This window comes from Pseudomonas sp. EB271-G4-1 (assembly GCF_058791355.1).
In genome coordinates this window covers 18768-74881 of the sequence record NZ_JBYTEO010000019.1, presented here as the reverse complement: position 1 = coordinate 74881, position 56114 = coordinate 18768, and the positions used below count along the sequence as shown (strand labels likewise).

At 60.9% G+C, this 56114-nt stretch carries 52 protein-coding genes and 5 tRNA genes (2 of these 57 cut by a window edge); 25 read left to right on the top strand and 32 right to left on the bottom strand.

All coding sequences use genetic code 11. The features are described 5' to 3' along the window. From paaZ to paaF, 14 genes are all read right to left on the bottom strand, one after another. On the bottom strand, positions 1-1776 hold the 5' portion of the coding sequence (gene paaZ / locus AC3WWR_RS11905) for a phenylacetic acid degradation bifunctional protein PaaZ (RefSeq protein WP_168758660.1). Its footprint begins 279 nt before the window's first position; 1776 of the gene's 2055 nt are visible here — the first part of the coding sequence; its start codon is at positions 1774-1776; its stop codon lies beyond the left edge, outside the window. A gap of 35 nt (positions 1777-1811) precedes the next feature. Beyond that, the gene (locus AC3WWR_RS11900) at positions 1812-3458 is read right to left on the bottom strand and encodes a cation acetate symporter (protein ID WP_432668433.1); all 1647 of its coding nucleotides are present in this window, start codon (positions 3456-3458) and stop codon (positions 1812-1814) included. Continuing rightward, a complete protein-coding gene (locus AC3WWR_RS11895) occupies positions 3455-3763 on the bottom strand; it encodes a DUF485 domain-containing protein (protein ID WP_020795555.1) in 309 nt (102 codons plus the stop codon). Before AC3WWR_RS11895 ends, AC3WWR_RS11900 begins: the two co-directional genes overlap by 4 nt. Before the next feature lie 193 nt (positions 3764-3956). Continuing rightward, positions 3957-5033 (bottom strand): 1,2-phenylacetyl-CoA epoxidase subunit PaaE, encoded by a 1077-nt coding sequence (paaE, locus tag AC3WWR_RS11890; protein WP_432668432.1) that lies wholly within the window; start codon positions 5031-5033, stop codon positions 3957-3959. A gap of 31 nt (positions 5034-5064) precedes the next feature. Further along, a complete protein-coding gene (paaD, locus tag AC3WWR_RS11885; RefSeq protein ID WP_168758658.1) occupies positions 5065-5598 on the bottom strand; it encodes a 1,2-phenylacetyl-CoA epoxidase subunit PaaD in 534 nt (177 codons plus the stop codon). After that, positions 5585-6346: a 1,2-phenylacetyl-CoA epoxidase subunit PaaC gene (paaC, locus tag AC3WWR_RS11880; protein ID WP_033043863.1), complete on the bottom strand. Its 762-nt coding sequence runs from the start codon at positions 6344-6346 to the stop codon at positions 5585-5587. The genes paaD and paaC overlap by 14 nt, the downstream gene beginning before the upstream one ends. A gap of 8 nt (positions 6347-6354) precedes the next feature. Continuing rightward, a complete protein-coding gene (gene paaB / locus AC3WWR_RS11875) occupies positions 6355-6636 on the bottom strand; it encodes a 1,2-phenylacetyl-CoA epoxidase subunit PaaB (protein ID WP_020795551.1) in 282 nt (93 codons plus the stop codon). Between the two features lie 152 nt (positions 6637-6788). Beyond that, entirely contained in the window at positions 6789-7778 is a 990-nt protein-coding gene (gene paaA / locus AC3WWR_RS11870; protein ID WP_020795550.1) for a 1,2-phenylacetyl-CoA epoxidase subunit PaaA, read from the bottom strand. Positions 7779-8096: 318 nt separating this feature from the next. Continuing rightward, the gene (paaK, locus tag AC3WWR_RS11865; protein WP_454866188.1) at positions 8097-9422 is read right to left on the bottom strand and encodes a phenylacetate--CoA ligase PaaK; all 1326 of its coding nucleotides are present in this window, start codon (positions 9420-9422) and stop codon (positions 8097-8099) included. Between the two features lie 99 nt (positions 9423-9521). Continuing rightward, on the bottom strand, positions 9522-10733 hold the full coding sequence (gene pcaF / locus AC3WWR_RS11860) for a 3-oxoadipyl-CoA thiolase (protein ID WP_492598715.1): 1212 nt from the start codon (positions 10731-10733) through the stop codon (positions 9522-9524). Beyond that, a complete protein-coding gene (paaI, locus tag AC3WWR_RS11855; protein WP_454866186.1) occupies positions 10726-11175 on the bottom strand; it encodes a hydroxyphenylacetyl-CoA thioesterase PaaI in 450 nt (149 codons plus the stop codon). The genes pcaF and paaI overlap by 8 nt, the downstream gene beginning before the upstream one ends. Next, a complete protein-coding gene (gene paaH, locus AC3WWR_RS11850) occupies positions 11168-12685 on the bottom strand; it encodes a 3-hydroxyacyl-CoA dehydrogenase PaaH (protein ID WP_454866185.1) in 1518 nt (505 codons plus the stop codon). Before paaH ends, paaI begins: the two co-directional genes overlap by 8 nt. Before the next feature lie 3 nt (positions 12686-12688). Then, a complete protein-coding gene (gene paaG / locus AC3WWR_RS11845; RefSeq protein WP_020795545.1) occupies positions 12689-13480 on the bottom strand; it encodes a 2-(1,2-epoxy-1,2-dihydrophenyl)acetyl-CoA isomerase PaaG in 792 nt (263 codons plus the stop codon). Positions 13481-13519: 39 nt separating this feature from the next. Further along, on the bottom strand, positions 13520-14293 hold the full coding sequence (paaF, locus tag AC3WWR_RS11840; protein WP_454866184.1) for a 2,3-dehydroadipyl-CoA hydratase PaaF: 774 nt from the start codon (positions 14291-14293) through the stop codon (positions 13520-13522). A gap of 92 nt (positions 14294-14385) precedes the next feature. On the opposite strand from paaF, the gene AC3WWR_RS11835 reads away from it, so the two are divergent. The 4 genes from AC3WWR_RS11835 (at position 14386) to feaR (ending at position 17331) form a co-directional block, all read left to right on the top strand. Further along, on the top strand, positions 14386-14526 hold the full coding sequence (locus AC3WWR_RS11835) for a hypothetical protein (RefSeq protein ID WP_454866183.1): 141 nt from the start codon (positions 14386-14388) through the stop codon (positions 14524-14526). A gap of 116 nt (positions 14527-14642) precedes the next feature. Continuing rightward, a complete protein-coding gene (gene paaY / locus AC3WWR_RS11830) occupies positions 14643-15239 on the top strand; it encodes a phenylacetic acid degradation protein PaaY (protein WP_020795542.1) in 597 nt (198 codons plus the stop codon). Positions 15240-15407: 168 nt separating this feature from the next. Then, the gene (gene paaX / locus AC3WWR_RS11825; protein WP_020795541.1) at positions 15408-16331 is read left to right on the top strand and encodes a phenylacetic acid degradation operon negative regulatory protein PaaX; all 924 of its coding nucleotides are present in this window, start codon (positions 15408-15410) and stop codon (positions 16329-16331) included. An 85-nt stretch (positions 16332-16416) separates the two neighbouring features. Then, positions 16417-17331: a transcriptional regulator FeaR gene (gene feaR / locus AC3WWR_RS11820; RefSeq protein ID WP_033044167.1), complete on the top strand. Its 915-nt coding sequence runs from the start codon at positions 16417-16419 to the stop codon at positions 17329-17331. Between the two features lie 61 nt (positions 17332-17392). Here the strand turns inward: feaR and tynA are convergent, their stop codons facing one another. From tynA to AC3WWR_RS11805, 3 genes are all read right to left on the bottom strand, one after another. Next, positions 17393-19681, bottom strand: coding sequence for a primary-amine oxidase (gene tynA / locus AC3WWR_RS11815; protein WP_454866182.1), 2289 nt, complete (start codon positions 19679-19681; stop codon positions 17393-17395). A 147-nt stretch (positions 19682-19828) separates the two neighbouring features. Then, positions 19829-20500, bottom strand: coding sequence for a DUF3313 domain-containing protein (locus AC3WWR_RS11810; RefSeq protein ID WP_033044166.1), 672 nt, complete (start codon positions 20498-20500; stop codon positions 19829-19831). After that, positions 20500-20820: a hypothetical protein gene (locus AC3WWR_RS11805; RefSeq protein ID WP_033044164.1), complete on the bottom strand. Its 321-nt coding sequence runs from the start codon at positions 20818-20820 to the stop codon at positions 20500-20502. Before AC3WWR_RS11805 ends, AC3WWR_RS11810 begins: the two co-directional genes overlap by 1 nt. A gap of 120 nt (positions 20821-20940) precedes the next feature. On the opposite strand from AC3WWR_RS11805, the gene AC3WWR_RS11800 reads away from it, so the two are divergent. From AC3WWR_RS11800 to AC3WWR_RS11780, 5 genes are all read left to right on the top strand, one after another. Next, complete coding sequence (locus tag AC3WWR_RS11800; RefSeq protein WP_050511638.1) at positions 20941-21690, top strand: response regulator; 750 nt, start codon at positions 20941-20943, stop codon at positions 21688-21690. Beyond that, positions 21687-23078 (top strand): ATP-binding protein, encoded by a 1392-nt coding sequence (locus AC3WWR_RS11795; RefSeq protein ID WP_454866181.1) that lies wholly within the window; start codon positions 21687-21689, stop codon positions 23076-23078. Before AC3WWR_RS11800 ends, AC3WWR_RS11795 begins: the two co-directional genes overlap by 4 nt. A gap of 85 nt (positions 23079-23163) precedes the next feature. Continuing rightward, the gene (locus tag AC3WWR_RS11790) at positions 23164-23664 is read left to right on the top strand and encodes a sigma-70 family RNA polymerase sigma factor (RefSeq protein WP_020795534.1); all 501 of its coding nucleotides are present in this window, start codon (positions 23164-23166) and stop codon (positions 23662-23664) included. A 40-nt stretch (positions 23665-23704) separates the two neighbouring features. Further along, positions 23705-24688 carry a FecR family protein gene (locus AC3WWR_RS11785; RefSeq protein WP_454866180.1) on the top strand — a complete coding sequence of 328 codons (984 nt, stop codon included), beginning with the start codon at positions 23705-23707 and terminating at the stop codon, positions 24686-24688. 98 nt (positions 24689-24786) lie between these two features. After that, the gene (locus tag AC3WWR_RS11780) at positions 24787-27204 is read left to right on the top strand and encodes a TonB-dependent siderophore receptor (RefSeq protein ID WP_454866179.1); all 2418 of its coding nucleotides are present in this window, start codon (positions 24787-24789) and stop codon (positions 27202-27204) included. Between the two features lie 45 nt (positions 27205-27249). On the opposite strand, the gene AC3WWR_RS11775 is transcribed toward AC3WWR_RS11780, so the two are convergent. Then, positions 27250-28401 carry an MFS transporter gene (locus AC3WWR_RS11775; protein WP_020795531.1) on the bottom strand — a complete coding sequence of 384 codons (1152 nt, stop codon included), beginning with the start codon at positions 28399-28401 and terminating at the stop codon, positions 27250-27252. A 166-nt stretch (positions 28402-28567) separates the two neighbouring features. Here AC3WWR_RS11775 and AC3WWR_RS11770 point away from each other — a divergent pair, with 166 nt between their 5' ends. Then, positions 28568-29560 (top strand): diaminopimelate epimerase, encoded by a 993-nt coding sequence (locus AC3WWR_RS11770; RefSeq protein WP_033044161.1) that lies wholly within the window; start codon positions 28568-28570, stop codon positions 29558-29560. A gap of 110 nt (positions 29561-29670) precedes the next feature. On the opposite strand, the gene codA is transcribed toward AC3WWR_RS11770, so the two are convergent. The 5 genes from codA to AC3WWR_RS11745 all read right to left on the bottom strand — a co-directional run bounded on the left by codA (position 29671) and on the right by AC3WWR_RS11745 (position 34252). Next, complete coding sequence (codA, locus tag AC3WWR_RS11765; RefSeq protein ID WP_020795529.1) at positions 29671-30918, bottom strand: cytosine deaminase; 1248 nt, start codon at positions 30916-30918, stop codon at positions 29671-29673. Positions 30919-31020: 102 nt separating this feature from the next. Next, positions 31021-31851, bottom strand: coding sequence for an alpha/beta fold hydrolase (locus tag AC3WWR_RS11760; RefSeq protein ID WP_033044160.1), 831 nt, complete (start codon positions 31849-31851; stop codon positions 31021-31023). 83 nt (positions 31852-31934) lie between these two features. Next, entirely contained in the window at positions 31935-32291 is a 357-nt protein-coding gene (queD, locus tag AC3WWR_RS11755) for a 6-carboxytetrahydropterin synthase QueD (RefSeq protein WP_008056290.1), read from the bottom strand. 75 nt (positions 32292-32366) lie between these two features. Continuing rightward, on the bottom strand, positions 32367-33446 hold the full coding sequence (locus AC3WWR_RS11750) for a hypothetical protein (protein ID WP_020795527.1): 1080 nt from the start codon (positions 33444-33446) through the stop codon (positions 32367-32369). A 104-nt stretch (positions 33447-33550) separates the two neighbouring features. After that, the gene (locus AC3WWR_RS11745; protein ID WP_020795526.1) at positions 33551-34252 is read right to left on the bottom strand and encodes a murein L,D-transpeptidase catalytic domain family protein; all 702 of its coding nucleotides are present in this window, start codon (positions 34250-34252) and stop codon (positions 33551-33553) included. An 82-nt stretch (positions 34253-34334) separates the two neighbouring features. Here AC3WWR_RS11745 and AC3WWR_RS11740 point away from each other — a divergent pair, with 82 nt between their 5' ends. From AC3WWR_RS11740 to AC3WWR_RS11730, 3 genes are all read left to right on the top strand, one after another. Then, positions 34335-36089 (top strand): L,D-transpeptidase family protein, encoded by a 1755-nt coding sequence (locus AC3WWR_RS11740; RefSeq protein ID WP_083349509.1) that lies wholly within the window; start codon positions 34335-34337, stop codon positions 36087-36089. Between the two features lie 109 nt (positions 36090-36198). Continuing rightward, positions 36199-36987 carry a WaaZ-like lipopolysaccharide core biosynthesis protein gene (locus tag AC3WWR_RS11735; protein WP_151142894.1) on the top strand — a complete coding sequence of 263 codons (789 nt, stop codon included), beginning with the start codon at positions 36199-36201 and terminating at the stop codon, positions 36985-36987. Positions 36988-37132: 145 nt separating this feature from the next. Beyond that, a complete protein-coding gene (locus tag AC3WWR_RS11730; RefSeq protein WP_151142892.1) occupies positions 37133-37792 on the top strand; it encodes a ribonuclease T2 family protein in 660 nt (219 codons plus the stop codon). Between the two features lie 7 nt (positions 37793-37799). Here the strand turns inward: AC3WWR_RS11730 and AC3WWR_RS11725 are convergent, their stop codons facing one another. Further along, entirely contained in the window at positions 37800-38270 is a 471-nt protein-coding gene (locus AC3WWR_RS11725) for a hypothetical protein (RefSeq protein WP_033044156.1), read from the bottom strand. Between the two features lie 208 nt (positions 38271-38478). On the opposite strand from AC3WWR_RS11725, the gene AC3WWR_RS11720 reads away from it, so the two are divergent. Then, positions 38479-40050, top strand: a complete 1572-nt coding sequence (locus tag AC3WWR_RS11720) for a sensor domain-containing diguanylate cyclase (RefSeq protein WP_033044155.1) — start codon at positions 38479-38481, stop codon at positions 40048-40050. 123 nt (positions 40051-40173) lie between these two features. Further along, the gene (locus AC3WWR_RS11715; protein ID WP_151142890.1) at positions 40174-41580 is read left to right on the top strand and encodes a DUF1254 domain-containing protein; all 1407 of its coding nucleotides are present in this window, start codon (positions 40174-40176) and stop codon (positions 41578-41580) included. Positions 41581-41633: 53 nt separating this feature from the next. Here the strand turns inward: AC3WWR_RS11715 and AC3WWR_RS11710 are convergent, their stop codons facing one another. Further along, a complete protein-coding gene (locus AC3WWR_RS11710; RefSeq protein ID WP_151142888.1) occupies positions 41634-41933 on the bottom strand; it encodes a hypothetical protein in 300 nt (99 codons plus the stop codon). A 155-nt stretch (positions 41934-42088) separates the two neighbouring features. Between AC3WWR_RS11710 and AC3WWR_RS11705 the strand changes: the two genes are divergently transcribed. Further along, positions 42089-42883 (top strand): exodeoxyribonuclease III, encoded by a 795-nt coding sequence (locus AC3WWR_RS11705; RefSeq protein WP_020795518.1) that lies wholly within the window; start codon positions 42089-42091, stop codon positions 42881-42883. 96 nt (positions 42884-42979) lie between these two features. Further along, positions 42980-43807 carry an arylamine N-acetyltransferase family protein gene (locus AC3WWR_RS11700; RefSeq protein ID WP_151142886.1) on the top strand — a complete coding sequence of 276 codons (828 nt, stop codon included), beginning with the start codon at positions 42980-42982 and terminating at the stop codon, positions 43805-43807. Positions 43808-43870: 63 nt separating this feature from the next. Here AC3WWR_RS11700 and AC3WWR_RS11695 read toward each other — a convergent pair whose 3' ends face one another. Together AC3WWR_RS11695 and AC3WWR_RS11690 are read right to left on the bottom strand one after the other, a co-directional pair. Beyond that, positions 43871-44194, bottom strand: coding sequence for a BrnA antitoxin family protein (locus AC3WWR_RS11695; RefSeq protein WP_020795516.1), 324 nt, complete (start codon positions 44192-44194; stop codon positions 43871-43873). A gap of 3 nt (positions 44195-44197) precedes the next feature. After that, positions 44198-44479 carry a BrnT family toxin gene (locus tag AC3WWR_RS11690; protein ID WP_020795515.1) on the bottom strand — a complete coding sequence of 94 codons (282 nt, stop codon included), beginning with the start codon at positions 44477-44479 and terminating at the stop codon, positions 44198-44200. 255 nt (positions 44480-44734) lie between these two features. Between AC3WWR_RS11690 and AC3WWR_RS11685 the strand changes: the two genes are divergently transcribed. Then, the gene (locus tag AC3WWR_RS11685; protein ID WP_020795514.1) at positions 44735-46252 is read left to right on the top strand and encodes a nucleobase:cation symporter-2 family protein; all 1518 of its coding nucleotides are present in this window, start codon (positions 44735-44737) and stop codon (positions 46250-46252) included. Between the two features lie 129 nt (positions 46253-46381). Here AC3WWR_RS11685 and AC3WWR_RS11680 read toward each other — a convergent pair. Then, positions 46382-46457, bottom strand: a tRNA-Asn gene (locus tag AC3WWR_RS11680). Between the two features lie 230 nt (positions 46458-46687). Between AC3WWR_RS11680 and AC3WWR_RS11675 the strand changes: the two genes are divergently transcribed. Further along, positions 46688-46918, top strand: coding sequence for a hypothetical protein (locus tag AC3WWR_RS11675; protein WP_020795513.1), 231 nt, complete (start codon positions 46688-46690; stop codon positions 46916-46918). Here the strand turns inward: AC3WWR_RS11675 and AC3WWR_RS11670 are convergent. Both AC3WWR_RS11670 and AC3WWR_RS11665 read right to left on the bottom strand, forming a co-directional pair. Continuing rightward, on the bottom strand, positions 46915-47118 hold the full coding sequence (locus tag AC3WWR_RS11670; protein ID WP_020795512.1) for a hypothetical protein: 204 nt from the start codon (positions 47116-47118) through the stop codon (positions 46915-46917). The genes AC3WWR_RS11675 and AC3WWR_RS11670 overlap by 4 nt on opposite strands. Before the next feature lie 249 nt (positions 47119-47367). Beyond that, complete coding sequence (locus AC3WWR_RS11665; protein WP_033042130.1) at positions 47368-48564, bottom strand: amino acid aminotransferase; 1197 nt, start codon at positions 48562-48564, stop codon at positions 47368-47370. A 336-nt stretch (positions 48565-48900) separates the two neighbouring features. On the opposite strand from AC3WWR_RS11665, the gene uvrB reads away from it, so the two are divergent. Further along, the gene (gene uvrB / locus AC3WWR_RS11660) at positions 48901-50916 is read left to right on the top strand and encodes an excinuclease ABC subunit UvrB (protein ID WP_033042129.1); all 2016 of its coding nucleotides are present in this window, start codon (positions 48901-48903) and stop codon (positions 50914-50916) included. Positions 50917-51021: 105 nt separating this feature from the next. Here the strand turns inward: uvrB and AC3WWR_RS11655 are convergent, their stop codons facing one another. Both AC3WWR_RS11655 and AC3WWR_RS11650 read right to left on the bottom strand, forming a co-directional pair. Next, entirely contained in the window at positions 51022-52572 is a 1551-nt protein-coding gene (locus tag AC3WWR_RS11655) for an MDR family MFS transporter (RefSeq protein ID WP_492598714.1), read from the bottom strand. Further along, on the bottom strand, positions 52562-53650 hold the full coding sequence (locus AC3WWR_RS11650) for an HlyD family secretion protein (protein WP_151142882.1): 1089 nt from the start codon (positions 53648-53650) through the stop codon (positions 52562-52564). Before AC3WWR_RS11650 ends, AC3WWR_RS11655 begins: the two co-directional genes overlap by 11 nt. Before the next feature lie 220 nt (positions 53651-53870). On the opposite strand from AC3WWR_RS11650, the gene gltX reads away from it, so the two are divergent. The 5 genes from gltX to AC3WWR_RS11625 all read left to right on the top strand — a co-directional run. Continuing rightward, positions 53871-55352 (top strand): glutamate--tRNA ligase, encoded by a 1482-nt coding sequence (gene gltX / locus AC3WWR_RS11645; RefSeq protein WP_020795507.1) that lies wholly within the window; start codon positions 53871-53873, stop codon positions 55350-55352. A gap of 262 nt (positions 55353-55614) precedes the next feature. Beyond that, positions 55615-55690, top strand: a tRNA-Ala gene (locus AC3WWR_RS11640). 79 nt (positions 55691-55769) lie between these two features. Next, positions 55770-55845, top strand: a tRNA-Glu gene (locus tag AC3WWR_RS11635). Positions 55846-55898: 53 nt separating this feature from the next. Next, positions 55899-55974: transfer RNA gene (locus tag AC3WWR_RS11630), tRNA-Ala, on the top strand. Positions 55975-56053: 79 nt separating this feature from the next. Beyond that, positions 56054-56114, top strand: a tRNA-Glu gene (locus AC3WWR_RS11625); it runs 115 nt beyond the window's last position.

Genomic DNA, 56114 nt, shown 5'->3' with positions numbered 1-56114 from the left:
GTAGCCGTGGGCGATGCGCTTGCCGAATTGCGATTCCTTGGCCGCGATGTCGTCGAAGTGCATGTAGAAGTGGTCGCCCGACAGGCAACCGAAGTTCACCAGGTCCGCCTCGGTGACGGTGCGACGGTGAGTCAGCAGCGACTCGCCGATCTGCAGGTCCTGGAAATAGCGACGGAATGGGTGCACTTCGGTTTCGATGACCTTGGCGCCGCGTACGTATTCACCGGTGACCGCTGCCAGCATGGTCGGCGAGCCTTGTACCGCCGCGCGTTGCAGGTAGTGTTTCACCGCACGCAGGCCGCCGAGTTCTTCACCGCCGCCGGCACGACCCGGGCCGCCGTGCTTGAGTTGTGGCAGTGGCGAACCGTGACCGGTGGATTCACCGGCGCAGTTGCGGTCAAGTACCAGCAGACGGCCGTGCAGGGCCGCGGCCACTGGAATCGCTTTGGCGGCGATGTGCGGATCCTTGGTCACCAGGCTTGCCACCAGGCTGCCTTTGCCGCGTGCGGCCAGGGCCAGTGCTTCGTCCAGATCGTCGTAAGCCATCAGGGTGCTGACTGGACCGAACGCTTCGATGTCGTGAGCGCCACCTTCGGCGTGCGGGTCGCGGGCCTGCAACAGGGTCGGGGCGAAGAACGCGCCCTTATCGACGTTCTCGCCGCGAGGTTCGAAACCGTCGCGGGCGCCGAACAGCAGGTCGCTGCTCTGCAACAGCATTTCCAGGCGTTCGGCCACGTCTTTCTGCTGATCGTGGGACGCCAACGCACCCATGCGCACGCCTTCTACCGACGGGTCGCCGACCACCACTTTGGCCAGGCGATCACGCAAGCGAGTGGCCACTGCATCGATGTGCTTGGCCGGGACGATGGCGCGACGGATGGCGGTGCATTTCTGCCCGGCCTTGGTGGTCATCTCCCTGGCGACTTCCTTGATGAACAGCTCGAACTCTTCGTCATCCGGGGTGACGTCCGGAGCGAGGATCGCGCAGTTCAGCGAGTCGGCTTCGGCAGTGAACGGCACCGAATTGCGAATCAGGTTCGGGTTGACCCGAAGCTTGGCCGCGGTGTCGGCGGAACCGGTGAAGGTCACCACGTCCTGGCCTTGCAGGCGATCGAGCAGGTCACCGGTGCCGCCGATAATCAGCTGCAGGCTGCCCGCCGGGAGCAGGCCGGAGTCGTCCATCAGGCGCACCACGGCTTCGGTCAGGTAGCTGGTGGCGCTGGCTGGCTTGACGATGCACGGCATGCCGGCGAGGAAGCTCGGCGCGAATTTTTCCAGCATGCCCCAGATTGGGAAGTTGAAGGCGTTGATGTGCACCGCGACACCGCCGCGTGGCACCAGGATGTGGGTGCCGGCGAAGGTGCCCATCTTGCTCAATTGCAGCGCCGGGCCTTCGTGGACGACGTTGCCCGATGGCAGTTCACGCGAGCCAAGGCTGGCATAGGTGAACAGCGTGCTGTTGCCGCCTTCGATGTCGATCCAGCTGTCGGCACGGGTCGCGCCGCTGTGGTGGGATATCGCGTAGAGCTGTTCCTTGCGTTCGGCCAGGTACAGGGCCAGGGCCTTGAGACGCTGGGCGCGTTGCTGGAAGTCCAGCGCCATCAGGCCGCTGACGCCTTGGCGGCGGCCGTGTTCGATGGCTTCGGCGAAGTCCGGACGCTCTTCATGGGTGCGTGCGATTTCATGGCCGTCGATGGCACTGCGCAGGATTTGTGCGCCTTGTTGGCCGATCCAGCGGCCGGCGATGAAACTTTGCAGGGTAGGGGCGTGGGACATTGCAAATGCTCCGGGTTTGGTCATCAAGTTAAGAATTAGTGTTGGCTGGCGCCCGAAGCGCCGATGCCGGTCATGGAACGAATGAACTGCGCCAGGTAACGGCCGCGCTCAAGGGCGGCACGTGGCGAACGGTCGGTGACGGAAAACAGCCAGGCGCTGAAAAAGGCCAGGCTCATGGAAAACAGTGCCGGGTTGGAATAGGGGAACAGTGCCTGGTCGTGATGCAGCACGTTGACCCACACCGCCGGGCTCAGCACCAGCAAGACGATTGCCGACACCAGCCCCATCAGGCTGCCGCTGACCGCGCCACGGGTGGTCAGGCCTTTCCAGTACATCGAGAGGAACAGCACCGGGAAATTCACCGAGGCCGCGATGGCCAGCACCAGCCCGGACAGGAAGGCAATGTTCTGCGATTCGAACAAAAGGCCAAGGATGATCGCCAGCACACCAATGCACAGGGTGGCGATTCGCGATACACGCATTTCCTGCTGCTCGCTGGCCTGGCCCTTGCGCATCACGCAGGCATACAGGTCGTGGGACACCGCCGAGGCGCCGGACAACGCCAGCCCGGCCACCACCGCCAGGATGGTGGCGAAGGCCACCGCCGAGATGAACCCGAGGAACAGGTTGCCGCCGACCGCCTGGGCCAAATGCACGGCGACCATGTTGCCGCCGCCGATGATCGCGCCGCTGGCATCGCGGTACGCCGGATCGGTGCCGACCATGACGATCGCACCGAAGCCGACGATGATCAGCAGCAAGTAGAAGTAGCCGATGAAACCAGTAGCGTAGAACACGCTTTTACGTGCTTCCCTGGCATCGCTGACGGTGAAGAAACGCATCAGGATATGCGGCAGGCCGGCGGTGCCGAAGATCATGCCCAGGCCCAGGGAAATGGCATCGACCGGATTGGACAGCAAGGCGCCGGGGGCCATGATCGCGCGGCCTTTGGCGTGCACGGCGGTAGCACCGGCGAACATCGCTTCGGTGCTGAAACCGAAATGCTTGAGCACCATGAACGCCATGAAACTGGTACCGAATAGCAGCATCACCGCCTTGATGATCTGCACCCAGGTGGTGGCGAGCATGCCGCCGAAGGTGACATAGAACACCATCAGCACGCCGACCAGCATCACCGCGTAGAGGTAATCGATACCGAACAGCAATTCGATCAGCTTGCCAGCGCCGACCATCTGCGCCACCAGGTACATCAGTGCCACGGTCAGGGTGCCGAAGGCCGACGTCAGGCGCACGGGCGTCTGTTCCAGGCGATAGGAGACCACGTCGGCGAAGGTGTATTTACCGAGGTTGCGCAGGCGTTCGGCGATCAGGAACAGGATGATCGGCCAGCCGGCCAGGACGCCCAATGCATAGAGCAAACCGTCGTAGCCGTTAAGGAACATCATCGCGGAAATGCCGAGGAAGGATGCTGCCGAGATCATGTCGCCGGCAATCGCCAGGCCGTTCTGGAAGCCGGTCATGCCGCCGCCAGCGGTGTAGAAGTCACTGGCCGAGCGGGTGCGCAATGCGGCCCAGCGCGTCACACCGAGGGTGAACAGGACGAACAGCATGAACATGCCGATGGCGTTCCAGTTCAGTGGACGGGACGCGCCCTCGGCGGCTACCGCAAGATCGGTGACCAGAGCCAGCGGCAACAGGAACAACGCAAGAAGACGGCTCATCGGGCGCACTCCTGCTTGAGTTTTTCATTCAGCGGGTCGATCACGTTGTTGGCGCGATAGACGTAGAAACCGGTCAAGGCAAAGGCCAGCACCACGATCACCACACCCACCAGCATGCCCACGGTGGTCACGCCGCCACTCAGGGACTGGCCGAGGGTGGAGGGGGAGAACGCCACCAGCAGGACAAAGCCGAAATAGATCACCAGCATGATCAGCGACAGGGACCAGTACAGCGCCTGCTTGCGGCGTACCAGCTGGATGAAGTGGGGGTGCTGGTGGATGAGTTCTATGTCTTGGGGGCTCATGGTGGTGTCCTTTGTTTTTTTTGTTGTGGGCGCAGCTATGGGATACAACACAGATCATTGTGGGAGCGGGCTTGCCCGCGAAGACGGAATATCAGGCGACATCAATGTTGAATCTGATGGCCTCTTCGCGGGCAAGTCGAATCGTCGCACCGCCGCTCCCACAGGGTTTTGTGTAAGTCCGGTAGATCGGATATCAGAGCTGATCGAAATCCAGCACCACCTTGTCGCTGATCGGGAAGGCCTGGCACGACAGCACATAGCCGGCGGCCACTTCGTAGTCTTCCAGGGCGTGGTTGCTGTCCATTTCCACTTCGCCTTCGATGACCTTGCATTTGCACGTCGAGCACACACCGGCCTTGCACGAGTAGGGCAGTTCGGCGCCCTGGGCGTTGCCGGCATCGAGGATGCTCTGGCTGTTGCGCGGCAGGTCGAAGGCCAGGGCACGGCCATCGCTGATCACGGTGATCTGGCTGACCGCCGCATCGACCTGGCGGGCGGCTTCGCGGGCCTGGCGTTTCTGCTGGCTGCCAGCGGCGGCGAACAATTCGAAATGAATGCGCTCAGGCGCCATGCCCTTGGCCTTGAGGCTGTCGCGCACGGTCTCGGTCATTTCCTGCGGACCGCAGATGAAGGCGGCATCGAGGGCTTCGACATCGAGCCAGCGGCTGAACAGCTGCTCGCATTTCTCGGCGTTGATCCGGCCGTTATACAGGTCGACATCCTGCTGCTCGCGGCTGAACACGAAGATCAGGTTCAGGCGTTGCAGATAGCGGTTCTTCAAGTCTTCCAGCTGTTCGCGAAACAGTGCACCGGAGCTGGAGCGGTTGCCGTACAGCAGGGTGACGCGGCTGTGGGGCTCGGTTTCCAGGGTGGTCTTGATGATCGACAGGATCGGCGTGATGCCGCTGCCGGCGGCGACGGCCAGGTAGTTGCCGTGGCGGGCGGGATCGAGTTCAACGCTGAAATGCCCGGCGGGCGGCATCACTTCCAGGCTGTGCCCGGCCTTCAACTGCTCGTTGGCAAACGCGGAAAAACGACCGCCTGCGACGCGCTTGATAGCAACCCGCAGTTCACCGTCGTTGACGCCGGTGCAGATCGAGTAGGAGCGGCGCACTTCCTCGCCGTCCAGCTGGGTGCGCATCACCAGGTGCTGGCCCTGGGTGTAATGAAAGCTGTCCTGCAGGTGCTGCGGAATCTCGAAGGCGATGGACACCGCGTCACGGGTCTCGGTGCGCACATCCTTGATGGTCAGGCTGTGAAATTTGCTCATTGTTGTTCTCCAGCTGGACGGCAGACGCCGCTCAGATGCACTTGAAATAGTCGAACGGTTCCCGGCAATCGACGCAGCGATACAGCGCCTTGCACGCGGTGGAGCCAAACTCGCTGAGCACTTCGGTGTGGACGCTGCCGCATTGCGGGCAGGCGATCACCGGGCTTTCGCCGAGCAGGCTGCGTTTGCTGGTGCTGCCTTCAGGTGGTGCGATGCCGTAGGCGCGCAGGCGTTCGCGGCCGCTGTCGGTGATCCAGTCGGTGGTCCAGGCCGGGGTCAGGCGGCGCTCCAGGTTCGGTGCCTGGAAGCCGGCCTGTTCCAGCGCCTGGCGGATATCACCCTCGATCACTTCGGTCGCCGGGCATCCGGAATAGGTCGGGGTGACCACCACATGCAAGTGCCCGGCTTGCCAGTCGAGATCGCGGACGATCCCCAGGTCCACCACGCTGACCACCGGGACTTCCGGGTCCATGACCTCGGCCAGGATCGCCCAGGCGGCGGTTAAGTCGCTCGGTTGTGCCGGCCGGGCGCCGAGGTCGCTGGCGATCAACTCACCAGGTTGCATCGGGGTACGCTCGTGGCAGGAACTGCATTTCGGCCAGCAGGATTCCCAGGTGCTCGGTGTGCAGGCCCTTGCGCGCATTCAGGTAGAAATAGCTCGGTGCTGCCGGCACGGGCAGGGTGGCGCTGGCGAAAATGTCGTTGACCTTGGCTTGCCACTGCGCCCTCACGCTGGCGATGTCCGGGGTGATACCGGCTTCGCACAGGCGCTGTTCGCTGTCATCGGCGGCGATCAATTCAACGGTAAAACGCCAGACCTCGGGAATGGCCGCGAGCATGCGCTGGTGGCTTTCCTCGGTGCCGTCACCCAGACGCTCGACCCACTCGCCGGAGCGGCGCAGGTGATAGGTGACTTCCTTGACCGCTTTGGCGGCGATCCCGGCAATGCGCTCATCGCTGGACTGGCTCAGGCCCTGGAGGACCGGCAGGTGCCAGGCGTCATACAGGAACTGCTTGAGGAGGGTTACCGCGTAATCGCCGTTAGGTTGTTCCACCAACAGCAGGTTGCGATAGGCGCGCTCGTCGCGGCGGAACGCCAGGTCGTCGGCGTCGCGGCCGTCGTCCAGCAGCTCGGCGGCGTAGTCCAGCCAGTTGCGGGCCTGGCCCACCAAGTCGAGGCCGACGTTCATCAGCGCCAGCTCTTCTTCCAGCGCCGGGGCCTTGCCGCACCACTGGCACAGGCGCTGGCCCTGGATCAGGGCGCTGTCGCCCAGGCGCAGCAGGTATTCGATCAGATCGGTCTTGTTATTCATGGTCGACCTCACATGTGCCCGACTTCGGCCGGCAGCTCGTAGAAGCTGGCATGGCGGTAAACCTTGTCGTCCGACGGATCGAACAGCGGGTCTTTCTCATCCGGCGATGAGGCGGTGATCAGCTTTGAGGGCACGACCCACAGGCTCACGCCTTCGCTACGGCGGGTGTACAGCTCGCGGGCGTTCTCGATCGCCATGGTGGTGTCGGCGGCATGCACGCTGCCGACGTGCTTGTGGTTGAGGCCGTGCTTGCTGCGCACGAAGACTTCGAAGAGGGTCCATTCGGACATTTCAGTTACTCCACATCTGTTCGGTTTTTTGCTGACGGGGCTGAAGATCAAAAGATCGCAGCCTTCGGCAGCTCCTACATGGGATCACCGGCTCCTGTAGGAGCTGGCGCAGCCTGCGATCTTTTGGCGGCATGGAAGCCGCCGAAGATCAATCAAGCGGCGTTCTTGTTTTGTTTTTTGCGGGCGTGGGCGACGGCGGCTTCACGAACCCAGGCGCCGTCTTCAATCGCCTTGCGGCGGGTAGCGACGCGTTCGGTGTTGCACGGGCCGTTGCCCTTGAGCACTTCGTAGAATTCGTCCCACTGGATTTCGCCGAAGTCGTAGTGGCCGCGCTCGGCGTTCCACTTCAAGTCCGGGTCGGGGCAGGTGCAGCCCAGCAGTTCCAGCTGCGGGATGGTCTGGTCGATGAAGCGCTGGCGCAGTTCGTCGTTGCTCTGGCGCTTGATTTTCCAGGCCATGGATTGCGCGCTGTTTGGCGAGTGTTCATCGCTTGGGCCGAACATCATCAGCGACGGCCACCACAGGCGGTTGATCGCATCCTGGACCATGTCTTTTTGCGCCTGAGTGCCGTGACGCATCATGGTCAGGAGGATTTCGTAGCCCTGGCGCTGGTGGAAACTCTCTTCCTTGCAGATGCGGATCATCGCCCGGGAATAGGGGCCGTAGGAGGTGCGCTGCAGCACCACCTGGTTGACGATCGCCGCGCCATCCACCAGCCAGCCCACTGCGCCCATGTCGGCCCAGTTCAGCGTCGGGTAATTGAAGATGCTCGAGTACTTGGCCTTGCCGCTGTGCAGCTTGGCGATCTCTTCATCTCGGTCGGCCCCCAGGGTTTCCATGGCGCTGTACAGGTACAGGCCGTGACCGGCTTCGTCCTGGATCTTGGCCATCAATTGCAATTTGCGTTTGAGCGTCGGCGCGCGGGTGACCCAGTTGCCTTCCGGGAGCATGCCGACGATTTCCGAGTGGGCGTGCTGGGAAATCTGCCGGATAAGGGTTTGCCGGTAGGCATCTGGCATCCAGTTCTTGGCTTCGATCTTGATTTCTGAATCGATTTTTTCCTGGAAGGCACGCTCCTCATCGGACATCTCCGAGAGGTCTTTGATGCGCTTTACGCCTGTTTCTACGAGCTGTGCGTACATGGGGGTCTCCCGCCGTGAATCTGTTCGAGGGCATGGAGAACTTTATAAGCGATACAGAAATTAATATCAAACAGAAAATGACGTGTCGTATTTGTTTTTGTATCGCTTTGGGATGAAAGGTTGGTTTTTTGGGGTGAGCCTCTGTGGCGAGGGGATTTATCCCCGTTGGTCGCGGAGCGGCCCAGGAGAATGTGACTGCTGCGCAGTCCAACGGGGATAAATCCCCTCGCCACAGAGGCTCGCTCCCACAGGTGCATGCAGGGCGGTGAAGGGGCAAAAAAAAGCCCCGCATCAGCGGGGCCTAAAGGGGTGCAGCAGTCATGCTTTAGGGCGTTTATCGACGACGTGGCAGGCTTTGCCCTCGGATCGCTTGATCGAATGGAAAGGCTGCAGGACGATTCGCGAACTGATCCCGATGTACGTCTTGATGTGTTTGCCGAGCTCCCCGCAAACAGCCTTCTGCTGTTCTTCGCTCAGGTGCTGGTGCTCGGCCTTCAACTCGACATGCACATCAACGCTGTCCAGGTTGCCATTGCGATACAGATGGATCTCGTAGCACTCGGAAAGCTGTTTGATTTTCAGTACTTGCTCCTCGATCTGCGTCGGGAACACGTTGACCCCGCGGATGATCAGCATGTCGTCGCTGCGCCCGGTGATCTTGTCGATCCGCCGCATCGGCCGCGCAGTGCCCGGCAGCAGGCGCGTCAGGTCGCGGGTGCGATAGCGGATCATCGGCAGCGCTTCTTTGCTCAGGGACGTGAACACCAGTTCGCCCATCTGCCCGTCCGGCAGCACTTCGCCGGTGACCGGGTCGATGATTTCCGGGTAGAAGTGGTCTTCCCAGATGGTCGGGCCGTCCTTGGTCTCGGCGCATTCCATGGCGACACCGGGCCCCATGATTTCCGAGAGGCCGTAGATGTCCAGGGCGGTGATGCCCAGGCGTTGCTCGATGGCGCTGCGCAGCTCGGCGGTCCATGGCTCGGCGCCGAAGATGCCCAGGCGCAGGGCCAGTTTGTGCGGGTCGATGCCCTGGCGCTCGATCTCGTCGGCGATATTGAGCATGTAGGACGGCGTGACCATGATGATGTCCGGCTGGAAATCCTTGATCAGCTGCACTTGTTTTTCGGTCTGGCCGCCGGACATCGGGATCACCGTGCAACCCAGGCGTTCGGCACCGTAGTGCGCACCGAGGCCGCCGGTAAACAGCCCGTAGCCGTAGGAAATGTGCACCTTGTCGCCACGCCGGCCACCCGCCGCGCGGATCGAACGCGCAACCACGTTGGCCCAGGTGTCGATGTCGTTCTGGGTGTAGCCGACCACGGTCGGTTTGCCGGTGGTGCCGCTGGATGCGTGCAGGCGCACGATGTCATGCATCGGCACGGCAAACATGCCGTAGGGGTAGTTGTCGCGCAGGTCGGACTTGGTGGTGAAGGGGAACTTCGCCAGGTCGTCGAGGGACTTGATGTCGTCCGGGTGCACGCCCAGGGCATCGAAACGCTGACGGTATAGCGGCACATTGTTGTAGGCGTGGTTCAGGCTCCAGCGCAGGCGCTCCAGCTGATGTTGGCGCAGCTCGTCGATGCTGGCGGTTTCCAGCGGGTCCAGCATGGGATCTAGCACGGCTTGGGCAATTGGCATGTTCATGTGTTCACTCGAATTGTTTTTGTGTTCCAGCCCCTGTATGCAGGGGCTTTGAGTGCATGCCCCAAGGATACCTCTCGGCACCCCGGGAATCGCGATTCTTTAGTGGGGTAGACGCTCGATGATCAGCGCGATCCCTTGACCAACGCCGATGCACATGGTGCACAGGGCATAACGGCCATTGCGCTCCTCCAGTTCATGCAGGGCGGTGGTGACCAGGCGTGCGCCGCTCATGCCCAACGGGTGGCCCAGGGCGATGGCGCCGCCGTTGGGGTTGACCCGTGGGTCGGTGTCGCTCAGGCCCAGTTCGCGCAGGACGGCCAGGCCCTGGGCGGCAAAGGCTTCGTTGAGCTCGATCACGTCCATGTCCGCCAGGCTCAGGTTTGTAACCTCCAGCACCTTGCGGGTGGCCGGGACCGGACCGATACCCATGATGCGCGGCTCGACGCCAGCGGTCGCCATCGCCACCACCCGGCCACGAGCGATCAGGCCGTGGCGTTTGGCAGCTTCGGGGCTTGCCAGCAACAGCGCGCAGGCACCGTCGTTGACGCCCGAGGCATTGCCGGCGGTAACGCTGCCGCCCTCGCGGAATGGCGTGCCCAGTTTGGCCAACTGCTCAAGGGTTGTGTCGCCGCGTGGGTGCTCGTCGTGCTCGACCACTTTGGCCGGGCCTTTGCGCTGGGGAATTTCCACCGCGACGATTTCTTTCGCCAGGCGTCCGTTGGCCTGGGCAGCGGCGGCGCGTTGCTGGCTGCGCAGGGCGAAGGCGTCCTGGTCGGCCCTGGAGATGTTGAACTGTTCGGCGACGTTCTCTGCCGTTTCCGGCATGGAGTCGATTCCGTACGTCTTTTTCATCAACGGATTGACGAAACGCCAGCCGATGGTGGTGTCGAACATCTCGGCCGCGCGGGAAAACGCCTGTTCGGCCTTGCCCATCACCAGTGGGGCGCGGGACATCGATTCAACGCCACCGACCAGCATCAACCCGGTTTCGCCACTGCGAATCGCCCGCGCTGCGGTGCCGACCGCATCCAGCCCGGAGCCGCACAGGCGATTGAGGGTGGTGCCGGGTACGCTGACCGGCAACCCGGCCAGCAGTGCCGACATGCGTGCGACGTTGCGGTTGTCTTCGCCGGCCTGGTTGGCGCAGCCGTAGATCACATCGTCCACCGTGTTCCAGTCCACTTGCGGGTGACGGCGCAGCAGTTCGCGCAGCGGCACCGCGCCGAGGTCGTCGGCGCGCACGCTGCTCAGCACTCCGGCGTAGCGGCCGATCGGGGTGCGAACGGCGTCGATGATCAGGGCGTCATTCATTGGGGGTCTCCTGCGCCAGCACCGAGCCGCGCACTTTGTAGGACTTGCCGTGGAACAGGGCGATCAACTGGCCCTGCTGGTTTTCAATGCGTACGTCGTAGTTGCCGGTGCGCCCGGAGCGGCTTTGCTCGATGCAGTCGGCATTGAGCGTGTCGCCCAGGCGCGCCGGGGCGATGTAGTCGATGCTGCAGCCGATGGCCACGGTGGCTTCGTTGTAGCTGTTGCAGGCAAAGGCAAATGCCGAGTCGGCGAGGGCGAACAGGTAGCCGCCGTGGCAGGTGCCGTGGCCCTGGACCATGTCTTCGCGCACGATCATGCCCACGCGAGCGGAGCCTGGGCCGGCGGACAGCAGGCGCATGCCCATGGCCTGGCTGGCGTTGTCGCGCTGGAACAACGCTTGCGCGCAGTCGCTGGCCAGGTTCATCGCTTCGTGGTTAGTCATGGAAGTTTCTCCCTTCGGCTACGCGGCGGCGCAGCAGCAACGATGGCCGGTAGCGTTCTTCGCCATAAGCGGCTTGCAGGTTGTCCAGCGTATTGAGGATGTGCGGCAGACCAACGGCATCGGCCCAGGCCAGCGGGCCTTGGGGATAATTGACCCCGGCGCGCATCGCCAGATCGATGTCGACGGCCGAGGCCACGCCTTGCAACAAGGCGTCGGCGGCCTCGTTGGCGAGCATCGCCACGGTGCGCAGGACGGCGAGGGCCGGGCTGTCGCTGAGCAGGCTGACCTTGAGCCCGGCCCGTTGCAGCAGTGCAACGCCTTGTTCGAGTGCCAGCGGATCAATGCCGGCTGCATGGCTGATAGCGATACGTTGGGCCTTGGCATAGTCGAACGCCAGATCCAGCAGAATCAGGTTACGCAACCCGTCTTCCCGGGCTCGCTGACAGGCCATGCGTCCGTCGCTCAGGGCCAGCACGGCATCACCCACGCGCAGCAAACCGCGGCCATCTCGCTGGAGGACTTCAACGCCTTGCGCTTGCAGACGCCCGAGCAGGCCTTGGGCGAACCCCAGGTCACCTTCGGCAACGCAACCATCGACGGTCGCCGCACTGCTGATTTCAGCCGCTTGCGGGCGCTCGGCGCCTTGGGCGTAAGCGTAGAAACCCTGTCCGCTCTTGCGCCCCAGTCGTCCACCGTCTACCAGCTCTTTCTGGATCAGCGACGGCTGGAAGCGCGTGTCCTGGTAGCAGGCATCGAACACCGAGCAAGTCACGGCGTAGTTAACGTCATGGCCGATCAGGTCGGTGAGCTCGAAGGCGCCCATGGCAAAGCCGCCGGCCTCGCGCATCAGCGCATCCAGGGTTGGGCAATCGGCGGCACCTTCCTGTAGCAGGCGCAGGCTTTCGGCGTAGAACGGCCGGGCCACGCGGTTGACGATGAAGCCCGGCGTGGAGCGGGTGTGCACCGGTTTTTTGCCCCAGGCCTTGGCGGTGTCGTACAGGCACTCGGCCAAAGCCGGATCGCTGGCCAGGCCCGAGACGATTTCCACCAGCGCCATGACGGGCGCCGGGTTGAAGAAGTGCAGGCCGAGCAGGCGTTGCGGGTGTTGCAGCTGCGCTGCAATGCTGGTGATCGACAGCGACGAAGTGTTGCTCGCCAGGATGCACTGCGCGCTGCAGATGCCTTCCAGCTGGCGGAACAGTGCGCGCTTGACCTCGAGGTTCTCGACGATGGCCTCGATGATCAAATCGCAATCGGCCAGGGCTTCGATGGCTTCCACGGCCTGCAGGCGGGCGATGGTTGCGCTGCGCGACTCGGCGGGCAGCTTGCCGTTCTCGACCCGTTTGCCCAGTTGCCGATCGATGCCTTCAATGGCCTGGGCCGCAGCGCCGGGGCGATTGTCCAGCAGCAACACCGGATGCCCGGCCTGCGCCGCGACCTGGGCAATGCCGGCACCCATGGCGCCGGCGCCGATCACGGCGATGCGTGCAGAAGTGTTCAATGCGCTCATGACTCAACGTCCCTTGAAGCTTGGGGTGCGTTTTTCCATGAAGGCGCCGACGCCTTCGCGGTAGTCCTCGCTGCGCCCGGCCAGGCGTTGCAGGTCACGCTCCAGTTCCAGCTGTTCATCAAAGCTGTTGCTCATGCTGGCGTTCAGGCTGCGTTTGATCAGCGCCAGGCCGTATGTCGGTTGGGTGGCCAGGTGTTGCGCCAGTTTCAACGCTTCGTCGCGCAGTTCGGCGTCTTCCACGCAGCGGTAGATCAGCCCCCATTGCTCGGCCTGTTCGGCGCTCAGGCGATTGCCGAGCAGGGCCAGTGCCTTGGCTCGGGCCATGCCGACCAGGCGCGGCAGGGTCCAGGTACCCCCGGAATCAGGGATCAGGCCGATCTTGCAAAAGGCCTGGATGAAGCTGGCCGAGCGCGCTGCCAGCACCAGGTCGCAAGCGAGTGGGATGTTGGCGCCAGCGCCAGCGGCCACGCCGTTGACCGCGCAAATCACCGGCATCGGCAAGTCACGCAGTTGGCGGATCAGCGGGTTGTAGAACTTCTCGATGGACTCGCCCAGGTCCGGTACGGCACTGCCTGGTGCGACATTGCGGTCGCTCAGGTCTTGTCCTGCGCAGAAGCCACGGCCTTCGCCGGTCAGCAGCAGCACGCGCACGTCGGGGTTCTGCCGCACCTGCTTGAGCGCCTCCTTCACTTCGCCATGCATCTGGGTGTTGAAGCTGTTGAGCTGATCCGGGCGATTGAGGCTGAGCAGGGCGACGCCGGCCTCGATGGAAAACAGGATGTGTTCGAAGTTCATGGTCTTGGCGCTCTCTAAGAGGTCGTACGAATTCATGGATTACTGGCCGGTGAAAGTCGGCGTGCGTTTTTCCTGGAAGGCGGCAATGCCTTCGTCGCGGTCGCGGGTGCCGGCCAGCACGGTGAAGGCATGACGCTCGAAGCGCAGGCCGCTGGCGAGGTCGGTGTCCATGGCCTTGAGCAGCGCTTCCTTGGCCAGGCGTACCGCCAGCGGTGCCTTGGCGGCGATCTGGCGGGCAACCTGCAGCGCGCGATCGACAGTGAATTCAGGCTGGGTGACTTCGCTGACCAGGCCGGCGCGCTGGGCCTGGCGAGCGTCAATCGGCTCGCCGGTCAAGACCATCTGCATGGCCATGGATTTGCCGACGGCGCGCAGCAGGCGTTGGGTGCCACCCGCGCCGGGCATGATTCCAAGGTTGATTTCCGGCTGGCCGAAGCGCGCATCTTCGCCGGCTATGATGATGTCGGCGTGCATGGCCAGTTCGCAGCCGCCGCCGAGGGCGAAGCCGTTGACGGCGGCGATCAGCGGTTTGTTGAAGCGGGTGATGGCTTGCCATGAGGCCTGGCGCGGGTCGTCGAGGATGCCGACCAGATTGCGCTCGGCCATTTCCTTGATGTCGGCACCGGCGGCGAAGGCCTTGCGGCTGCCGGTCATGACCACGGCACGGGTCTTGGGGTCGGCTTGGGCGATGCTCAACTCATCAGCCAGCTCACCCAGCAGCTGGGTGTTCAGGGCGTTCAGCGCTTGTGGGCGCTGCAGGGTAATCAGGCGTACGCCAGGCTCGATGAATTCGACGGCAAGGGTTTGAGGCATGGCGGATGCCCTCACGGTGAACGCTCGGCGCTGAGGCCGGCTTGTTATTGGATCGACCGCAGGGGCCGGTTTTGCCGGAGTATACCTATAACGTGATACGTAATATCAACATAAAAAACGATTTAATGTGTCCTATTGTCGGATTTGTGATTTCCAAAGGCGGTCTGCATGAAGCAGGCTGTTACGCCATGAGCATTGATTTTATTGGTGTTGTCGATGGTTTTGGCGGTTGAAATGCGCCCCGTTAGAACACTGCTATCAAGTGATACGCTTTTTAGTCTTTGTACTTGAAAAAGCGATGTGATACAAAATAAGTAAATATTTGCATCGCTTTTCCAAGGAACCTGCCATGACCTGCTACAGCCTTGATGGCCTGACCCCGGTGGTTGATCCGAGCGCCTATGTGCATCCGTCCGCCGTGTTGATCGGTGACGTGATCATCGGCCCCCACTGTTACGTAGGGCCGCTGGCCAGCCTGCGCGGTGATTTCGGGCGGATCGTGCTGGAGGAGGGCGCCAATATTCAGGACACCTGCGTGATGCACGGCTTCCCCGACAGCGACACCGTGGTCGAGCGCAATGGCCACATCGGCCACGGTGCCGTGCTGCACGGTTGCCGGATCGGCGCCGACGCGCTAGTGGGGATGAATGCGGTGGTGATGGACAACGCACGTATCGGCCCGCGGTCTTTCGTGTCGGCGGCGGCGTTCGTCAAGGCCGGGTTCGAATGCCCCGAGCAATCATTGGTCATGGGCGCGCCGGCGAGTGTCAAACGCATGCTTAGCGATCAGGAAGTGGCGTGGAAGCAGGCGGGTACTCGTGAGTATCAGGAGCTGGCCAAGCGTTGCCTCACGCAAATGCAGGTGTGCGAGCCGTTGGCGGAGCCAGAGCCGGAGCGGCCGCGAATCAGTGACAGAGGCCTTCGACCGAAAGGCAATACCTTGTGAACACAATCCCCCTGTGGGAGCGAGCCTGCTCGCGAATGCGGTCTGACATTCAATATTGATGGTGACTGGTACACCGCTTTTACGAGCAGGCTCGCTCCCACAAGGGGATTTGCGATTAACAGGCAGGTTTTCGGTATATTCCTTTTCTTTTTTCAGCCCGGTACGCCCATGTCGTCCCTGATACCCTTGAACCATCTGATTACACGCTTTCAAGAGCAGACACCGATCCGTGCCAGTTCCTTGATCATCACCCTGTACGGTGATGCCATCGAACCCCACGGCGGGACCGTCTGGCTGGGCAGCCTGATCCAGTTGCTCGAACCGATCGGCATCAACGAGCGGCTGATCCGCACCTCGATTTTTCGCCTGACCAAGGAAGGCTGGCTGACCGCCGAAAAGGTGGGTCGTCGTAGTTACTACAGCCTGACCGGCACCGGTCGCCGGCGTTTCGACAAGGCGTTCAAACGTGTCTATAGCACCAGCATGCCGGCCTGGGATGGTTCCTGGTGCCTGGTGATGCTGTCGCAACTGACCCAGGACAAGCGCAAACAAGTGCGCGAAGAGCTGGAATGGCAAGGTTTTGGTGCGATTTCGCCGGTGGTGCTGGCCTGTCCGCGCAGCGATCGCACGGATGTCAACGCGACGCTGCTGGACCTCGGCGCCCAGGAAGAAACCATCGTCTTCGAAACCACCGCTCAAGACGTACTCGCCTCCAAGGCCCTGCGCCTGCAAGTGCGCGAGAGCTGGAACATCGAGGAGCTTGCAACCCACTACAGCGAATTCATCCAGCTGTTCCGGCCGCTGTGGCAAGCCCTGCGCGAACAGGAAAACCTGCAGCCAGCCGACTGCTTCCTGGCGCGGATCCTGCTTATTCACGAATACCGCAAACTGCTGCTGCGCGACCCGCAACTGCCGGACGAGTTGTTGCCCGGCGACTGGGAAGGGCGAGCAGCCCGGCAGTTGTGCCGCAACATTTACCGTTTGATCTACGCCAAGGCCGAGGAATGGCTGAACAGCGCACTGGAAACCGCCGACGGACCGCTACCGGATGTGGGCGAGAGTTTTTATCGACGGTTTGGCGGGTTGAAATAACCCGTCGACGGTCAGGGAGAGTCGCTGTTCAGGAGAACCTGTTGATTGACGTAGACAATAAAAATAAGCCTGCGTGAGGCCCGACATGATTTCTACAACCGCACAGCGCCAGGATGGGTTCGATCAGTGGATCCACCAGATCAACCAGATCTGTGGCGCCTTCAACGCCCAACCCCTGGGAACCGGCTTTGCCGGGCAGATTCGCGAACACCGCAGCGATGCCCTCAAGCTCAGCTTCGTCGATGCCTGCCAGGCGCGGCTGTACCGCACGCCGCAGGAAGTCGCGGCGGGCGAGGACGGTAAGTACTTTGCGGTGTTCCAGCTCGATGGCACCGCGGGCATGGCCCAGGGCGACGACAGGGTCCTGCTGTCCGCCGGGGACATCACATTGATCGATGCTGCGCGGCCCAGCGACTTCACCTACAGCGAAAACTCCCGACAATTGTCGCTTATCCTGCCGTACCAACTGGTGGAGCAGACGCTGCGCTTCAATCAGGTCAAGTGCGGCCATCGGATTGCCGCGACATCGCCAATCGCCATGCTTTCGCACCGCTTGATCCTCGATGCCACGCGCCAGCAGAACCTCAGTCGCCAGGAAAGCGAGGCGACCCTGGAGGCGATTGTCAGCCTGCTGCGCCCGGCCATCAGCCAGAGCGACGATTGCACGGATCCGCACGAGCGCACCTTCCGCAAGACCCTGAGCGTCATCGACCAGCACATCCGTTGCGAAGAGCTGTGCCCGGAATGGCTGGCGCGGGAAGTTGGCATGTCGACCCGTGGGTTGTACCGGATGTTCGCCAAGAAAGGCCTGGTGGTGGCGCGCTACATCAAGAACCGTCGGTTGGACCTGTGTGCCGAAACCCTGCGTCAATCGGGCAAGGAACAGAAGTTGTCGGTGCTGGGGTATTCGTGGGGTTTTTCCGATTCGAGCTATTTTTCCACGGCATTCAAATCGCGCTTCGGCATTGCGCCGGGGGAATATCGCAAGCGGCATGCCTGAAGATCGCATAACCCTGTAGGAGCAGCCGGTCGACGCTCCTACAGGGGATGCGTCCTGCATTTTATTTCGGCGAGTTGAGATTCAGCGTCGGCGTTTCATCGAAGAAATTCCACGGTTTCAACAGCACATGCACCCACTCGGTCGGCATGATCGGCCATTCTTCGGCCCGGGCGATGTGGGTGGTGCCGGTGGTCAGCCAGACCACGTCGTCGGTGTTCTCGATGGAATGGTTATCCTGGGTGAATTGCCCCAGTCCCGAGTCCTTGTCCGAGCGGTTCGGGTATTTGCCTTCCGGGTACTTTTCCTCAGGGTTGTATTGCGTCACCCACAGCTGCTTGTCCATGAAGCTCAGGCGGTGGTACAGCCATTCGTCCGTGCCGAAGTTGGCGCCCTTGGCCACCGGGTGCGTGCCGCCGGCATAGGGAATCAGCTGGTACGACACCGGGTTGCCGACCTTGTTTTCCTTGCTCAAGTTGCTCAGCAGGCGCACGGTCGAGGGGTCGAACTTCTGCGCGGCCTGTTGTTCGGTGCTGACCACGCGGGTTTCGGTCTGCATGGTGCTGGTGCGCGGCCCGCCACGGTCGTTGGGCAGTACGACGGGGTTCACTTCCACCAGCGAGTTGCTTTCGCCGTCCACGTCCATGTCCAGGCGGAAGTTGTAGATGTGCTGGTGCGTGGTGCCGACGATGTTGTGATCGAGCAGGGTGCCGTAGCGCGTGTCTTCCTTGGCGGTTTCTTCGTGCATGGTTTTGGATTTCACACCCTTGACCGCTTCGATGCCGGTGGCGCCGGCGTCGATGCCGATGGTGCCGTTCTGCTGGAAGACCCAGTCGAAAATGTAGTCATAGTTGCCGACGGTACTGATCCAGCGCACCACCAGCTCACGCCGTTCGGTGCTGAGGTTGGGCTGGCCCATTTCCTGGTGTTTGTATTCCGGGCCGGCATAGCGCTCGAACACCGCCATGGCGCGCGGAATCGACGTCGGTGCGCCGGTGTAGTCGGCGATGGTGGCGTCCAGCAGCACGGCGTTTTCCGGGGCGTCTTTGCCACGGGCGATAGGCGAGGTCAGGGTGCCCATGCCGTAGTCGCCGGAATCCAGGTATGCCTTGAAGTACCAGCCGACATCCGGGTCGCCGTAAGGCACGATCATCCCGCCCAGGGAGCCTTCGTACATGATCTTGCGCTTCTTGCCCTTGTCGTCGTAGGTGACCGTGGACAGGATCGGGCCGACCCGCGAATCGAGGCGAACGTGGAAGTCCCAGTTCTGCCAGTGAATGCTATTGCCGGTGATGGTGTAGTTCTTGCCTTCGGGTTCGATGATTTCCAGCGGCTTGACCGCCACGCCCTTGCGCCCGCGTCCGTCGTAGGGCGTCGGTTTCATCGGGACCGGAACCAGCGCTTCGTCTTCGATCTTGATCAGTTTTTTCTGCTCCAGATCGACAATCGCCACCAGGCCCTCGATCGGATGCGCCCAGTAGTTGCCGTCATCGACATTGAGGTAGCTGACGATCTTCAGCAGGCGCTTGTCCTGGGCCAGCCCGTCCTTGCCGTCGAAGTAACCGACGGTCAGCGGCGTGGCGACGACTTTCTTCACATCGTTGATGCCGCGCTTGGCCAAGGCTTGCGCGTATTCGGGGCTGGTTTCGACAGCGGTTTGCACTGTGGCGAAATCATCCAGCAGCACCATGCCATGGGCGCCTTCGATGGGCTTCCAGGATTGCAACGCCTTGCTGTCGAGATCCACCAGCGCTTCGATCACGTGCTTGCCGTCCAGCACGACGATATTGGCCTGGCGCGGCTGGGTCACGTTTTGCCCGGTGTAGACGAAGTTCCACACCTGATCCTTCGGCGGCGCCTTGACCGAGACTTCGGTGAAGCGAAAGCCCGGCTTGTAGTGTTCCGATTGCTTGACGATGTCCACCGCCGCGGTGATTTCGTCCGCACTCAGGGGGTTGAGCGGGTTAGGACGGGTCTCTACCACAAAGGTCGTGTCCAGGCCGGACTGGAACACCTGGTTGATGAAGTCCTTGGACATGAAGGCGGTCTTGCCCTTGAACACCACGGGCACCGTCAGCTCCATGCGCTTGCCGTTGAGCATGGCCACTTTGCTGTCCGGCTTGACCTTGAGGTAGACACCGTCCTTGGCAATGGTGAACAGGTTCGAGTAGTCGTCCCATTTGACCGTGGCGCCAAATTCCTCGAGGCCTGCCTGCAGCGGCACCATTTCGGCTTGGCCGCCGTGGGCCTGGGCATTGTCCATGCACATGGGCAGGCCGAGCACGCTCAGGGAGATGGCCAGGGCGAGCCGGGCAAGCGGTGATCTTTTTGGCAGTGCTTTGGCGCTGGACATGGGTGCATTCCTGGGGAAAAGCCGGTGACTGGCATGCTTGCACTTTGCAACAGCCAGTCGAAACCTGCATTTGGATTCCTGCCAGATTGCTTTGACTGCCTGCCTGAATCAATTTTCCCCATTGGATCCCGATTGGCAAGCAGCCTTCTATTTATGCATCGCCAGGTACGACTTGCGCAGGTCGCTGGCCCAGCCGTCGAGCACGCCCTTGATGTTTGCCGTGGTGATGACCTGCTTGTCGTTCTCCAGCGGTATCCCCGTGCCCACGCGCACCACTTTGGCGACAAGGGTCCTGGTCTCGCCATCGAGAAAGGCGACCTCGGTGGCAATTTCACTGTCCTGGTCGCGGATCCCGGTGGCGGTGCTGACGCCTGCTGCAACCAGGGTGATCGGTAGCCATTCGTAATAGCGCAGGCCCTGGGTGCTGGCGCTCACTCGGGTGATTGCCGGTCGCACGATCAGGGTCTTGGGCCCCGGGGTGGTGACCACGGTCAAGACCTTGCCCAGCTCAAACTTGAGCACCGCATCGTAGTACCAGGTCGTGTCGCCGAGCGTGGTCTGTGGCAGGCGCTCGCTGGGTTTGGGCTGCGGGTAGTATTGGCTCGGTTCGATATAAACCTGGGTGTAGCGGTCGAGCTCAAGTTTGGGGTTTACCCAGCTCAGTACCGGTTGGCCTGAAGGTGACTGGTGCTCGGTCAGGGCGCTGTAGTCGTTCAGAAAGCCTGAATAGCTGTCGGGGGATGCGACTTTTTTGTTGCTGCACGCCGAGAGGACGAGGGTTACAGCGGCCAATAGCGGCAGCGAGAAGCGCTTTCTCATCAAGGGGTTCCTGATTGGAGGGTGGAGCCTGGCAGGTCTTCCGAGCATTCGATACGCAGATCGCCGTTGGCCATGATCCACTGGGTAAACTCGGCAATCGGCACGTGGTGGATGTATTCCACCCAGTTGCTGGTGGTCGGGCTGTACCGCTCGAAATAGCGGCGCAGCACGACCTGGGTCCGATCGTCGGTCAGTCCCAGGCACGATTGCTGGAATAGAATCGGCTCGTCTTGCCCTGGCGCACTGGTGCGCTGGTTGAGGATCACTGTGTGAGCGCTGTCGGTTGTCTCGGTTGCGTAGGTGCTGTTCGAACCCTGCATGGAAGACCTCATGAGTTGGAATTCGCGCAGGGTGCCGCAAGTGGGTTGCGACCGTATGTCCGATTGATGTCATGCAAGTAGAAATGTTGCTGGATTGAAATATATGACCCTGGCACCGGAATGGTTTTAGATACGCTCTTTTTTGGCCGTGGATCCCCGAACGTGAGCAGACTGCTGATCGTCGACGACGATGTGGAAATCCTGTCCCTGCTGAAACAGTTTTTTGTTCAGCATGCCTATGAGGTGGACTTGGCCACCCATGGTGAGGCCATGTGGGCGATGATCGAAAAGAACCGCCCGGACATCATCATCCTTGACCTGATGCTACCCGGCGAAGGTGGCCTGAGCCTCTGCCAGAAACTGCGGGCGCGGACGGATATTGCGATCGTCATGTTGACCGCGATGGGTGAACTGAGCGACCGCATTGTCGGCCTGGAACTGGGCGCCGACGATTACCTGACCAAGCCTTTCGACCCTCGGGAGCTGCTTGCCAGGCTGCGTGCCGTGCAGCGTCGCGCCGGCGAGAAAAGCCCGGGGCTCGAGCCCTCGCGTCCGATCATCACATTCGCCGATTGGCACCTGGACATCACTTGTCGTGAACTGCGTTCGCCCGAGGGCGTGATGATTCCGTTGTCCGCGGGCGAGTTCGATTTGCTGCGGGTTTTTCTCGAGCATCCGCAGCGCATTCTCACCCGCGAACAGTTGATCGACCTGGCGCGTGGCCAGGGGCACGATGCCTATGACCGCAGCATCGATGTGCAAGTCAGTCGACTGCGTCGCAAGATCGAGCCGGACAGCAAGCGCCCGGATCTCATTCGCACCGTGCGTAACGGCGGGTATATGTTCTGCGCCAAGGTGACCCGCTCATGATCCGCCGCCTGGTCGCTCGAATGGTTCCGCGATTAGTCCCGCGAATAGTCCCTCGCGATACACTCAGGTCGCGCATTGCGCTGACAATCGTCGCGGCGATGCTCGCGTCCCTGGCCCTCAATGGCCTGTTCGTACAGCTCGCCGGAACCTGGGGCCGTCCGCCCATTGAGCGCACCGGCCTGCTCGAGCAAATGGCCGCGAATGTGCGGGTGATCGAGGCAGCGCCTGTGCCGTTGCGCTCGTCGTTGGCCTCTGCCGCCAGCCATCCGATGCTTGAGGTGGTTTGGCACGAACGGCGGGCCGACTTCCATCTGCCCCCGGGCGGTTTGCAGGTAGGGCACGAGCATTCGCCGCTGCAGCAATTGCTGGGTGATGTTCCCCGTGACATTCGAGTCTTCAACCCCGGCGACTGGCCGGACGAAAGCCCCCAGGCGCACTACGTGGCACTGGTTGAGCTACGCGATGGCAGCTGGCTGTCGTTCACCCCGCCGGAACGCAGCTGGGGGCTCGACTCCAGCGTACGAATTGCGATCATCATCGCCCTGGGGCTGGTGGCTACCCTGCTGGTCGCCTGGATTGCCACGCGACAACTGGCCAGTCCGCTGCAACGTTTTGCCAGCGCTGCACGGCGCTTTGGCGATGACCTGCGCGCGCCGCCGATCAAGATCGAAGGCCCCCATGAAATACGCCAGGCCACCATTGCCTTCAACACCATGCAGGCGCAGATCCGGCACTTTCTCAGCGAGCGTACGCAGATGCTCGCGGCCATCTCCCACGACTTGCGCGCGCCCCTGACCCGGATGCGTCTGCGCAGCGAATTCATGGACGACCTGGAACAGCAGCGCAAAATGGTGCGCGACATCGAAGAGATGCAAACGATGATCAACGCGGCGCTGGGTTTTTTCCGTGATGAAAGCCACGGGGAGCACGCCACGGCATTCGACCTTTCGGAATTGCTGCAAACGATCGTCGATGATTTTCGCGACCAGGACATCGTCGTCCACTTCACGGGTCCCGCCCACCTGGTGTACGACGGCCGCCCGCTCGGGATCAAGCGCGTGATCGTCAACCTGCTGGAAAACGCCGTGAAATATGCACATGAGCCGGCAATCGAGCTAAGGCGTGAAGGGCACATGGTCTGCATCGAAGTCAGTGACGAGGGCCCCGGCATACCCGAGTCCGCCCTCGAACAGGTGTTCGATCCCTTCTACCGTCTGGAGACCTCACGCAACAGGGATACCGGTGGCGTGGGGCTGGGATTGTCTGCTGCGCGGGCGATCGTTCGAGAGCAGGGTGGGGAGCTGACACTGCGCAATCGCACCGGCGCAGGGCTGGTGGCGCGTGTGGAACTGCCGGGTACTCGCGGCGCGAAGGCTAATAAGCGTTAGCCTTCGCGCCGCTCAGCCGCAAACCGTTGCCTTAGGTTAATAGGAAGCATTACTATTCACGTCCTCGTCTCCACAGCACACCGCAATGACCCCCAAGCTGCCCCGCAGACACGGCTTTTTCGAGCATTACGAAGAGTTGATTGGCACCTGGACCCGTCGCCTGAGAAACCGTCAGCAGGCCGAGGACCTGGCCCACGATACCTTCGTGCGCGTGCTCGAGTCGGATTCGGCGGCGGTGCAGCAACCCCGGGCCTATCTGCACCAGACTGCGCGCAACATCGCGGTGGACGGTTATCGACGTGAGGATCGACGGAGTGCCATGGAGTCAGGGGCAATTGATCTCAGTGTGTCGTCGTCCGGCGACCCGGAGCATTACATGCAGGCGATCCAGTTGGCCGATTCCATCGAGCGGGCGCTCACCGAGCTGCCGGTCAACTGCCGCAAGGTGTTTGTCTGGCAGAAGATCGAGGGCTTGACCCAGGCTGAAATCGCCGAACGCCTGGGGCTGTCCAGGAACATGGTGGAAAAGTATATGATCCGCACCCTGCGGCATCTGCGCGACCGCCTGGACGGGTTGCAGTCATGATGCGGTGTGGTTATTCATCCCCGGCTCAACAGGAACTTCCATGATGGATACTCGTGATTGTGCGTGCGGGCAAACAACGGTTCGCGATGAAGCGGCGCGCTGGTTTGTGCGTTTGCAGGAGCCCGTCGTCGATGTCGATGCTCATCGCCAATTCGAACGCTGGCTGAATGAACACCCTCAACACCGGGACGAATTCGCGTTGCTCCAGGGCCTGTGGACAGCCGCCGACCTGGTGCCGGCGGCGCGTCTGCGGGCGTTGTGCGAAGAAACACCGTCACGCAGCAAACGTCGACCGCTAATGCGCTATACCGTGGCCGCCAGTGTGTTGGCGGTGGCAGTTGGCTTGGGCCTGTTCAACGGGTTGAAGCAACCGTCGCCTTACACGGCCGAGTTTTCCACAGTCCTGGGCGAGCGTCGCCAGGTAGCCTTGCCCGATGGTTCGATGGTCGACCTGGACAGCCGCAGCCGGATTCAGGTGCGCTTCGAAAAGCATCGCCGCGCCATTGAGCTGAGCGAAGGCGAGGCGATGTTCAGCGTCCAGCATGACAGCCGTCGGCCCTTTGTCGTTGAGGCGGGAAGTGGCAAGGTCACGGTCACCGGAACCCGCTTCGATGTACGCCGGGGCAGCGCCGAAACCCGGGTCGTGGTGGAGCAGGGCACGGTCAAGGTGCAGGGGCGCGATGCCACCGCCGATGATTTCATCAGCTTGACCGCGGGTCTCGGTACCCATGTCGATGCCGGGGGCAAGGTCGCTGTGGCCTATCCGGTCAACCCGGCTGAACTGACGGCCTGGCGCAACGGCAAACTGGTGTTCAACAACGCCAGCCTGGCCGATGTCGCCGAGCAGGTCTCGCGTTACCGAGACAAGCCGCTCAAGGTCGGTAATGCCGCAATCGGCAATCTGCGCCTGACCAGCGTGTTCAAGTCCGACAACACCGACGCGTTGCTCAAGGCCTTGCCGAGCATCCTTCCGGTGGCCGTGCGCACGCTCGATGACGGCAGCCAGGAAATAATTTCAAAATAAAATTCAGGTTTTTTTCGAGTTCAGCGTCTTCCTGTTCAACTGCAACTGGTTTGCATTAACAAGCGCACACTTTTGCGATCTTCAGGACTACGTTCGACGTGAAAAAAACCATCGCTAAAAACAACAATTCCCCTTGGTTGCCGCTGGCCCTTGCACTGGCGGTCAACCTGGCGCTGCCCCAGGCATTCGCTGGAGAGGCTATCCGCATCCCGGCGCAACCTTTGGGGCAGGCCCTGAGCCAGTTGGGCCAGCAAACGTCGCTGCAGGTTTTTTTCAGTCCGGAACTGGTGGCCGGCAAACAGGCCCCGGCAGTGGATGGCAATATCGCGCCGGAAGAAGCGCTGCGCCAGTTGCTGCAAGGCAGCGGCCTGCAATACCAGATCAACGAAGGCTCGGTGACGCTGCTACCGGCCCCTGCGGCAGATGGCCCGCTGGAGCTGGGCATGACCGACATCAAGGTGGTGGGCGACTGGCTCGGTGATGCCGATGCCGCGGTGGTGCAGAACCACCCCGGCGCCCGTACCGTGATTCGCCGCGAGGCCATGGTCGAGCAAGGCGCGATGAATGTCGGCGACGTATTGAAGCGCGTGCCGGGTGTGCAAGTGCAGGAGGCCAACGGTACCGGTGGCAGTGATATTTCTCTGAACGTCGGTGTTCGCGGGCTGACTTCGCGCCTGTCGCCACGCTCGACCGTGTTGATCGATGGCGTGCCGGCGGCCTTCGCCCCCTATGGCCAGCCGCAGTTGTCCATGGCGCCGATTTCCTCCGGCAACCTCGACAGCATCGACGTGGTGCGCGGCGCCGGCTCCGTGCGTTACGGGCCACAGAACGTGGGCGGGGTGATCAACTTCGTGACCCGTGCGATCCCGGAACAAGCCTCGGCTGAAATCGGCAGCACCCTGGAAACCTCCCAACACGGTGGCTGGAAGCACATCGATACGCTGTTCGCCGGCGGCACCGCCGACAACGGCATGGGCATGGCGCTGTTGTATTCCGGGGTGAACGGCAACGGTTATCGCAAAAGCAACAATGGCAATGACATCGACGACGTGATTCTCAAGACGCACTGGGCGCCGACCGATGTGGATGACTTCAGCCTCAACTTCCACTATTACGATGCCAAGGCCGACATGCCCGGCGGCCTGACCCAGGCCCAGTATGACGCCGACCCGTTCCAGTCCGACCGCGACCACGACAACTTCAGTGGCCGCCGCAAGGACGTGTCGTTCAAGTGGATTCGTCAACTCGACGACCGCACCCAGGCCGAAGTGCTGACCTACTACTCCGACAGTTTTCGTGGCAGCAACATCGCCGCTCGCGACCAGAAGACCCTGGGTTCGTTTCCGCGCACCTATTACACCTATGGCATCGAACCGCGTGTGTCCCACGTGTTCGACGTCGGCCAGACGACCCAGGAAGTCAGCGTCGGTTATCGCTACCTGAAAGAAGGCATGCACGAAGAAGCCAGCCGCCTGGCGCTGGTCAACAACGAGCCGGTCGCGCGTCCGGGGTCGGACGGCCATGTGTACCAGGACCGTACCGGGGGGACTGAAGCCCACGCGGTGTATGTCGACAACAAAATCGATGTCGGCAACTGGACCATCACTCCGGGTGTACGTTTCGAACATATCCAGACCGAGTGGCATGACCGCCCGGTGCTCGACACTGCAGGCAAGCCAGTGCAGGAAAAACGCCGCAGCATCGAGAGTAACGAGCCGCTGCCGGCGCTGAGCGTGATGTATCACATGTCTGATGCCTGGAAACTGTTCGCCAACTACGAAACCTCGTTCGGCTCCCTGCAGTATTTTCAGCTCGGCCAGGGTGGCGCAGGTGACGAAACGGCCAATGGCCTGGAACCGGAAAAGGCCAAGACCTACGAACTCGGTACGCGTTACAACGATGAGGTGTGGGGCGGTGAAGTGACGCTGTTCTACATCGACTTCGATAAAGAGCTGCAATACATCAGCAACGATGCGGGCTGGACCAACCTCGGCGCTACCACGCACCGGGGCATCGAGGCATCGGTGCACTACGACATGGCGGCGCTGGACCCACGGCTGGCCGGTCTTACCGCCAATGCCGGCTACACCTACACCCGCGCCGTCTATGAAGGAGAGATTCCGGACTTCAAGGGGCGTGACCTGCCGTTCTACTCGCGCCAGGTAGCAACCGCTGGCCTGCGCTACGACATCAATCGCTGGACCTACAACCTGGATGCCTTCGCCCAGTCCAAGCAACGCTCCCCCGGCGTGGCGGTGAATGCTGACGGTAGCTTCAGCAACAACTACATCACCGAAGGCACAGCGGATGGGCAGTACGGCGACATTCCGGGCTACGTCACCTGGAACGTGCGCGCCGGCTATGATTTCGGTCCGCAGGTGTCGAACCTGAAGCTGGGGGCCGGGGTGAAAAACATCTTCGACAAGCAGTACTTCACCCGCTCCAGCGACAACAACGCGGGCATGTACGTCGGCACGCCGCGCACGTTCTTCGTGCAGGCCAGCGTCGGGTTCTGAGAGACCGGGGTCGGAACGCCGCCGGGTGGCGTTCCGACGATGCTTTTAAACCTTCAACACTCTCCCGCCAATCGCCACCGCCAGCAGCAACAGCGCCATCAAGCCGAAGGCAAAACTCAAGCTGGCGGCATGGGCGACAAATCCGATCACCGCAGGCCCTGCGAGTATCCCCGCGTAACCCAGGGTGGTAATGGCCGGCACGGCGATGCTTTGCGGCATCACGGTCTGCTTGCCCACCGCGGTATACAGCACTGGGACGATGTTCGAGCATCCGGCTCCCAGCAGCGCATAGCCCGCCAGCGCCGCTTCCCAGCTGGGGGCGAACGTGGCCAGCAGCAGACCGGCCGCCGCCGCCGCCCCACCGAAGACAATGACCCGCGTTGCGCCCAGGCGACGCACGATGGCGTCACCGGTCAACCGGCCCACCGTCATGGTCAGTGCGAAAGCCGCGTAACCCAGGCCGGCGTAGGCCTTGTCGATGCCGCGTTCCTGCACCAGGAACACCGCGCTCCAGTCCAGGGCGGCACCTTCGGCGAGGAACACGATGAAACACATCCCGCCGATAAACAGCACGATACCGTGGGGAACAGCGAAGGCCGGCCCCGAACTTTCGCTGCCATAGGGCAGCATGTGCGGGGCAGCCTTGAGCAGTGCGACCAGCAGCAACACGATGACCACCAGCATCGCCCCCAGTGGCGCAAGCCCCAGGCCGAGCAGCGCACTGACGCCCGCCGCGCCGACGATTCCGCCCAGGCTGAACAACCCGTGAAACCCCGACATCATGTTTTTGCCACTGGCGCGCTCGACGATCACCGCCTGCAGGTTCACCGTCGAATCGACGGTGCCCAGGCCCGCGCCGAACATGAACAATGCGCCAATCAAGGCCGGAATCGACGATACCGTGGCCAGCAAAGGCAACGCGGCACAGATCAGCAAGGTGCCACCGGTCGCCACTTTGCGGCACCCGAAGCGCGTGGCCAGGATTCCAGCTATAGGCATCGCCAGTATCGAGCCCACACCGAGGCACAGCAGCAACAAACCCAGGGTGCCTTCGTCCAGCCCGGCCCGCGCCTTGGCATAGGGCACCAGCGGCGCCCACGCGGCGATGCCGAACCCGGCGATGAAAAAGGCGACGCGCGTGGACATCTGTTCCAGGCGCCCTGGCACGAATGAGGTCTGGGTGTTGAGGTTGGTCATATCAATCCTTGGAAAAATCGTCGCGTCTGCAACTGACAGTGATCAGGCCCTGAGGGTTCGCTCAGCGTCCGTGATCTGGCACGCCCACAGGCTGACATCCTTGCACAGCCAGACGGTGTTTCGCGATATGTTGTGCCAGAACCAGATGTCCAACAGGGAGGGCGCCATGGCGCGGATGTACGATGCACGGGGCAATATCTACAACGTGGTGGCGCCCGAGGCGCTGCGCCAACAGGGCATCGACGTGCCCGATCAGGCCGACCGCGTCGCGCAAACTCGCGAGGACTGGGCGCTGGCGGCCATCGAAGCGTGCTGTGCCTGGGCGCCCGGCACGCAACCGCCGGGCAGCAAGGATCATTGCAGCGACGGTTTGCTGGTCGGGCCGTTTCAGTCATCGCCGCCCTTTGACCTGTTGATCGTCAACACCGACGGCACCCTGGCCGAGCGCAGCGGCAACGGGTTGACAATTTTTTCCCAGGCGTTGAGCGATCAGGGACTGTTTCCGAGCGATGAAGCCTGCGTACTCAGGGTACATCACGACAAATCCGACACACCCTCGCCGGGGCAAACATCGGTGAAAGCCGCGCAAGTCGAGGGTGCGCAGGGTTTCTGGCTAGACCTGGGCCAGCCTGGCTTCGGGCCATCGGCGGTCAGTGCCGTTGACGTTGAAGCTGTGCAGTTGAACGGCCGTGAGCTCAGCCACGTGCGTCAGTTGTCAGCACTTAATGGCGCCTGGTCGCGCAGTCAGTTTGCCAGGGTCGGCAATCCGCATTGCGTGACGCTGGTGGACAGTGCCGAGGCCTTGCCGGGCAATGAGCAGATGAGGCAATCGCCATTGGCCGAGGGACTGATGCGGATCGCCTATGCGATGCCTGCAGGTGCAGGTAAACCCTGTCCGGCAGGGATTAATCTGCAATGGGCGATGCGTGAGTCCGAAGGTCATGTTGTCGCGCGGGTGTTCGAGCGCGGGGAAGGGCCGACGGCGTCCTCGGGGACGAGTGCGTCGGCGGTGGCGTGTGCGGCGTGGCGGGTAGGTTGGGTGAGTGCCGGCGAGGTGAAAGTGGTAATGCCGGGTGGTACGGCGCCGATTTTGCTGGAAGAGGAGCAGGGGGAGCTGAGTCGGGTCAGCCTGTTTGGTACAGCTCGATTAGTGAGGTGAATTTGAGATCGCCTTCGCGAGCAGGCTCGCTCCCACAGTAGTTTTTTGTCGTTCACAAAACTGTGGGAGCGAGCCTGCTCGCGAAGGGGTCAGTCCAATCACAGCAACCTTCAGATCTGCTCGCTGGAGAACTCCACCACCGGCATCGTGCGCTTCATCAATACCTTGCCGCCGCGTACCGAATACAGCGGCAAGCCCTGGCTGCGGATCACCTCGTAATCGCTTTCCGCCGAGAGGATCAGCAGATTCGCCGGCCGTCCGGGTTCGAGCCCGTAGCGCTCGCCCAGGGCCATGGCCTTGGCGCTGTTGACGGTGACCAGGTCCAGGGCGTTTTGCAGGTTGCGATACCCGAGCATGTGGCAGATATGCAGGCCGGCTTCGAGCACCCGCAGGATGTTGCCGTTGCCCAGCGGGTACCAGGGGTCGACGATCGAGTCCTGGCCGAAACATACGTTCATGCCGGCTTCCAGCAGTTCGTTGACCCGGGTCACACCCCGGCGTTTCGGGAAATTGTCGAAACGTCCTTGCAGGTGAATGCTTTCGGTAGGGCAGGAGACAAAGCTGATCCCTGCGTGCCCAAGCAGGCGAAACAGCTTGGCGCAGTAGGCGTTGTCGTACGAGCCCATGGCCGTGGTATGGCTGGCGGTGACCCGCGAGCCCATGTCGCGGCTGCGGGCTTCTTCGGCCAGCACTTCAAGGAAGCGTGACTGCGGGTCGTCGGTTTCATCGCAATGCACGTCCACCAGGCAGCCCGTGCGCTCGGCCAGGTCCATGAGGAACTTCACCGAGCTGACGCCCTGGTCGCGGGTGTACTCGAAGTGCGGAATGCCGCCTACCACATCGGCACCCATGCGGATGGCTTCTTCCATCAGCTCGCGGCCATTGCGGTATGACTCGATACCTTCCTGGGGGAATGCGACGATCTGCATGTCGACCAGATGCCGGCTTTCTTCGCGCACCTCGAGCATGGCCTTGAGCGCCGTGAGCTGCGGGTCGGTGACGTCGACGTGGGTGCGCACGTGCTGGATACCATGGGCGGCAAGAGCCTGGAGGGTTTTCCTGGCGCGAACCCTGGTGTCTTCTTCGGTGATGGTGACCTTGCGCTCACCCCAGCACTCAATGCCTTCGAACAGCGTGCCGCTCATGTTCCAGCGCGGCTCGCCAGCGGTCAGGGTGGCGTCGAGGTGGATGTGCGGCTCGACGAAGGGCGGCACCACCAGGTTGCCACCGGCGTCCAGATCGTCGGGGCCCAGGGTCGGCGCTTCGGTCTGCCGGGCGATGTTGCTGATCAGGCCGTTTTCCAGGTGCAGCTCATGCAGGCCTTCCTGGTTGCGCAGCCGGGCGTTGATGATGTGCATCGGGCAGATCCTTTCAGAGAACCGTTTGGACAATAGCTCTACGTTAGCTCGGCAGCGGCGAATGCCGCCAGTGGTCTTTTCGCGGATGTACACTCTCTACTGTCAGGCCGTCATATCCAGCGGCAAAAAACGCATCAGCGCAGCGACAACGGCTTCAGGCGCATCCTCCTGCACCAGATGCCCGGCGTTGGCCACCGCATGAAACTGCGCTCCAGGTATCATCTGCTGCAAGGCACGCCCGCGATCGATGGGAATCCATTGGTCGTCCTTTCCCCAGAGAATCTGCACTGGGCAGCGAATCGTCGGGTACAGCCCCTCGGCCTCGCGGGTGTAGCGTTCGTCCATTTGCGCGATCTGCCGATAGAATCCCGCTTGCCCAGGATCACCCAACCACGGTTGCACGTAGGGTGCGAGTTCGTCATCCGGGATGTCTCGCTTGATTGCCCCGCGAATATAAGCCGCCACGATGGCTCGCTGGATATAGTCCGGCACACCACTGAAAGCGGCTTCGTACTGACGGACATGCTGCACGAACGGCGACCCCCAGGGCGTTAGCGCCACCGGATCGATCAATGTCAGGCTGCGGTAATCCTTGCCGTTGAGCAAATGGCTGCGCAGGGCGGTTGCCCCGCCAAAGTCGTGGGCCACCACATCCGGGCGGTCCAGGCCCCAGTGTTCCAGCAATTGGGCCAACAGTTGGTTTTGTACTCCCAGGGAAACATCGCCATCGACCTTTTCCGATTGCCCGTAGCCCAGCAAGTCGAAGTAGTACACCCGGTGGGTGGCGATGAAGTGCGGCGCAATCCGGTGCCAGACAAACGAAGAGAAGGGCGTGCCGTGCACGAACACCAGCGGCGGTCCATCGCCGCGTACGGCGTAGCGAACGTTATGCCCATTGAAACGATAGCTTTGAGCCAGCGGCCAGTCAGTCATTTGCGTGTCCTCTTGGCGGATGCAAGGGCAAAGCATAGGCATAAAAAAACCACCGGTCTCGGTGGTTTTTTTGATCGAATGGCTCACTCGCCGCGATAGATGCACCCACTGGTGCAGGTCTCGTGAATCCGGATGGCGCTCAATTCCGGCAGCAGCGGCTTGAGTTCAGCCCAGATGAATTTGGCCAGCACTTCACTGGTCGGATTCTCCAGGCCAGGAATATCGTTCAGGTAGTTGTGGTCCAGACGCTCGTACAACGGCTTGAAGATCGCCTTGATTTCCGAGAAATCACGAATCCAGCCAGTATGCGGGTCGAGGTCGCCACTGAGGTGAATCGCCACTTTGAACGAGTGACCGTGCAGGCGGCCGCACTTGTGGCCGTCCGGGACGTGAGGCAGGCGGTGGGCGGATTCGAAGGTAAATTCTTTGAAGATTTCCACAGTGGTTTCAGCTCTGTTCAGGTGGCGATCGCCGCGGCGATGTGGGCAGATGGCGAGTTTAACAGCTTGTCCTGACTAAAGGGTCAGCAAGCGTTCGGCGAGATGACCGTTGGCCGTCAGTTCGAGAAACTCGTCGCCCAGGCGGCGGCTTTCCTCCATCGTCGTGCGCCAGTATTTCTGGCGGCTCGGGGCGTCGCCCATGAAGCGCTTGAAGTCATTACGATCCGGCAATTTGCCATAAGGCAGGCGCGCCAGGTATTCCTTCGATGGTGCCAGCAACACCACATCCTGCAAGCGCGCAGGGCAGGCGCGGCGCCACGGCAAGGTCTTGTCGAACCAACCGGGAATCACCCGGTCGGTGAAGTGCGGATACAGCACGATGTCATTGCCGCTGTAGGGCAGGTCCAGGTGATAGTCCAGCAGGCCGCCATCGCGGAACGTGCCCGCACCAGCGCCTGGCAGGTGGCGAACGCCTTCCATCACCATCGGGATCGAACCCGAGGCCAGCAGGGCCTGGCGTAGATTGGAGGTGTCCAGTGCGACGAAGCGCGACGGGAAGTCGTTCAGCGCGTTAACCGGTGGTGCCAGGCGCGGGTCGTGGATGATCAGCCGTTCGAAGTGCCGGGCCAGCCGCGCACGACCGCGCAGGTTATCGGCGATCACCGACGACAAGCCCAATCCCAGGCGGCCACGGTGGTCATCCGCGAGCAAGCCGTGACTTTTGACTACCATGATGTTCAAGCGATAGTAGGGGTTGTCGAGCAGGGTCGCGTCACGACCATCGAGCAGATCATCGAGCATGCGCCGCGAGCTTTGGCTGATCTGCGCCATGGTTACGCCTTTGGCGAAGTTTTGTTCGGTATAGAGGTGGCCAAGGCGCCGCAAGCCTTCGGCAGCATCCGGCAGGCAGGCGCTGGCAAAGCGCCAGGAGCCCACCGATGCGCCGATCAACGAGCGCTCGCGCGGTGCCGCCGGCAGCCATTCGCCGAACAATGCCAGGTCCAGCCCCTGAATCCCCAGGGCTTTGGGCCCACCAGCCGCGCCGGGTAGCGTGCCAACATCCGCAGCGCTCAAGCCACGCTCGCGAATGCGCGCCAGCGCCCTGGCGCCGGCCTTGAGGGTCAGGGAGGGGAACTTGATATGGATAGCGGTCATACCGGTCTCGAATGCGGGCGAACGAGCGGATTATAAGCGTGTAGGTGACGCAATTTCCGTGATGCAATGTCCGCCTTTAGTAGATACCCGCTTCAGCAGTCGGTTTACTGGCGTGACGTGACCTTGTCCGACGAGGCCACCGTGCCGCTGCCGCAATTGATGTACGAAGAGGATTTCAGCCAGCGCTGGTCCGGGTAGTAGGAAAACAACAGCTGCCCATCTTTCATCGAGTCGATCAGGCGGTGAGCGATGGCCGGCCTGACCGCCGGGCAGCCGAGGCTCCTGCCGATCCGGCCGTTGGCGCGGGCCAGTACCGGGCTGACATAGGGCGCGCCGTGAATGACGATTGCCCGGTCGAAGGCGTTATCGTTGAAGCCAGGCTCCAGGCCTTCCATGCGCAACGAATAACCGTTCTGGCCGACATAACTCTGTTGGGTACGGTACAGGCCCAGGCTGGTGGCGAAACTTTCGTTCTGGTTGGAGAACTGGGTCGCCATGTTTTCGCCGCTGTTACGGCCATGGGCAACCAGTTCGTGGAACAGCAGCTTGCGTTTTTTCAGGTCGAACACCCATAGCCGCTGTTCGGTAGAAGGCAGGGAATAATCGATCACTGCTAGTCTCTGTGCCGGTGCTGCACCTTGGGCACGGGTACACTGTGTTGCGCGAACCGCCAGGGCAATGACCTTGGCATTGGCGTTTGGAGCAGCTTTGGCCAGCGCGACTTCGAGCGAATCGGCGTAGGCTGATGGAAGGATAGCCGACGTCAGCAACAGGGCTGTCAGGAAGCCAAAGCGATGTAGCGCCATAAAAATGTCTCATCAGGAATATGTCGAGTCTAGCAGCGAGTTGAACGCTAGCCCTTTGATTACAGGCGATTAAGGATTATCCATGGGTCAATTAACAAGGTTATTCGTCATAAGCCGCGTATTTTTTATGGTCTTTCTGATCAGCGGCACTGCTGTGGGTGAAACTTCGCCGATCGTGCCGGTATCTCCGGCGTCAGTGAGTGTGCTCGGTGCGGCACCCGATGACGAAATCGGCCAGGCGATCCAGGCGCAGCTCGAACCCTTGCAATCGGCATTTCCTCCGCTGCTGACCTCGCGCAAACATCAACGGGTGGATGTGGCCCGGGTGGTGCTGGATTTTTATTCGCACCGCAATTTCCGCGCCGCGTGGATGAACGGGCGAGATGTCAGCCAGTTGCTCAAGGGCCTGGATGATACCCAGGCCGATGGCTTGGTTCCTGCCGATTATCGGGCCGGCGAGCTGGCCCAGGCGCAACTGGCGTTGCAGGCCACGGCTCCAACCCCGGCGCAATGGGCGGCTTTCGATATTGCGGCGACCCGCACGTACGTCACGGCGTTGCTGCAATTGCGCCGGGGCAAGGTTGACCCGGCACGCCTGGATTTTCATTGGAACTTCGAACCTGAGGGCATCGATCCTCGCGAAGACATGAACACCTTCTTCACCGCCCTGGATGATCACGACGTGGCTCGTGCGTTCGCCCAAGCGCCGCCCCAGGAAGCCGTTTATCGCCGCCTGCGCGAGAGCCTTGCGCAATTGCGCAAGGTCCGCGATGCCGGTGGTTGGCCGAAAGTCGCCGAAGGGCAGTCGCTCAAGCCCGGCATGGACAATGCTGCTGTCAAGCAGTTGCGCGCGCGCCTGGAGGCCGCCGGGTACCTGGACCCGCACAAGTCCAAGCGTACCGATTACGACGACAGTGTCATTGCCGCGGTGAAGAAATATCAGTTTGAACAATACCTCGGCGCAGATGGCGTGGCGGGCGCAGGAACCCTGGCGGCGCTGAATGTACCGGTCGAGGCGCGAATCGACCAGGTGCGGGTGAACATGGAGCGGGCGCGCTGGTTGCTCTATAAGCTGCAAGGCACTTTTGTCATCGTCGATATCGCTGGCTACAAGGTCGCCCTGTACCGCGACGGTCAGCCGATCTGGCGTTCCCGGGTGCAGGTCGGCAAACCGTTTCGCAGCACGCCGGTGTTCCAGTCCGAAATCACCTACGTCACCTTCAACCCCACCTGGACCGTTCCGCCAACGATTCTCGTCAAGGATATGTTGCCCAAGATCCAGCAGAATCCGGGTTACCTGGCGGCCAACCGGATTCGCGCCCTGGATCGGCAAGGCAATACGCTCGACCCGTCGACCGTCGACTGGTCCAATGCGCGCGGCATCACCCTGCGCCAGGACGCCGGCCCGGATAACTCGCTCGGGCAGGTGGTGATCCGGTTCCCCAACGACTATGCGATCTACCTCCACGATACCCCGCACCGCGAGCTGTTCTCCAAATCCATGCGTGCCACCAGCTCCGGTTGCATCCGGGTGGAGAATCCATTGCAGCTGGTTGAACTGCTGTTCAACGACCCTGTGCGCTGGAACGCGGCGGGTATTCAAAGGCAACTGGCCAACGGCAAGACTCAAAACATCAAGCTTCCCGTCAAGGTGCCCGTGCTGCTGGCCTATTGGACAGTGGATCTGAATAGCGACGGACGGGTGACGTTCAAACCGGACGTTTACGGTTACGATTCGCCAGTGCTTCGACTCTTGAACCAGCCTTCCAAGTTGCCTGCCCTGGAGTTGCAACGAGCAGAGCCGTCACTGGTCGTTACGGGTCAAGACACGCTGTAGCCCTGGCGCCTTGTCGAGAAGCCAGGCCGGGGGGACCCATTGAGAACCATGGACATGAAAATGGGTCACAGTTGATCAGTAAACAGGGATAGGGATAGGGATATTGACGATGGATGTTGCCGACAAAAAAACGACACTCATTTCCCGGGCGCTTCGGGTGCACGACCTGGATGAGTGTCGCAACATTCAAAAGGGGCCCGTGTTCATCGTGGCGTCGGGTAAATCGGCCAAGGATTTCCCGTTGCACAAGTATGCTGGCGTTCCAATGATCAGCATGAACGGTGCCATTTCGAAATTCACGGGTACAGGTATCAAGCCGTACTTTTATGTGTGTACCGACCAGGGTTTTTCCGAGCAGCAGCCGGAATTGTTCACCGAGGCCATGCGCATCAGCGAGCGGGTTGCGCTGTGGGAAAAACATGTCTGGCACACCTCGCTTAAGCCCCAAGGCAAGCTCTACTTGCTGAGCCGGGCACCCAAGTTGGTGTGGAGTGATTTTTTCAGGGCTGACAAAGACCTTGTCAGGGTCCGCAAGCTAGGCAGGGGGCGGAGTAAAACCCTGGGTTTCAGCAAGAACCTCAAACGCGGTTTTTTTGACGCGCGTACGGTCGCCTACCTGGCTTTGCAGCTTGCCTATCACCTGGGATTCAACCGGGTGTTCCTGGTGGGCGTTGACCTGGACCCGACAGCGGGGCGCTTCTATGAAGTCCCAGGCAAATTCGTTTCTCCCTGCGTGCTCGACGACCATTTTCAGACGAGAATCCTGCCGTCGTTCGAGATCCTGTCGAAGCAGGTCATCAACGAGGATTTTCAAGTCTACAACTTGTCCGACGTCTCGAAAATTCCATCGCGACTGATTCCTCGGATGACTCTGGAAGAGCTCGACAGGTTGCTCTGACGGATTGTTCGTCTGCACGACATCAAACATTTCGAATGACTCTCGTGGTGGAACGCGTTCGTGGCTGTGCCAAAGTATCGGCTTTTGACTGGCCCAGTGTCGGTCGATGTTATTTCCAGTTGAGTCACCGCGCAGGAACGTGCCGATGAAAAGACTTTACGCCACGGTCGCGCTGATCGTGTTGACGTTCGCCAGCGTGGGCCCGAGCAGCGCCCGGGATTCAGGGGGCGCCAGGCCGCAATCCGTGGCGGGGGTGTTCGACTACTATCTGTTGGTGCTGTCCTGGTCACCTACCTACTGCCTGACCCATCGTGACGACGCGCAATGTTCCGGCAAAGGCTATGGCTTTGTACTTCACGGCCTCTGGCCGCAATACGCCCGGGGTGGTTGGCCGAAGTCCTGCGCGCCGAGGGTGAAGCTCTCGCCAGAGGAGCGGGCGAAGGGCTTGATGCTGTTCCCGACCAACAAGCTGCTCGAGCACGAATGGGCCAAGCACGGCACATGCAGCGGCCTCGGCGCCATCGGTTACCTGGAGGCCTCCGACAAGGCCTTGGGCGCGGTCAGGATTCCCGAGCAACTGCAACCCTTGAATAACACGCTTTATTTTTCAGCCCGGGACATTGAGCAGATGTTTCGCCAGAGCAATCCGGGGTTGCCGGGGGATGGCATTGCGGTGATATGCAACGGGCCGGAGTTGTCGGAGGTTCGGGTCTGCATGGACAAGGACCTGGCGTTCGCGTCTTGTGGCACAGGAGTGAAGACACGATGCCGCGCCGGGGATATCCGGGTTCCACCTTTGCGGTGATGGTGCTTCACCCGAGCTCCAGTCCTGCCTGGACCACCGACAGCAGATTGTTTTCGGTCAGCGCGACCGCATCCGGTTGCGCTACGGCTTGTTCGATTACTTGTAGCCACCAATGTGTTGCGCCGTGTTCGTCCACGGTGCGCAACAGGGCCAGTTCGTTGCCTTTGCAGTGGATTTCGACCCGCCCCTCTCCATCCGCCGTGAAGCGTGCAACGGGATCGAGCGTGATGCTGTGGTGATTGCCGGTGATCACCAACTGGTCGATGGCATAGTCGAAGGTGTCGCCCTGCGGGTGGCTCTCGAACACGTGAGTGGGGTTGCGCCGCAAGACCAGGCCGGCCTCGGTCAATGGCTGTAACCAGGCCTCGATCCGGTGATACAGCTCGTAGACCTGGCCCGGCCAACTATCGATCGCCTGATCGATGCCGGAGGGCCGGGTCTGTTTCAGTTTTATGGCCAGCTCGTCTGCCTTGCTCATTTCATTTCCCTGTCGTGGTGTAACACTCATCGTAGCTCCTTGATGGTGATGTGGCAGTTGTCCTGCGTCATGTCGCTGACGGTTTCCAGGGGGTGGTTAAACATTTGGTATCTGCTGCGCTTTTCTCGCGGGTAACATCGTAGACTTGGCGCCCAAAACCAGAGGCATGGGGGTGTCGCTCGTGCCTTGTCCTTTCAGGGAGCGCTTTTTGCCAACACGCCTTGATGAGTTGTGTCACGCCCAAGGCATCGCCTTGAAACGCATACCGCTGCGCAACGCCGCAGTGTTGTTTATCGGCGCGGTGTGCCTGTGCCTGTGCGCCTTGCTTTATTTGCAACTGGAGCAGTCCCGGCGCCATGACCTGAGCCAGGCCCAAGTCGCTTCGTCCAACCTGACGCGGGCCATGGCGCAGCAGGCCGAAGACACCTTCATGCAAGCCGATCTGGTGCTGACCAGCCTGGTGGACTGGATTCAGGCCGACGGATTCGGTCCAGCCCAACGTCCACGTTTGCAGAAGACCTTCGTCCGGCGGGTGCAGGCGCTGGATCAATTGCACGGCATCCTGTTGTTCGACCAAAAGGGCCAGTGGGTCGTGACCTCGTTTGAAGCACTGCCTCGCGGCAACGGCGTGGCAGATCGCGAATACTTCAGGTTTCACCAGCAGAACATTTCTTCCGTGGCGCACATCGGCCCGGCCATCCGTAGTCGGGAAAATGGCGAATGGATCATTCCGATCTCCAAGCGGGTCAATGACAGGAAGGGTCAGTTCCAGGGGGTGCTGCTGGCCGGGATCAAGATGTCGTACTTCGAGCAGTTCTTCAAAGGCTTCAGTATCGACGACAACGGCGCGATGTTCCTGGCATTGACCGATGGCACGTTGCTCGCCCGTCGGCCCTATGTGCAAGCGCAGATCGGTACGTCATTGGCCAAGGGTGAAATCTTTCAGAACCTGCTGCCCCGCGCGACTTCCGGCAACGCGATGTTCGCCTCAGAGATGGATTCGATTGTCCGCCTGCATGGTTATCGGCAGCTGGAGGCCTACCCGCTGGTGGTCTCGGCGGCATCGTCGCGGGACTCGATTCTCGCGGACTGGTACGACACGGCATTTCGCTCCAGCGCCATCGTCGTGTTGGTCATTCTGGGCATCGGACTGATCGGCTGGGTGTTCATACGCCAGGTGCGTGTGGGTGAGCAGGTCGAGGCGGACTTACGACAAGCTCAGCAAGCACTTGAGCTGATTGCCACCCACGACAGCCTGACCGGCCTGGCCAATCGCCGGTTGTTCGAGCGGGCCCTCGATATCGAATTCGGGCGCGGTGCCCGCCAACAAAGCCCGCTGAGCCTGATCATGCTCGATATCGATTTTTTCAAGCGGTACAACGATACCTACGGTCATGTGGTGGGCGATCACTGTCTGGCCGAAGTGGCACGTGCCGTGAAAAGTTGCTGCCATCGCAAAGCCGATCTGGCGGTGCGATACGGTGGCGAAGAGTTTGCGGTGTTGCTGCCTGACACCGATATCCAGGGCGCCATGAACCTTGCCGAACAGATTCGCCGCGGCGTAATGGACAAGAACATCAGCCATTCGGGATCGCCCTGCGGATACGTGACCGTCAGCCTCGGTTGCTATTCGTTCGTGCCAACGGGGCGCGATAGCGTGGAAGTGTTCATCCAGCGCGCCGACGCGGCGCTGTATCAGGCCAAGCATTCGGGCAGGAACCGTTCGGCGACGTTGTCGGTGGAGGGCGGGGCGCAGGCACTCGTGCGATCAGACCGCTGACGTGGCTGCGCGACTACCGGTAGCCGATTGTCTGCCTGTCAGAACTTGTGCAATTGATCGTCTAGAGTTCCGATAGCTCTGCCACTCCCGGCAGATCTCCCCATCGCAAGGACGATCGCCACTATGTCGATAACCCAAGCTTTGTCCTCCATAGCCCTTATTGTTGCGTCCAGCGCGGTCTTTCCGCTGGTCAGTCAGGCGCAATCGAAAATCACCGCCGAAGAAGCGCATGCCATTGGCGTGGATGCCTACGTTTACTTTTATCCGCTGTTGACCATGGACATCACCCGCAAGCAATTCACCAACATTGAACCGGGCAAGGAGTTTGGCAAAGGCCCGATGAACATGTTTGTGAGTGTGCCGGAGTACCCGCCTGCAGATTTCAAAGGGGTGGTGCGGTCGAATTTCGACACGTTGTATTCCATTGCCTGGCTCGACCTGACCAAGGAACCGCTGGTCATCGCTGCGCCAGACACAGCCGGACGCTTCTATTTGCTGCCGATGCTCGACATGTGGAGTGACGTATTCGCTTCGCCAGGCTGGCGCACCACCGGAACCGACGCTGCGCAGTTCCTGGTGACCCCTCCGGGATGGACCGGCACAGTGCCTGCGGGACTGAACCATCTGCCGGCGCCGACGCCCTTTGTCTGGGTGATCGGGCGAACCAAGACCGATGGAGCGGCGGACTACGCGGCGGTGCACAAGATCCAGGCCGGCTACACCGTGACGCCGTTGTCTCGGCTGGGCAAAGGTGCTGAACCGGTCAGCGTCAAGATCGACCCGGCCGTGGACATGAAGACCCCGCCGAAAGTCCAGGTCGACACAATGTCGGCGGCCGACTACTTCGCCTACGCCGCCGAACTGCTCAAGGTGCATCCGGCCCACGGCACCGATCAGCCGCTACTGGCGCAAATCAAGCGCATCGGCATCGAACCTGGCAAGTCGTTCAGCATGGATGCCCTGGACCCTGAGATAAAAGCTGCCTTGGAGACTGCGCCCAAGGACGCGCAAGCACTGATGGCGTGGAAGGTGCCTACCCTCGCACGGGTGGTCAACGGCTGGTCGATGAACACCGACACCATGGGCGTCTACGGCAACTACTACCTCAAGCGCGCAATCGTGGCACAGGTGGGGCTCGGCGCGAATTTGCCGGAAGACGCGATCTATCCGTTGAATATCGGTGATACAAATGGCAAACCCCTCGACGGCGCGCACAAATACGTGCTGCATTTCGCCAAGGATGAAGTGCCTCCAGTGAATGCCTTCTGGTCGATCACATTGTACGACCCTGAAGGATTCCAGGTAGGAAACGAGCTCAACCGATTCGCGGTCAGCAGTTGGATGCCGTTCAAGAACAACGCTGACGGCTCGCTCGATATCTATTTCCAGAATGAAAACCCTGGCAAGGACCTGGAAGCCAATTGGCTACCGGCGCCCAAGGGGCCGTTCAACCTGACCATGCGCTTGTACGGTCCGAAGTCCGAGGCGTTGAACGGCAAGTGGAATCCGCCAGCGGTCAAGCAGATGTAGTGTGGGCAATCGAGGCAGCCGACGATGATCCGTCATCGGCTGCCTTTACGCGTTCAACTGCCCGTCCCGCCGCCAGCCCCGCCGGTCCCTCCGCCAGCCGCTCCGGTGCCCCCTCCGGCACCCGAACCGCTGTTGCTGCCCGCGCTTCCACTTGATGAGCCGGTTGCACCACCGTCACCGGCGTTGCCGCCCGAGGGCGAGCTCGGCGTGTTGTCCGGTGGCATGACCGGCCCGCTGGTTGCTCCGGATTTAGTACCCGCCGCCTCAGCACCATCGCCGGCTGCGAAGGTGGCCAGGGAGGCCGCGCCAAGCAATCCAGCGAGAAAAAGCGAAGTGATTCTGGTGTTTTTCATGGTCCGTCTCCAAAAGATGAGTCGTTACCTGAAGTTGGTGTGAAGGCCGGGGCGGTTGGTGCCAGTTGCATGACGAGTGGCAGGCTATGGTGGACCGAACACCTGGCAGGCCGTGCGGTCACACCCATGAGACCCAGCCAAACGGGACGGTGGTCATGAAAAAGCTGCGAATTGCGACATTCAACGTCAACGGCATGCGCGCTCGCCTGCCAAATCTGTTGGCCTGGCTTGAGCGCGAACAACCGGATATCGCCTGCCTCCAGGAACTCAAATCGGCCGACAGTGCGTTTCCCGCCGCGCAGCTAGAGGCCATCGGCTACGGAGCGATCTGGCAGGGGCAGGCGTCGTGGAACGGGGTGGCGATTCTGGCACGCGATGCGCAGCCACTGGAAAGCCGTCGAGGTCTGCCGGGCGATGACGAGGATAATCACAGTCGATACCTGGAAGCTGCCGTACACGGGATTGTGGTGGGTTGTCTGTACTTGCCCAACGGCAACCCGCAACCAGGGCCGAAGTTCGATTACAAACTGGCCTGGTTCGAGCGCCTGATACGTTACGCAAAGGCGCTGCAGGGCAGTGAGCATCCGGTGGTACTGGCGGGTGACTACAATGTGGTTCCCACTGACCTCGACATCTATAACCCACGTTCCTGGCTCAAGGATGCCTTGCTGCAACCCGAGAGCCGCGAGTGTTATCAGCGTCTGCTGGACCAGGGTTGGACCGATGCTCTGCGACACCTGTATCCGAACGAGCGGGTCTACACCTTCTGGGATTATTTTCGCCAGCACTGGCAGAAGAACTCAGGGTTACGCATCGATCACCTGTTGCTCAACCCGGCCTTGAGTCCATACCTGGAGGACGCGGGTGTCGATGCCTGGGTGCGCAATGAACCCCATGCCAGCGACCATGCGCCCACCTGGATTCAGTTGAGCTCGCGTAAGCGCCGTTGAGTGTTCTTGCCGGCCGATTGGCTAAATCAATTGTCGGCCGTACCCCTTCATCCCTTATACATAGCGTCCGCAGCTTGCGTGCATAAGGATCAAGCGATGAGCGAGCCACGTCTGGCAAACACTGTTTCGTATCTAAAGCGCCTGGGATTCGACGCTCCCCCGGCACCGACGCTTGAAACCCTGCGCCTGCTTCAATTGCGTCACACCGGCGCCTTCGCGTTTGAAAATCTCACCACGCTGGCGGGCGAGCCGGTGCGCATCGACTTGGCGTCGATCGAGCATAAGGTCCTGCAGGATGGGCGCGGCGGTTACTGCTACGAACTCAACTATCTGTTTCTGGTCTTGCTCCAGGCGCTCGGCTTCGACGCGCGGGGCATCAGCGGGCGCGTGGTCATGGGCCAGCCGGAGGGCGCCTGGACCGCGCGTACGCACCGCTTGAGCCTGGTGACGCTCGATGGCGTGCGCTACATCACTGACGTCGGCTTCGGCGGCATGGTGCCCACGGCACCGCTGTTGCTCGACAGCCGCGATGAACAATGGACTCCCCACGAGCCGTATCGCATTGAGCAGCACGTTGACGGCTACACCCTTCGCGCCAAGGTCGCGAATGAATGGCGGCCCATGTACATCTTCGACCTGCAGCGCCAGGAGGACATCGATTACGCCGTTGGCAACTGGTATGTCTCGACCCACCCCGAATCATCGTTCACCAGGCAACTGATGGTGGCTCGAACCGGGGAAGGGTGGCGACGGACCCTCAATAACGGCAGCTTTGCAATCCATCGTACAGGGCAGGACAGTGAACGCCGGGAAGTGACCAACCTACAGGAGTTGATTGGCGTGCTGGAAAGCGAGTTCGAGATTCGGGTACCCACGCATGCGTCGTTGATGCGCACACTTGAGCGATTGATAGCGCCGCAATAGTCGACGCATCGTGCACACAAAAAAAGTGCAGATTGGATCAATTTGCACCTTTTCCGTGCTTTTCTAAGGCCGGGCATCAGGCTCCATCACCCGCTGAATTTCGCTGAGGGCTTGCGCGAGCTTTTTTTCCAGGTTTTTCAACTCAGAGGCGGTGATCCCCTTTTTCAGGTGCCTGCCAGTGCTGCCTTCTGTTTTGTCATGCCCGGTCAGCAACGCCCTGCGCAGCGTGTTGTTGATCGCGGTCTGGTAGCCATAACCCTCGCTCTCCGCGAGCGCGCGTGCCGCTTCGATGACGACGTCATCGAGCATGATGGTGATACGGGTCTTGCCTTTGCTGGAGGCAACTGCCCCACGCCTGGCATGGCTGAAGTCGTACTCGTCTTTCATGGGTCAAGCCTCCAGATACTGGCGGCGCTCGTTTTTGCTGGCGAGGCGCGCGGAAATGATTCGAACGAAATTCGGGTCACGGTGGGTGTACGCCACGACCAGCAAACGACCTTTGCCGTCCAGCCCCATGATGATCCAGCGCTGTTCGTCATGATGATTGTCTTCAAGGGTTAGCGCCCGTTCATCATGGAACACTGGCTCCGTCTCTGCGAGGCTGATACCCAGGTGCTTGAGTTTATTGGCTGCGTTCTTCGCCCTGTGATACTGAATTTCGAATGACTTCATTATGCATACTTTATATGTATATGGAAGAGGGTGATCACTACCAATGGTCACCAGGAATTCAAAAGACTAGTGGGCGCGGGAGAATGGGGTGGGCGGATGTATTTCAAGGTTTTTTGCGATGTGATGCGCGATGGCACACAGCCTGCATGAACGACCGTTCATAATTTGACTGGCAAGTTGTATACAACTCTATAGACATTTGTCCTGGATCTTGAATACAGTGTGCGCATAACAAAAACCAGGGAACCCCCTAACATGAAAACGCCCCATGTTTCACACCAACGGCCTGAAGATGAAAATCTCGGGATCGGCGCGAATATGGCTTACGGCCTGCAACATGTTCTGACCATGTACGGTGGCATCGTCGCGGTGCCCTTGATCATTGGGCAGGCGGCCGGGCTGTCGCCGGCGGACATCGGTTTGTTGATTGCTGCTTCATTGTTTGCGGGGGGGCTGGCCACGTTGCTGCAAACCCTGGGTCTACCGTTTTTCGGTTGTCAGTTGCCGCTGGTGCAGGGCGTGTCGTTTTCCGGCGTCGCGACCATGGTGGCGATTGTCAGCAGTGGCGGCGAGGGCGGGTTTCAGTCGATCCTGGGGGCGGTCATAGCCGCTTCCCTGATCGGATTGCTGATCACGCCGGTGTTCTCGCGAATTACCAAGTTCTTCCCGCCGCTGGTCACGGGCATCGTGATCACCACCATCGGTCTAACGCTGATGCCGGTGGCGGCACGCTGGGCCATGGGTGGCAACAGTCACGCCCCTGACTTTGGCAGCATGGCCAACATCGGGTTGGCAGCGGTGACGCTGGTGCTGGTGCTGTTGCTGAGCAAGATCGGCAGCGCCACCATCTCAAGGTTATCGATCCTGCTGGCGATGGTCATCGGTACGGTCATCGCGGTGTTCCTTGGCATGGCGGATTTCTCGTCCGTCGGCCAGGGGCCAATGTTCGGTTTCCCGACACCTTTTCACTTTGGTATGCCGACCTTCCACTTCGCGGCAATCCTGTCGATGTGCATCGTGGTCATGGTGACCCTGGTGGAGACTTCGGCGGATATCCTGGCCGTGGGTGAAATCATCGACACCAAGGTCGATTCCAAGCGCCTGGGCAACGGTTTGCGCGCGGACATGCTGTCGAGCATGATCGCCCCGATCTTCGGCTCCTTCACCCAAAGCGCCTTCGCCCAGAACGTCGGGCTGGTGGCGGTGACCGGCATCAAGAGCCGTTATGTGGTGGCCACCGGCGGCCTGTTCCTGGTGATCCTCGGCCTGCTACCGTTCATGGGGCGTGTGATTGCCGCCGTGCCGACCTCCGTCCTCGGCGGTGCCGGTATCGTGCTGTTCGGCACCGTTGCGGCCAGCGGCATTCGCACGCTGTCCAAGGTCGACTACCGCAATAACGTCAACCTGATCATCGTCGCGACCTCCATCGGTTTCGGCATGATCCCGATCGCCGCGCCGAACTTCTACGATCACTTCCCAAGCTGGTTCGCCACGATCTTCCATTCGGGCATTAGCTCTTCGGCAATCATGGCCATCGTGCTCAACCTGGCCTTCAACCACCTGACCGCCGGTAACTCCGACCAGCAGTCGGTGTTTGCGGCGGGCACCGAGCGGGTGTTGCGCTACCAGGACCTGGCGGCGTTGCGCGAAGGGGATTACTTCAGCGACGGCAAGTTGCACGACTGCGATGGCAAGGAGATTCCAGTGGTGGAATCGGCACATGGGGCGGTGGACCCGCGACCGGTGCTGGCCAAGAGCAGTGAGCATGTCTGACGCAAGGCGTCACTGAAAAGGGCCGATCTGTTGAATAGACAGGTCGGCTTTTTTCTTTTGAAATAAAAAACAACGACCACAAAAAAGCCCCTCAATCTTTCGATTCAGGGGCTTTTCGATATTGCTGTCTGGCTCCACGACCTGGACTCGAACCAGGGACCCAGTGATTAACAGTCACTTGCTCTACCAACTGAGCTATCGCGGAATGGCGCCTATGTTACTGATTCAAAAAGAGAAGTCAAGCACCTGATAGTAAAATCAGGGTTTCATCGGGACGGACGGTGATTTATCGCTGATTGGCGGTTACCGGAATCGCTGGCGAGGGCTACCATGGCAACCCGGAAGTGGTTCCACGCGCTGCCGGCCATTCGCCGATAAGGTACGTGCCATGACTTGCTTGACCGTCACAAAGCTTCGACACAATGGGGTATTCCCATGAGCATCGCGCAAATCAGCCTGCCCAAGGGGGTCGGCCCGCACGCCGAAAAACTATTCGATGCAATCACCCAGGCCAGCAGCGCCGATGAGTTGAACCGTGCAGGGGGCAAGGCCGAGGGTTTTGTCCTGGGCCTGGAAAGCACCAAGGCGATCAAGAGCCAGGTCGCGGAATCGCTATATGTCGCCTATGACGATGCCGCCAGCCAGCGCGCGACCGAACTGGCCTAGCCGCCGAAGGTAATGGTGCCAAGCATCAGTTTGGCGTAGAGCGCCGTTGCACCCAGTTGCACCAGCCACAGGGCCAGGCCGCCGAGAAACACGCCGGCAGCGACTTGCATCACCAGGTTGTTGCCGCGTTGTCTGGCCGGGGTGCGGGGGATGAAGTCGTCCAGGTCATCGCGATCAGCGCGTAGGTCATCGTTTTTCATATCGGCTCTCGTAAGAAATCTCGGGTGTACACCACACCTTGTAGGAGCGAGCATGCTCGCGAGGAACCTGAGGGCACCGCGGGGCGTCAGGTTTCCCGAGTCATCGCTAACGACCATCGCGAGCATGCTCGCTCCTGCAGTGGATGGATGTGTGCAGTTTAGAGGGCTCGCTCTGGTTGCTGAAAATTATCTGCGCCAAACAAAAAACGGGAAGCCAGTGGCTTCCCGTTTTTCGTATCAGCAGACCAATCAGATCACCTGAACGATCGCATCCGTCACAACCTTGATGTTGCTCTGGTTCAGGGCAGCCACGCAGATACGGCCGGTGTCCAGGGCGTAGATGCCGAACTCATTGCGCAGGCGATGCACTTGTTCAACGCTCAGGCCAGAGTACGAGAACATGCCGCGCTGGCGACCGACGAAGCTGAAGTCACGCTGCGGCGCGTTTTTCGCCAGGGTCTCGACCATTTGCGTGCGCATGCCACGAATGCGCAGGCGCATCTCGGCAAGCTCCGCTTCCCACTGGGCGCGCAGCTCCGGGCTGTTGAGTACGGCGGCGACGATGCTTGCACCGTGGGTTGGCGGGTTGGAGTAGTTGGTGCGGATCACGCGCTTGACTTGCGACAGTACGCGCGCGCTTTCTTCTTTCGATTCGCTGACGATCGACAGGGCGCCAACGCGCTCGCCGTACAGCGAGAACGATTTGGAGAACGAGCTGGAAACAAAGAAGGTCAGGCCCGATTCGGCGAACAGGCGCACGGCAGCGGCGTCTTCATCGATGCCGTCGCCGAAACCTTGATATGCCATGTCGAGGAACGGCACGTGACCCTTGGCTTTTACCACTTCCAGGACGTTGTTCCAGTCCGCTGGGCTCAGGTCCACACCGGTCGGGTTGTGGCAGCAAGCGTGCAACACAATGATCGAGCCGGACGGCAGGGCGTTCAGGTCTTCCAGCAAACCAGCACGGTTCACGTCATGGGTGGCGGCATCGTAGTAGCGATAGTTCTGCACCGGGAAGCCGGCGGTTTCAAACAGCGCGCGGTGGTTTTCCCAGCTTGGGTCGCTGATCGCCACGACGGCGTTCGGCAGCAGTTGCTTGAGGAAGTCGGCACCGATTTTCAGTGCGCCAGTACCGCCAACGGCCTGGGTGGTGATGACTCGGCCAGCGGCGATCAGTGGCGAATCATTGCCAAACAGCAATTTTTGCACGGCCTGGTCGTAGGCGGCGATGCCGTCGATTGGCAGGTAGCCACGGGAAGCGTGTTGAGCGACGCGAATGGTTTCGGCTTCGACAACGGCGCGCAGGAGTGGGATTTTCCCCTCCTCGTTGCAATAAACACCGACTCCCAGGTTGACCTTGTTGGTACGGGTGTCGGCGTTGAATGCTTCGTTGAGGCCCAGGATTGGATCGCGTGGTGCCATTTCGACAGCGGAGAACAGGCTCATTTTTGCGGCGGCTCTGAATGGAGAATGGAGGGACGTGTCGCGCTCCAGCCGAATGCACTAGAGCGGTGCACAAACGGGGAGCTAGTATAGAGGCCATCCGCGAGAGATGGCGACAGACGAATCGGCTTTTAAGGTAAGTTTTTTCTATTATTTTTCGACCATTAGTCGATTAGCGCCGTCAAAGGCTTTACGCGTTGTAGGACGTTTACCTTGAAAGCGCCGGCAATCGGCTCCACATTGAGCGCAATCCAGTTTTTTCCTCGGGCGACATCGGTCGTTTGCGGTCTTTCTCGTTCGTGCCGGTTTTACTGGCAAGAGTGATCCCAGAGGTTTTACATGTCTGAATTCCAGCTAGTCACCCGCTTCGAGCCTGCCGGCGATCAACCAGAGGCCATCCGCCTGATGGTCGAGGGCATTGAGGCCGGGCTGGCGCACCAGACTTTGCTCGGTGTGACAGGTTCCGGCAAGACCTTCAGCATCGCCAACGTGATCGCCCAGGTACAGCGCCCGACCCTGGTACTGGCGCCGAACAAGACCCTGGCGGCGCAGTTGTACGGTGAATTCAAGGCGTTCTTCCCGAACAATGCCGTCGAATACTTCGTTTCCTACTACGACTACTACCAGCCTGAAGCGTACGTGCCGTCTTCGGACACCTTCATCGAGAAAGACGCTTCGATCAATGACCATATCGAGCAGATGCGGCTGTCCGCGACCAAGGCTTTGCTGGAGCGCAAGGACGCGATCATCGTCACCACGGTGTCGTGCATCTACGGTCTGGGCAGCCCGGAAACCTATCTGAAGATGGTTTTGCACGTGGATCGTGGCGACAAGCTTGACCAGCGTGAATTGCTGCGCCGCCTGGCTGACCTGCAATACACCCGCAACGACATGGAATTTGCCCGTGCGACGTTCCGGGTGCGCGGCGATGTGATCGATATCCACCCGGCGGAATCAGATTTCGAAGCGATCCGCATCGAGCTCTTCGATGACGAAGTGGAGAGCCTGTCGGCCTTCGATCCGTTGACCGGTGAAGTCATTCGCAAGCTGCCGCGCTTCACCTTCTACCCGAAAAGCCACTACGTGACACCTCGGGAAACCTTGCTGGATGCCGTCGAAGGGATCAAGGTCGAGTTGCAGGAACGCCTGGACTACCTGCGTTCCAACAACAAGCTGGTGGAGGCGCAGCGCCTGGAGCAGCGCACCCGGTTTGACCTGGAGATGATTCTTGAGCTGGGTTATTGCAATGGCATCGAGAACTACTCGCGCTACCTGTCCGGTCGCGAAGCCGGGGCCCCACCGCCGACCCTGTACGATTACCTGCCGGCCGACGCTTTGCTGGTGATCGACGAATCCCACGTCAGCGTGCCGCAAGTAGGCGCCATGTACAAAGGCGACCGCTCGCGTAAAGAGACGCTGGTGGAATATGGCTTCCGCCTGCCATCGGCGCTGGACAATCGGCCGATGCGGTTCGATGAGTGGGAAAGCATCAGCCCGCAGACGATTTTTGTCTCGGCGACGCCAGGCAATTATGAGGCCGAACACGCTGGGCGCGTCATTGACATGGTGGTGCGTCCGACCGGTCTGGTGGACCCGCAGATCGAGATCCGCCCGGCACTGACCCAGGTCGACGATTTGCTGTCGGAAATCACCAAGCGCGTCGCCCTGGAAGAGCGAGTGCTGGTCACGACGCTGACCAAGCGCATGGCCGAGGACTTGACTGACTACCTGGCCGATCACGGCGTGCGCGTACGCTATCTGCACTCGGACATCGACACCGTGGAGCGGGTGGAGATCATCCGCGACTTGCGCCTTGGCACCTTCGATGTGCTGGTGGGGATCAACCTGCTGCGCGAGGGCCTGGACATGCCGGAAGTGTCGCTGGTGGCGATCCTCGATGCCGACAAGGAAGGCTTCCTGCGTTCCGAGCGTTCGCTGATCCAGACCATCGGTCGGGCGGCGCGTAACCTCAATGGCCGGGCGATTCTGTATGCCGACCGGATCACTGGCTCCATGGAGCGGGCGATCGGCGAAACCGAGCGTCGCCGCGACAAGCAGATCGCCTTCAACCTGGCCAACGGCATCACGCCCAAGGGCGTGTTCAAGGACGTTGCCGATATCATGGAAGGCGCCACCGTGCCGGGTTCGCGCAGCAAGAAGCGCAAGGGCATGGCCAAGGCCGCCGAGGAAAACGCCCGGTACGAAGCCGAGTTGCGCTCGCCGGGTGAGATCGCCAAGCGTATCAAGGCGTTGGAGGAGAAGATGTACCAGTTGGCGCGTGACCTGGAATTCGAAGCGGCGGCGCAGATGCGTGACGAGATTGCCAAGTTGCGCGAGCGCTTGATTACAGTCTGAGATTTGCGTTGCGTGCGGGGGCCTCTTCGCGAGCAGGCTCGCTCCCACAAGGTTTAGCGTAATTCCAGTGGGAGCGAGCCTGCTCGCGAAGGCCGCGACTCGGTCTCAATGTGCTTCCCCAGCCTTCAACCCTGCCGGCAATGTCCTCGTCAGCAACACCGCCAACATGCTGATCCCCAGCGCAATCCCGACAAAATGAAACGCATCGTTGTAGGCCATGATCGACGCCTGCTGATGGGCGATCTCACTGAGTTTGCCCAAAGCCGCTGTTTCGTTGCCCAGCGTGTTGGTCAATGAAGCCAGGCGTTCGGCCACCTGTGGATTGCTTGGCACGATGGACTCGCGCAAATAATCAAAATAGGTCTTGGTCCGCGCATCCAGCAGGGTGGCGAGGAGGGCGATGCCAATGGCGCCGCCGAGGTTACGCAGGATGTTGAACAGGCTCGAAGCCGACCCCGCATCCTGGGGCAGGATGTACGCTGTGGCGATCAGCGAAATGGTGACCATGATCAGCGGCTGGCCCAATGCGCGAATGATCTGGATCTGGTTGAACTGCGGCCCGGCGAAATCCGGATTGAGCACACCGGAGGAAAAACTCGCCAGGCCGAACAGGCCGAAGCCAATCGTGCACAGCCATTTCGGCGAGACAACCTTCATCAGCTTGGGCACCAGCGGGATCAGGAACAGCTGCGGCACGCCCATCCACATGATCACTTCGCCGATCTGCAGGGCGTTGTAGTTCTGGATCTGCGCCAGGTACAGCGGTAACAAATAAATCGAACCGTACAGGCCAACTCCCATTCCGACGCTGGAAATACTCGATAAACCGAAGTTGCGATTGCCCAGGATGCCGAGGTTGATCAGCGGATTGGGCTTGGAAAACTGTACGATCACAAAAGTGATCAAGCTAATTAGCGCGATGCTGCCCAGGGCCACGATCAGGTTGGACTCGAGCCAGTCCTTGCGATGCCCTTCCTCCAGGAATACCTGCAAACAGCCAAGGCCGACGCCCAGGGTAACGATGCCGGCGTAGTCGGTGCTTTTAAGCAATTCCCAGTGGGCCGCTTTCTTTTCCAGGCCGTACATCAGCCCGGCGATCATGAGCAGGCCAGGCGGTATGTTGATGTAGAAAATGTATTCCCAGCCCCAGTTTTCCGTCAGCCAGCCACCGAGCGTCGGGCCGATCGATGGCGCGAAGGTTGCCGTCATCGCAAACATGGCCATGCCTTTGGCGCGGTGATGTTCGGGAAGTTTGATCAGGGTCAGGGTGAAGGCCAGCGGAATCAGCGCGCCGCCCGTGAAGCCCTGCAGTGCACGAAAGACGATCATGCTCTCCAGGCTCCAGGCCATGGAGCACAGCAGCGAGGCAACGAGAAAACCCAGGGAAACCCACACCGCGAGGCGTCGCGCTGATAACAGCTGAACCAGCCATGCGGTCAACGGGATCATGATGATTTCCGCCACCAGGTACGAGGTGGAAATCCACGAGCCTTCTTCCAGGGTGGCTGACAGCGCCCCCTGAATATCCTTGAGCGATGAATTGGTGATCTGAATGTCGAGCACCGCCATGAAGGCGCCGAGCATCACGCTCATCACCGCGATCCAGTCCCGCCGGGTCGGTTCCCCGACCGGGCGAATCAGTTGATCACCGGCCATCGTCAAGTGTGTCTTTGCTGCTCACTTTGGTGGTGAGATCTTCCGGGGCGTCCTTGATATTCACCTTGGCGGTCACCGACATGCCCGGGCGGATCTTGCCGCGCAACGGGTTATCGGCGGCGAAGGTCAGCTTCACGGGGATCCGTTGCACGACTTTGGTGAAGTTGCCCGTGGCATTGTCTGGCGGCAACAGGCTGAACTGCGCGCCCGAGGCGGCGAACAGGCTGTCGACCCGGGCTTCGATCGGCGTGTCGCCGTAGGCGTCGAAGGTCAGCTCGGCTTTCTGTCCGGGCTGCATGTGGCCAATCTGGGTTTCCTTGAAGTTGGCCTGAATCCAGATGTCTTCATCGGGCACCACCGACAGCAGATAGGCGCCGGCCTGCACGTATTGGCCATTGCGCGCGGCACGCTGGCCGATCAGGCCGCTGATCGGTGCATGGATTTCACTGCGGGAGAGGTTCAGCTCGGCCTGGGCCAGGTCGGCCCTGGCATTGGCGATCTGCGCGTCGAGGCGTTTGATTTCGGCACTCAACGCGTTGATTTGCTGGCGCTGGCCCTGGGCGTCCGCCTGGGCCTTGAGCAGCTGTGAGCGGGCAATGTGGTTGTCGGCCGAAAGCGTGGTCACGCGTTCTTCCGAGACATAACCGGGCTTGCGCAAGGTTTCGGCGCGGGTCAGGTCTATCTGTGAACGGCCCAGGCTCGCCTGGCTGGACGCGACTTGCGCGTCGCTGGCGGCAATCAGGCTGGCCTGCTGGGTCAGTTTGCTCTGGGCTTGCAGGCGTTCGGCCTGGCGGGTGGCGAGCGTCGCATTGGCGCGGTCGACGGCGAGGCGGAAATCATCGCCTTCGAGCCTTATCAGCAACTGGCCTTTCTCGACGTGCTGGTTGTCCTGCACCAGCACCTCATCGATGCGCGCCCCCAACTGGCTCGACACGCGGGTGATTTCGCCCTGGACATAGGCGTTATCAGTGCTTTCATAAAACCGCCCGTTGAAAAACCAATGGGCGAAAAAGCCCCCGGCGATCAGCAGGACAAGCAACAGGAAGAGGGACAGGCGACGCTTGAGTTGGGCAGGCATGGGGCAAACTGTAGTCGAGAATATGTAAGGAAAGTTATCAGCTGGTGAATCTGGCACACAGCCGATAAACGGTAAATGCCATCGGCTGATATCCGGCCATTCACCACGGCATACAGGCGTTGTAGACGCAAACTTGGCTTAAATGCCCTGTTCACTGGAGCGGGGCGGGTGTCGCCTGTTACCATTCGCCCTTTGTTTGATCTTCTTTTCGAGACTTGCCATGACCACCGTCCGCACGCGCATCGCGCCATCGCCTACCGGGGACCCCCACGTAGGTACCGCTTACATCGCATTGTTCAACTACTGCTTTGCCAAGCAGCACGGCGGTGAGTTCATCCTGCGGATCGAAGACACCGACCAGCTGCGTTCGACCCGCGAGTCCGAGCAGCAGATTTTCGACGCCCTGCGCTGGTTGGGTATCGACTGGAGCGAAGGCCCGGACGTCGGCGGCCCCCACGGCCCGTATCGTCAAAGCGAGCGCGGCGAGATCTATCAGAAGTACTGCCAGCAGCTCGTTGACATGGGCCATGCCTTCCCGTGCTTCTGCACCGCCGAAGAGCTGGACCAGATGCGCGCCGAACAAATGGCCCGTGGCGAAACCCCACGATACGACGGCCGAGCGCTGTTGCTGTCCAAGGAAGAAGTGGCGCGCCGCCTGGCCGCTGGTGAACCGCACGTGATCCGCATGAAGGTCCCGAGCGAAGGCGTGTGCGTAGTGCCGGACATGCTGCGTGGCGACGTTGAAATCCCGTGGGACCGCATGGACATGCAAGTTCTGATGAAGACCGACGGCCTGCCGACGTACTTCCTGGCCAACGTGGTCGATGACCATCTGATGGGCATCACCCACGTATTGCGCGGCGAAGAGTGGCTGCCGTCAGCGCCGAAACTGATCCTCTTGTACGAATACTTCGGCTGGGAACAACCGGAGCTGTGCTATATGCCGCTGCTGCGTAACCCGGACAAGAGCAAGCTGTCCAAGCGCAAGAACCCGACTTCGGTGACGTTCTACGAGCGCATGGGCTTTATGCCCGAAGCAATGCTCAACTACCTGGGCCGGATGGGCTGGTCGATGCCGGACGAGCGCGAGAAGTTCTCGCTGCAGGAAATGGTCGATAACTTCGACCTCAAGCGCGTCTCCCTTGGCGGGCCGATTTTCGACATCGAGAAACTGTCCTGGCTCAACGGCCAGTGGCTGCGTGACCTGCCGGTGGAAGAGTTCGCTGCGCGCGTGCAGAAGTGGGCATTCAATGCCGAATACATGATGAAGATCGCGCCGCACGTGCAGGGCCGCGTCGAGACATTCAGCCAGGTTGCACCGCTGGCCGGATTCTTCTTTGCCGGTGGCGTGAATCCGGACGCCAGGCTGTTCGAATCGAAGAAGCTCTCGGGCGATCAGGTTCGCCAGTTGATGCAGTTGATCCTGTGGAAGCTCGAAAGCCTGCGCCAGTGGGAGAAGGACAGCATCACCGCGACCATTCAGGCAGTGGTCGAATCCCTGGAGTTGAAGCTGCGTGATGCCATGCCGCTGATGTTCGCCGCGATCACCGGCCAGGCCAGCTCGGTGTCGGTGCTCGATGCGATGGAAATCCTCGGGCCGGACCTGACCCGGTTCCGCCTGCGCCAGGCGATCGATCTGCTGGGTGGCGTGTCGAAGAAAGAAAACAAGGAGTGGGAAAAGCTGTTGGGCGCTATCGCCTGATTCCCACTGTAGGAGCTGCCGCAGGCTGCGATCTTTTGATCTTGCTTCTAAAAGCCAACGTCAAAAGATCGCAGCCTTCGGCAGCTCCTACGGGTCTGCGTTCCTCGCAAACAGCCCGTTGTTTCGGGGGGAGGGCGGTAAGTGATTGTTATGTCGGCAAAAAATTTTATTTTTTTTGCAAAATAAGTTTGACAGGCTTTCGATACGCCCTTAAGATTCGCCCCGTCCTCAGCGATGAAGCCAACGGCAACATCAACGATGAGGGGCTATAGCTCAGCTGGGAGAGCGCTTGCATGGCATGCAAGAGGTCGACGGTTCGATCCCGTCTAGCTCCACCAATTTACACTTCGAGGTCTGGCCACACCGGCCTCGAAGCGATCAACACTCAGCGTTGATCAGTTGTATAGAAGGGTTTGCGTCCCCTTCGTCTAGTGGCCTAGGACACCGCCCTTTCACGGCGGTAACAGGGGTTCGAGTCCCCTAGGGGACGCCAGTTTTACAGAAGCGATGTTGCAAGATGTCGCTCCGCCGCGAGGCGAAAAATCCGGGGCTATAGCTCAGCTGGGAGAGCGCCTGCATGGCATGCAGGAGGTCAGCGGTTCGATCCCGCTTAGCTCCACCAATTTTACAGTTCAAGGTCTGGCCACACCGGCCTTGAATCGATCAGTTCTCAGCGCTGATCATTGTATAGAAGGGTTTGCGTCCCCTTCGTCTAGTGGCCTAGGACACCGCCCTTTCACGGCGGTAACAGGGGTTCGAGTC

Excerpts from the sequence above, each read along its gene's own strand:
- AC3WWR_RS11655 (WP_492598714.1), bottom strand. The coding sequence starts at position 52,572 with ATGGCCGGTGATCAACTGATTCGCCCGGTCGGGGAACCGACCCGGCGG.
- paaE (WP_432668432.1), bottom strand. The coding sequence starts at position 5,033 with ATGAGCAAATTTCACAGCCTGACCATCAAGGATGTGCGCACCGAGACC.
- pcaF (WP_492598715.1), bottom strand. The coding sequence starts at position 10,733 with ATGAATGACGCCCTGATCATCGACGCCGTTCGCACCCCGATCGGCCGC.
- AC3WWR_RS11750 (WP_020795527.1), bottom strand. The coding sequence starts at position 33,446 with ATGACCGCTATCCATATCAAGTTCCCCTCCCTGACCCTCAAGGCCGGC.
- paaX (WP_020795541.1), top strand. The coding sequence starts at position 15,408 with ATGTCGTCCCTGATACCCTTGAACCATCTGATTACACGCTTTCAAGAG.
- AC3WWR_RS11670 (WP_020795512.1), bottom strand. The coding sequence starts at position 47,118 with ATGAAAAACGATGACCTACGCGCTGATCGCGATGACCTGGACGACTTC.
- AC3WWR_RS11675 (WP_020795513.1), top strand. The coding sequence starts at position 46,688 with ATGAGCATCGCGCAAATCAGCCTGCCCAAGGGGGTCGGCCCGCACGCC.
- AC3WWR_RS11790 (WP_020795534.1), top strand. The coding sequence starts at position 23,164 with ATGACCCCCAAGCTGCCCCGCAGACACGGCTTTTTCGAGCATTACGAA.
- AC3WWR_RS11730 (WP_151142892.1), top strand. The coding sequence starts at position 37,133 with ATGAAAAGACTTTACGCCACGGTCGCGCTGATCGTGTTGACGTTCGCC.
- AC3WWR_RS11740 (WP_083349509.1), top strand. The coding sequence starts at position 34,335 with ATGGGTCAATTAACAAGGTTATTCGTCATAAGCCGCGTATTTTTTATG.
- AC3WWR_RS11800 (WP_050511638.1), top strand. The coding sequence starts at position 20,941 with ATGGTTTTAGATACGCTCTTTTTTGGCCGTGGATCCCCGAACGTGAGC.
- gltX (WP_020795507.1), top strand. The coding sequence starts at position 53,871 with ATGACCACCGTCCGCACGCGCATCGCGCCATCGCCTACCGGGGACCCC.
- uvrB (WP_033042129.1), top strand. The coding sequence starts at position 48,901 with ATGTCTGAATTCCAGCTAGTCACCCGCTTCGAGCCTGCCGGCGATCAA.
- paaA (WP_020795550.1), bottom strand. The coding sequence starts at position 7,778 with ATGTACGCACAGCTCGTAGAAACAGGCGTAAAGCGCATCAAAGACCTC.
- AC3WWR_RS11695 (WP_020795516.1), bottom strand. The coding sequence starts at position 44,194 with ATGAAAGACGAGTACGACTTCAGCCATGCCAGGCGTGGGGCAGTTGCC.
- AC3WWR_RS11810 (WP_033044166.1), bottom strand. The coding sequence starts at position 20,500 with ATGAGAAAGCGCTTCTCGCTGCCGCTATTGGCCGCTGTAACCCTCGTC.
- feaR (WP_033044167.1), top strand. The coding sequence starts at position 16,417 with ATGATTTCTACAACCGCACAGCGCCAGGATGGGTTCGATCAGTGGATC.
- AC3WWR_RS11665 (WP_033042130.1), bottom strand. The coding sequence starts at position 48,564 with ATGAGCCTGTTCTCCGCTGTCGAAATGGCACCACGCGATCCAATCCTG.
- AC3WWR_RS11690 (WP_020795515.1), bottom strand. The coding sequence starts at position 44,479 with ATGAAGTCATTCGAAATTCAGTATCACAGGGCGAAGAACGCAGCCAAT.
- AC3WWR_RS11775 (WP_020795531.1), bottom strand. The coding sequence starts at position 28,401 with ATGACCAACCTCAACACCCAGACCTCATTCGTGCCAGGGCGCCTGGAA.
- AC3WWR_RS11900 (WP_432668433.1), bottom strand. The coding sequence starts at position 3,458 with ATGAGCCGTCTTCTTGCGTTGTTCCTGTTGCCGCTGGCTCTGGTCACC.
- AC3WWR_RS11770 (WP_033044161.1), top strand. The coding sequence starts at position 28,568 with ATGGCGCGGATGTACGATGCACGGGGCAATATCTACAACGTGGTGGCG.
- AC3WWR_RS11650 (WP_151142882.1), bottom strand. The coding sequence starts at position 53,650 with ATGCCTGCCCAACTCAAGCGTCGCCTGTCCCTCTTCCTGTTGCTTGTC.
- codA (WP_020795529.1), bottom strand. The coding sequence starts at position 30,918 with ATGCACATCATCAACGCCCGGCTGCGCAACCAGGAAGGCCTGCATGAG.
- AC3WWR_RS11805 (WP_033044164.1), bottom strand. The coding sequence starts at position 20,820 with ATGCAGGGTTCGAACAGCACCTACGCAACCGAGACAACCGACAGCGCT.
- AC3WWR_RS11785 (WP_454866180.1), top strand. The coding sequence starts at position 23,705 with ATGATGGATACTCGTGATTGTGCGTGCGGGCAAACAACGGTTCGCGAT.
- AC3WWR_RS11715 (WP_151142890.1), top strand. The coding sequence starts at position 40,174 with ATGTCGATAACCCAAGCTTTGTCCTCCATAGCCCTTATTGTTGCGTCC.
- paaI (WP_454866186.1), bottom strand. The coding sequence starts at position 11,175 with ATGACTAACCACGAAGCGATGAACCTGGCCAGCGACTGCGCGCAAGCG.
- AC3WWR_RS11760 (WP_033044160.1), bottom strand. The coding sequence starts at position 31,851 with ATGACTGACTGGCCGCTGGCTCAAAGCTATCGTTTCAATGGGCATAAC.
- AC3WWR_RS11725 (WP_033044156.1), bottom strand. The coding sequence starts at position 38,270 with ATGAGCAAGGCAGACGAGCTGGCCATAAAACTGAAACAGACCCGGCCC.
- AC3WWR_RS11745 (WP_020795526.1), bottom strand. The coding sequence starts at position 34,252 with ATGGCGCTACATCGCTTTGGCTTCCTGACAGCCCTGTTGCTGACGTCG.
- paaC (WP_033043863.1), bottom strand. The coding sequence starts at position 6,346 with ATGAATAACAAGACCGATCTGATCGAATACCTGCTGCGCCTGGGCGAC.
- paaH (WP_454866185.1), bottom strand. The coding sequence starts at position 12,685 with ATGAGCGCATTGAACACTTCTGCACGCATCGCCGTGATCGGCGCCGGC.
- paaB (WP_020795551.1), bottom strand. The coding sequence starts at position 6,636 with ATGTCCGAATGGACCCTCTTCGAAGTCTTCGTGCGCAGCAAGCACGGC.
- paaD (WP_168758658.1), bottom strand. The coding sequence starts at position 5,598 with ATGCAACCTGGTGAGTTGATCGCCAGCGACCTCGGCGCCCGGCCGGCA.
- AC3WWR_RS11895 (WP_020795555.1), bottom strand. The coding sequence starts at position 3,763 with ATGAGCCCCCAAGACATAGAACTCATCCACCAGCACCCCCACTTCATC.
- AC3WWR_RS11795 (WP_454866181.1), top strand. The coding sequence starts at position 21,687 with ATGATCCGCCGCCTGGTCGCTCGAATGGTTCCGCGATTAGTCCCGCGA.
- paaK (WP_454866188.1), bottom strand. The coding sequence starts at position 9,422 with ATGAACATGCCAATTGCCCAAGCCGTGCTAGATCCCATGCTGGACCCG.
- paaF (WP_454866184.1), bottom strand. The coding sequence starts at position 14,293 with ATGCCTCAAACCCTTGCCGTCGAATTCATCGAGCCTGGCGTACGCCTG.
- AC3WWR_RS11710 (WP_151142888.1), bottom strand. The coding sequence starts at position 41,933 with ATGAAAAACACCAGAATCACTTCGCTTTTTCTCGCTGGATTGCTTGGC.
- paaG (WP_020795545.1), bottom strand. The coding sequence starts at position 13,480 with ATGAACTTCGAACACATCCTGTTTTCCATCGAGGCCGGCGTCGCCCTG.
- AC3WWR_RS11685 (WP_020795514.1), top strand. The coding sequence starts at position 44,735 with ATGAAAACGCCCCATGTTTCACACCAACGGCCTGAAGATGAAAATCTC.
- AC3WWR_RS11700 (WP_151142886.1), top strand. The coding sequence starts at position 42,980 with ATGAGCGAGCCACGTCTGGCAAACACTGTTTCGTATCTAAAGCGCCTG.
- paaY (WP_020795542.1), top strand. The coding sequence starts at position 14,643 with ATGACCTGCTACAGCCTTGATGGCCTGACCCCGGTGGTTGATCCGAGC.
- tynA (WP_454866182.1), bottom strand. The coding sequence starts at position 19,681 with ATGTCCAGCGCCAAAGCACTGCCAAAAAGATCACCGCTTGCCCGGCTC.
- AC3WWR_RS11735 (WP_151142894.1), top strand. The coding sequence starts at position 36,199 with ATGGATGTTGCCGACAAAAAAACGACACTCATTTCCCGGGCGCTTCGG.
- AC3WWR_RS11705 (WP_020795518.1), top strand. The coding sequence starts at position 42,089 with ATGAAAAAGCTGCGAATTGCGACATTCAACGTCAACGGCATGCGCGCT.